Origin of the sequence: Synechococcus sp. UW179B (assembly GCF_900474245.1) — a bacterium.
In the GTDB taxonomy this organism is placed as follows: domain Bacteria; phylum Cyanobacteriota; class Cyanobacteriia; order PCC-6307; family Cyanobiaceae; genus Synechococcus_C.
On record NZ_UCNZ01000002.1, the window covers coordinates 104186 to 160014 of the forward strand.

Consider the following 55829-nt stretch of genomic DNA (forward strand, 5'->3'; position numbering starts at 1 on the left):
AGTCAAGTTGTATATAAATTTCTTTGAATATCTGTTAGCGATTGAAGTCGTACTAGGGTCTGATGGCTCTGAGGATTCGTTCGTTTTAGGGGAATGCTTAAGAGCTTTTGCCAGAACTTATTGACTCGCCTGAAGCAGGAGAGTTGTGAGTTTTTCAGAGGCCTTTGGATCAAATCCGATCACAACCAGATCCACGCCAGATTGATTTTGGGGAGTCCAGGCTTGATCCGGAGCGGCTTCAAACCAAGTTTCTAAGCGGGGACCAACCATTTGGACTTGCAAAGGAAGGGATTTGTCAGGCAACCAGACCCGTCCCTTCAGGCGCACGACCTGATGCTCAGTCACAAAGGGAGGAAGGATGCGTTCAAAGTCCGCACGTTGAATGACGCCCTCGAAACGAACATTTCCGCCCACCACGTCCAAGTGCGTGTGATCGTGATGATCGTGATCGTGGTGATCATGTTCATGTTCATGTTCGGCAGACGTCTCACGCTCGACTCCCAGAAGCAAACTCGGCTCCACTTGCCCGCGAGTCATCGGGATCACCGATGTACCGGATCGGAGCTTGGGGGCAAGTGATTGTTGAATCTGGTCCAGTTCGTTGGGCTCTAAGCAATCAGAACGACTGACCAACACCAGGTCAGCGGATTGAAGTTGATCAGCGAACAACTCATCAATGGCTGTGAGGTGGTCCAGGCTTGGGTCTTCCTGTCGTTGCCGCTCCAAGGCCTCAGGATCTCCCACGGGGCTTCCGTTGTTCAGGGCTTCCCCATCCACAACAGTCACCACGCCATTCACGTGAACACGAGCCCGGATCGCGGGCCATTCGAGGGCCTGCAACAAGGGCCTGGGAAGCGCCAGACCACTGGTTTCAACAACGATGCCATCGAGCTGATCAGCGCGAGCGAGCAGCGTTTCCATCGTCGGTAGAAAATCGTCCTGCACTGTGCAGCACAGACAGCCGTTGTTCAGCTCAACAAGACGCCCATCGATTTCATCTTCTGGGCAGAAGCCGCAACTTCGGATGAGATCGCCATCCAGGCCCACGGTTCCAAATTCGTTGACCATCACCGCAAGGCGTTGGCCGCTGTTGATCAATAAATGGCGCAACAACGTTGTTTTCCCGGCTCCGAGAAAGCCGGTAATCACGGTGACTGGAAGGCGTTCAGACATCAGCGGCACCCCAGGCTTTCGCGGGTGCTCACGCCGCTGACACTATTCACGCCACTGGCACGACCACAGAGGGCTTTCATTTGCGTGAGGTCGATGACGGCGTTGGTGAAATCCGTTCCCTCAATGCGCGCATCCACAAACCGGCTTTGCATCAGCATCGCGTTCGTGAAGTTGGCGTCGCTGAGGTCGGTTTCATCAAATCGACTGGAGAACGCCACCACATCCTCAAGGTTCGCTCCATGGAGATCAGCGCCCTGCAATTGAGAGGTGTTGATCACAGCTCCTCGTAGGTCGGTGTCACTGAGGTCCACACCACGGAGGTCAGCTTTCAAAAATTCTTTTTCTTTTAAATCTCGGCCATGCATGTCGTTGCTGATGTCTTGCACCGCAAATTGACCACGCAATTCAGGCGCCGTGATGGCTTGAGCAGCGAAGGGAAAAGAGATCAAGCTCGACGTAAGAAGCAACCCGAACAGAACGGATAACAGTTGCTTGCGGAATAAATTGGGAAGGGGCATCAGATATGGATGCAGCCGGCTTCAGGTTGCAGCTGCCGTAACTTGTACGGTCACGTTATGGCAGACAGCTGCCCCTCCACGTGCCATGGCCAAAACCTTGAGGGTGGTTGTTCCCCCCCATCCACTCATTGCTCATTGGCTCACGATGTTGCGCCACGCCGGCACACCACCGTCGCTGTATCGAACAGCGCTCGAGGAGTTGGGACGTTGGCTCACCTATGAAGCGCTGAGGGATTGGCTTCCCCATCGTCGCGAACAGGTGCAAACCGCCCTTGAGCTCACGGAAGGCACCGTGATCGAAACGGGTGTTCCCTTGCTTGCCGTGCCTCTCCTCCCTGGTGGGCTGATGCTTTGGGAAGGGGCTAGGCAAGTGCTGCCTCACGCAGAGCTCTGTCTGGGTGGCCTACCTGAAACCATTGAGGCCAACGCCGGTCTCGTGCTGCTGCTGGATCAAATCAGCGATGCAGAGGATCTTCTCGGCTTGATGGAAGAGCTTGTGGCAAAGGGTGTTGAGAGCCGAAGGCTTCGTGTGATTTCAGCCTTAACAGCCAGCCCGGGGCTCAAACGACTGGGGGAAACGTTTCCCGAACTCACAATTCATACCGCCTGCATTGATGAAGAACTCAATGCAAATGGTCAAATTTCTCCTGGGATTGGCAACACATCTCAACGGCTGCAAATCAGAACAGCTCCCTCGACCTAGGCTTAAAAAAATCCATCGGCGGCGATGAGCAGGCAGCAGGAATCCACCTCAGGAACACTTTTCACACTCCTGAGCGGAGCCCTCATCGGGGCAGCAGGTGTGGGGTGGTGGCTGCTTACCGAAGCAGAACGTCGTCAGCGGCTCAAGCGTCAGCGTTCCATGCTCTACGCGCCAAGGATGCAAGACGGCAGTGAGGCGTTTGAGGCCAATCAATACGCCAATCGGGATGATCAGCTGGAGCATCGTGTTGAGCAGCTCAATTCAGCCATCTCTGATGTCCGGCGTCAGCTTGAAGACCTCGGTTCAAAGTCGTAATCCCCACGGTCGGTAAGTTGGGACGTCTCCCAATCTGCGATCCAGTCGTTGCCATGCTTCGCTCAGACGCCGTTACTCAAGGCATTCAGCGCTCACCAAATCGAGCCATGCTGAGAGCGGTGGGCTTTGGTGACGACGATTTCGGCAAGCCAATCATCGGAATCGCCAACGGCTACAGCACCATCACACCGTGCAACGTGGGATTGGATGGGCTATCCCGTCGTGCTGAAGACGCTGCTCGAAAGGCTGGGGGCATGCCTCAGATGTTCGGCACGATCACTGTGAGTGATGGCATTTCTATGGGCACCGAAGGAATGAAATATTCCTTGGTGAGTCGTGAGGTCATCGCCGATGCGATCGAAACGGCCTGCAATGGCCAGAGCATGGATGGGGTTCTTGCCGTTGGTGGCTGCGATAAAAATATGCCTGGCGCCATGTTGGCGATGGCACGCATGAATATTCCCTCGATCTTTGTGTACGGGGGAACGATTAAGCCTGGGAAACTTGGTGGCTGTGACCTCACTGTTGTGAGTGCTTTTGAGGCTGTCGGTCAGATTACAAGCGGGAAAATTGATGAAGAGCAGCTGACAGCGATTGAAAAAAATGCTTGCCCTGGTGCTGGCAGTTGTGGAGGCATGTTCACCGCCAATACGATGAGTGCTGCGATTGAAACGATGGGGCTGAGTCTTCCCCATAGTTCAACAATGGCGGCAGAAGATGAGGAAAAGGCGGAGAGTGCGGCCCGGTCTGGAGAGGTTCTGGTTGAAGCGATCAAAGCCAATATTCGCCCCCTTGACCTACTCACGCGTGAAGCCTTTGAGAATGCGATCAGTGTGATCATGGCGGTAGGCGGCTCCACAAATTCTGTGTTGCATTTGCTCGCCATCGCACGCACCGCTGGAGTGAATCTCAGCATTGATGATTTTGAAATGATCAGAGAGCGTGTGCCTGTGATTTGCGACCTCAAACCGAGCGGTCGTTTCGTCACCGTGGATCTTCATCAGGCTGGAGGTATTCCACAGGTGATGAAATTGCTCTTGGATGCGGGACTTCTCCATGGGAAATGCCGCACGATTGAAGGCAAAACATTGGAGGAATTGTTAGCAGATATCCCCTCAACACCTCCTGAAGGGCAAGAAGTGATTAGGCCCTTGAGCAATCCGCTTTATGCAAAAGGTCACCTGGCGATCCTGAAGGGAAATTTGGCAAGTGAAGGAGCAGTCGCCAAAATTAGCGGGATTAAAACACCCGTCTTAACGGGTCCTGCACGCGTTTTCGAAAGCGAAGAGGATTGTTTGGCCTCGATTATTGGGAAACAAATTCACCCAGGTGATGTGATTGTGATTCGCCAGGAAGGTCCAGTGGGAGGACCTGGAATGCGTGAAATGTTGGCACCAACAGCTGCCATCGTTGGGCAGGGATTAGGGGACAAAGTGGCCTTGATCACCGATGGCCGATTCAGCGGTGGAACCTATGGCTTGGTTGTTGGCCACGTGGCACCAGAAGCGGCCGTTGGCGGAGCCATCGGTCTTGTGATGGAGGGGGACAGCATCACCGTGGATGCCAATCAGAATCTTCTTCAACTCAATGTGGATGACGCTGAACTCGACAAACGCCGTCGCATGTGGTCTGGTCACACGCCTAAATACAAGACCGGAATTCTTGGCAAATATGCTCGACTTGTTTCAAGTTCGAGCCTAGGTGCGGTAACCGATCAGCCTGATTAAGGCACGTTCAGAGCGGGGGATTCATCATCAATCCCCATGGGATTGATTGACAAGTTGTGCTCTCAGCCTGCGTGCCATCGCTTCCAATGGTTGGCCATCGGCTGGGGCCGTGCAGCGCATGCCGTTGTCTCCATGCATCCAAACGGGATGTTGTCCCTGCCAAAGCATGGGGCGCTCAGCTTGATCACACCAACTGAGCATGAGATTCACATCATTGCCGCTCCGATAGATCTCGAGTTCTAGATCCATGGCCTCCATGCGAGAGCCGGATGCATCACGGGTTTCGATGCGAACGAAGAGATCGTCAATGCTGGACGTTGACGCATCTTCGTCCGCGTGAATCGGAACAACAGCATGTTGATAAGGCTTGCGGCAGAGATCAGCCGTGTGGGCAATCACAACAGCTAAATCAATCATTTGTAGGCTTCGATGGAATGAATCAGAATCCGGATTGCACCCGCACGGAAGCCTGGATTGGCCGATCCCGCTTCATCAAACCGGGAATGGAGCACTTGTAAGCGAGTGATCGCAGAAGAATCAAAGCGCAAAGGCAGCCCAACCGGTTTGGCACGGACCACGGGCTGAAGATCTTTGAATGCAATCTCGGCAACAGTGGTTCCTTCCGCTTCCGTTGGCACGGGCATCACCCAGCGCAGTCCCCCTGGAATCATCTCTGTGAGTCCCATCAATCCATCAGCGCAGGCCACTGCAAATTTCAGGGTTCGCCCCTCCCCAGCAATCGTTAAGCGCAACCCACTGAATGCCGAAAGATCGAGTGGTGGTCGCAACAGCGGGGAGCGGCAACTCACAAACCCCCCTCCATCAGCGATCACCTCACCTTCGAGCAATAGGCCTTCAGGCGTGAGGCGGCAGCCTGCTTGGCTTCTCCCCCCCATGATCGTGTCGTTGAGCGTGGCCCACGAATCGAATGAGACACGGGGGATGGTCATCTCAACCCTGCACAAGGAATGCTTATTTAAAGACCTTCGCTGGCAGCTTCGTCGGTAAGAACAATGATTTCTGCCTCGGGTTGGACCAACTTCGCAGGCGTTCGTTGTGCGGACTCAGCTGGATCGAGCAAGCGACGCAGGGCTTCCTGTTTATTGACACCACTCACGAGGAACATCACTGTTCGAGAAGCGCTGAGCACCGGAGCGGTCAGGGTGATGCGCTCCAATCCCTTGCCCCGCCCGATCGTGGTCCAACGATCACGGACGTCAGGAGCCTCAGTGCCCGGGAAGAGTGAGGCGGTATGACCGTCATCCCCAAGACCCAACACCATCATGTCGAAGATCGGTGGTTCGCCACTGCAATGCTTGGCAATCAGCTCTGCGAAAGCCTCGGCGCTGGCTTCTGCTGAGGGAAGCTCCACCGTTGGAACAGGGTGAAAGCAGGCCGCTGCACCGGGCTCACCGGGTTGGAGCAAGGTGGAGCGGAGCATGCGGGCGTTGCTGGACGCATCATCAGCAGATACCCAGCGCTCGTCCCCTAAAAACACATCCACACGATTCCAGGGCAGGTGTTGCTGGCCCAACAGCTGATATGCCGGGGAGGGAGTGGTCCCTCCAGATAGAGCAATCTGAGCACGATCCCGTTGATCGAGCGCTAGCTGGATGGCTGTGGCGATGTATTCAGAGGCCCGCAGGGCTAGATCCTGGGGATCTCGGGCCCGTTCAATGCGATAGGAAGCCATCGGTTCGTTCAATCCAACCACTCGGTATGGAAACTACCCTCCTTATCCACCCGTTCATAGGTGTGGGACCCAAAGCAGTCACGCATGGCTTGAACCGCATTTTGAGGCAGACGAGCGGTGCGGTAGCTGTTGATGTAGTCGAGGGTGTTGCTGAGGCAGGGCACAGGAATTCCTGCTTCAGCTGCACCTGCAACAACTTTGGCTAAACCAGGAAGTCGGGTGTTGACCTGATTGGCAAACCAAGGATCAATAAGCAGATTGTTCAGCTGCGGATCGGTTGTGAAGGCATCCTGAATTCGCTTCAGAAGTCGGGCGCGAATGATGCAGCCACCCTTCCAGATCTGAGCGATCGCAGGCATGTTTAAGTTGTAATCATGCTCTGCGGAAGCGATCCGTAGAAGCTCCATGCCTTGGGCGTAGCTGGCCATGCAAGCGAGCACCATCGCATCCATCAGGGGTGCCATTCCATTGGCAGGGGTGCCGAGATCAAAGGGTTTGACCGCGGGACCTTTGAGGATGGTTTCCGCTTTGACGCGCTGATCTTTCATCGAACTCATCACGCGGCCATTGAGGGCTGCATAGATGGTTGGTACGGAGGCACCCATCTGCAAGGCACTCACCACAGTCCATAAACCCGTGCCTTTTTGCCCAGCTTTGTCCTGAATCTTTTCGATCAGATCGCTCCCATCATCGGGATCCTTGGTGCGCAAGCAGACCTCTGTGATCTCAACGAGGTAAGAGGCGAGTTCCTCCGTGCTGTTCCAATGGGCAAAGACGTCGGCCATCTGGGTGCCATTCATGCCCCCAACTCTCTTCATGAGGTCATAGCCCTCGGCAAGGATTTGCTCGATGCCGTACTCGATGCCGTTGTGGACTGTTTTGACGAAGTGTCCTGATCCGCCTGGGCCGATGTAGGTCACACAAGGACCGTCTTCGACTTGGGCCGCCATTTTGGTGACCAGGCTTTCGATCGCGTCGTAAGAGGCCTTGGTGCCGCCGGGCATCATGCTCGGACCTTCTAGAGCGCCTTTGGCACCGCCAGACACGCCCATGCCGATGAAGCCGAAGCTTTTGCTTTCCAACTCGGCCACACGACGCTCTGTGTCGCGATATTCCGAGTTGCCCCCATCAATCAAGAGATCTCCTTCATCTAAAAAGGGAGAAATCTGTTCGATGACGGCATCAACAGGACCCCCTGCTTTCACCATCATCAAGATGCGGCGAGGTCTTTCTAATTTGTTGACAAAATCTTGAAGGTCGGTGGCACCTTGAATGTTTTTACCGGCGCCACGACCTTTCAGAAAGTCTTCCGTCTTTGAATAAGTGCGGTTGTAAACAACACTCGAAAAACCGTTGCTCTCAGCGTTGAGAACAAGGTTTTCGCCCATCACGCCTAGACCGATAAGACCAAAGTGAGACTTGGACATCCAAAACTGCGTTCACTGAAGTCAGTGTGACCACAGGATCAAAAATCGGCTGCGAATTGGCCCATCTCTGTCAGGAATAAGAGATGGAAGCGCCAATCCTTCGTTCACTTTGTCCTCAAATCACTGTGTCGTCGGCAATCGATGCATTTTTAACGACAACAACGATGCCATTACGTATGTAGAAGCCGTGTTCAGGACGATCAGCTTCTTCCACGTGATCCTTATTCACGATGGTGACGTTTTTACCAATACGGGCATTCTTATCAAGAATGGCGCGTTTCACAGTGGTGCCCTCGCCAACGCCGACAGGAATACCGCCTCGCGCTCTCAGGGTTTCGCGTTCGCTTTGCGATTCAAAGAAGTCAGCTCCCATCAACAACGAATCCTGGAGGACCACATTGTTTTCCACGCGACTACGCACACCAAGGACGGAATGGTGAATGCTGCAGGCCTTGATAATCGATCCTTCACTAATGATCGAATCTGTGATCTGGCTGTCGACAAACTTGCTTGGGGGCAAATACCGCGGGCGGGTGTAGATCGGGAATGCTTCGTCGTAGAAGCTGAATGGAGGGGTTGGCTGCTGCGTTAGGGCCAGATTGGCTTCATAGAAGGCACCGATGGTACCGATGTCTTCCCAGTAATCATCAAAGACATAGCTCTTGAGGACGTCACCCCGTGATAGCGCTTCTGGGATCACCTCTTTGCCGAAGTCCTTATGGCCGGGATTGGCGTCGAGCAGATCGAAAAGCGTTTTACGACTGAAGACGTAGATGCCCATGGAGGCGAGGTAGGGGCGCTCCTTAGAGGACTCAGCGCTGAGGCCAAAGCGGGACGTGTCTACGGCCATTTCCTTTAAGGAATCGCCTTTGGGCTTCTCGCGGAATTCCTTGATATTTCCATCGTTATCGGTTCGCATCAAACCGAACGCTTCGGCCTGGGCAGCGTCTACGGGCAGTGCTGCAACGGTGAGGTCGGCGCCGGTACTGCGGTGATGCTCCACAAAACGGCTGTAGTCCATGCGGTAGAGCTGATCACCGGAGAGGATCAGATATTCATCCACATCCCATTCGCTAAACAGGGTTTGGTACTGCCGCACCGCATCAGCCGTTCCTTCAAACCATGAGGGGCTATCGAGGGTCTGTTGGGCCGCTAAGACTTCTACAAAACCTTGCCCAAATCCGGCATTGAGGTTGTATGTCTGGCTGAGATGGCGATTGAGTGAAGCGCTATTGAATTGCGTCAACACATACATCTTGTTGATGCTGGAGTTGATGCAATTACTGATTGGAATATCAATAAGGCGATACTTGCCCGCCAAGGGCACAGCTGGCTTGGCTCTCATCTTTGTGAGTGGTTGGAGGCGGGTTCCAGCCCCTCCCCCGAGAATGATTGCCAGTACTCGCTTCATGCCGCTCCCGCCTTTCGGCTATGCGTTGCAAACTTACTGGACTTTTCGCTCTCAAAACCAACTCTTGGGCCAGATCGTGGAGATTGAAAGGGAATCAATCTTGACCGGCTGCTCCAGAGTCCAAATCAAAGATTTTTTCCACCACCTGAAGAGCCTGTTGACGTTCGCTGCGTTGCTGGGGACCGCGGAGCTGGGTCACAGGGGTGTGGAGGATCTTGTTGATCATTCCCTTGGTTAACGCTTCCACCACCTTGCGTTCTCGCGCTGAGAAATCAGGCCCCATCCGGCTCAGCGCTTTGGTGAGTTCCTCGACCCGAATCTCCTCGAGCGAGGCTCTTAACCGGTTGATGGTGGGCACGGCCTCCAGGCTGTCCCACCACTCGAGGAAGAGGCGTCCCTCCTCTAAGAGCAATCCTTCAGCTTCCCGTGCAACCTGCTGCCGAGCCTCTTGGTTGCGCTCTACCACCTCTTGAAGATCGTCAACATCGTGGGATTCCACCCCAGACACATCGCGCACATCGGAGGCGATGTTGCGGGGCACACCAATATCAATCAGTCGCAATGAACTGCGGCGATTGAGACCGTTCAATCGGCTGGCATCAATGATCGGGTCATCGGCTGCCGTGCTCGTAAACACCAACGAACAGGTGCTCAAGCACTGATCAAGGGCGTCGAGTCCCCGGCACTGAATGGGCAGGTTTGGAAAATCAGTTGCGAGGGCTGAGGCCCGCTCGATGGTGCGATTCAGCAACACCACTCCAGAGGCTCCCTTCGCTTGGAGGTGTTGGAGCAACAAACGGCTCATCCGTCCAGCACCAACAACGGCGATTTGCTCGGTTTCAAGCGTGACCAGGGCATCCTGGCCGCGCGATTGCCCAAGCTTGAGTTGAGCTAATTCCACGGCTGCGGAGCTCACGGACACAGCTCCGGTGCTGAGGTTGGTTTCCGAGCGGACACGCTTTCCTGTGCTGACAGCTTGTGTTAGCAAACGGTTCAGGATGGGTCCGATCGATTTGTGCTCTTGGCCCAGGCGCATCATTTTCTTGACCTGGGACAAAATTTGCCCTTCACCAAGAACGAGGCTGTCGAGCCCTGCCGTCACGCGCATCAGATGCGCAATGGCTTCGTCGTGGTGATAAGTGAAAAGGTGCGGAGAAAGATCACGGCTTTCCAAACCGGAGTGGCCACTCAAAAAATCGCGAACGGCAGCAATCCCTAAATCCGGGTTGCGCACCAGGGTGTAAATCTCAAGTCGGTTGCAGGTGCTGAGGATGGAAGCCTCGAGCACCTGCTCATGATTTCGCAGGTTTCCTAGGGATTCCTCCATGGTTTGCTCAGGAATACTGAGCTTTTCGCGCACTTCGACCGGAGCCGTTCGATGACTGAGGCCGACGACGGCGATATGCATGGAGAAATCCCTCTGTTGCTGCGAGTCGTGAATCAGTTCAAAGCGATGCTTTGAGCTCCATCCTTCATGTGGATGGTGTTCGTGAAACTGCAGGTGTTGTTCAGGTTGCTGATGATCAAGCTGCTCGTGCGGGTGCAATCAGCTTCGAACTTCACTCCGTTGAAAAGAAGACCATCTGTGATGCCGCTACCGGCGAACACAACGTGCTCTCCGCAGGCGAGCTCACTGGCCTCATACACCTTATCGGGGTCGGTAATGCCCATTTCTGCGAGACGGGCGAGATTGCCTTCCTTCGTCATGTCTGCCCACTCAGATGTCTGAGCAATGGCAGGGTCATACACCAGTTGTCCTTGGAAGTGGCCGCCAAGTGCGCGCATGGCGGCAGCGGAGATCACACCCTCAGGAGCGGCACCAATGCCCATCAAACAATGGGTTCCGGTTCCAGCAAAACCACAGGCAATCGCAGCTTGCACGTCACCATCGGAGATGGGTTGAATGCGAGCACCCGTGGCGCGAATTTCAGTGATCAGATCTTTGTGACGCGCACGATCCATCACAACAATGGTGAGCTCATCAGGAGCAAGACCCAAGCACTCACTGAGGATTTTGATGTTTTCAGTCGCAGATTTGCGAATGTCAACCTTGCCCTTTGCTGCTGGTGGCGCAGCCAATTTCTTCATGTAGAAGTCGGGAGCGTTGAACAAGCCACCACGGTCGGAGGCTGCGAGAACGGCCATGGAGCCGCGCTGGCTGTAGGCACAAAGGTTGGTGCCTTCGCAAGGGTCAACAGCGAAATCCACGCCAGGACCAGTGCCGGTTCCGACTTCTTCACCGATGTAAAGCATGGGGGCTTCGTCGCGTTCGCCCTCCCCGATCACAATGCGGCCCTGCATTTGGATTTGATTCATGCGCTTGCGCATGGCATCAACAGCCAAAGCGTCCGCTTCATCCTTCAGACCTTTGCCGGAGAGCGTGGCGGAAGCGATGGCGGCCTGCTCGACGATCTCGAGAATTTCCTGGATGAGAGTGCGATCCACGTAAGTGCTGCGGGGGTTAAAGAGAGGCTTTGAGGAGAAAGCCTGCAACAGCAGGGATTTCTGTCTCATATGCGCGGCTCACTGTATCAGTGGTATCAGCGCTCTTTACAATCGACCGATCCCATAGCCGACTCCGCCATGAGCACCAAACCCCTGGTGATCTCTCCATCGATCCTGTCTGCTGACTTTTCTCGCCTAGGTGAGGACGTCAAAGCTGTTGATGAGGCAGGTGCTGATTGGATTCATGTCGACGTCATGGATGGTCGATTTGTTCCCAACATCACGATTGGCCCTCTGATTGTTGAGGCCTTGCGTCCGGTGACGAAAAAACCCTTGGACGTGCATCTGATGATTGTGCAGCCTGAGAATTACGTCGAAGATTTTGCGAAAGCTGGGGCAGATATTATTTCTGTACAAGTTGAGGCTTGTCCTCATTTACATCGCAACTTGGCTCAAATTAAAGACCTTGGCAAAATGGCTGGGGCTGTCCTCAATCCCAGCACCCCACTCGATACGCTCGAGTACTGCTTAGAGCTGTGTGATCTTGTTTTGATCATGAGTGTGAACCCAGGTTTTGGCGGACAAAGTTTTATCGATAATCAAGTCAAGAAAATCAGTGATTTACGTCGTATGTGTGATGAAAAAGGCCTAGACCCCTGGATTGAGGTTGATGGTGGCGTGAAGGGTGGCAATGCATGGAAAGTGATTGAAGCTGGTGCTAATGCAATTGTGAGTGGTTCTGGGGTGTTCAATCAGCCTGACTATGCTGCGGCTATTCAGGGAATTCGCAATAGCAAGCGCCCATAGTTTCCTGGTTAGCAGCAAACGAGCACATTGTTGATGCTATAGATTTTTTCTTGTGTTTTCTTCTCAACCTCTGCCTAAGGGCAGGGGTTTTCTTTTGGGAAAAAATGAAGGGGAGCCTTGCGCAGGATGATCTGATAAGAATGCAAAGATCGACGTTGGTTTCAGTTGATTTGGTGGCTAGTGATGCAAGGTGATCTTTTGTTTACGAGACGATTGCCGATGACTCCTTGTTGATTAAATCGTTATTTATGTGGCGATTGCTTGAATTTTTTGATGCATACATGCCCGTATGATTGTCCGGTTATCTCGTTCAATGATTAGATTTTTTCTTTGATGGTTTTTCTGTATTCCCTGCACTGGTAAGACGAGTGAATGCTTTCAGTGGCTGCATCGATGGCACAGCTAAAGCCTTCGCGGAAAGCGGCGCGCTTCATGGCCTCGATTTGAGAGACGGCGTAAATGCCGAGAGCAATCAAGATGAACAGTGAAATGCCAGCTCCCGTGCCTTTTGGATACAGCCTCATCGCTTTTCGTTGATGTCTTGAATGAGTTTAGGGTGCTAAAAATAAGATGTAAATCATTAGGGGCCAAAGCTTTTGAATTGATGCTGTCCAGCGATGGATTTTGATTCTATGGGTTGTGTTATGGGGTTTATACTTCCTTGTGATTTTTGCCAACAAGCAAGGCGCTAAATGCAAGCATTAGGACACAGCCGCAGAATTGAAGTAATTCTGAAATTGATTGCACTTGAAAGCTAATCATGAGCTTAAATGCTGTTACGATTAGGGCAACAATGATGACGTTGGTTAGTTTTTGTTTGAGGCCTTCTAGTGATGTAATGCTAAGGATATTTCGTCTTTCTTGGGATAGGTCTTGAAGCCTTGGGTCGATATCAGAAATAATCAGCTCATACACGCCATAGCCGAAGATAAGAAGGGCAATACCAATCACATAGTAATCAATGCCGCCTACAACTTTGCCGAGTAATAAAATGCTGTTTTCTGAATTCAGGTGACCGTTGATTAGTTTGTTGAGAGCGTGGATTTCCTCCTGGGTGCCAAGGATGAAACAGCTAACACTGCCCAGCAGGCTCATGACAACAGGCAGGATGGTTACTAATCGGAATCTCCAAAGCAACTGTTCAAAACGCGATTCGAATCTTGCCCTGCGAGTTTTTTTGATCTCAAGTTCCATCATGTACTTATGCGTGGTGCAATTAAACAGTTGTGGCTGGAGGATTGGTTTGAGGCGGTAAGGGGCGCGGCGTAAAAAGTGCCGGTATGGACAACGTGATTAACGCGCTACCCACGGCCAGCAACACGAGGAGCGGCAAGGGTTTGACCAGGGGCTGCTTCTCTAAAAGCGTTCCGCAGCGAATACAGATTGGGGTTGCTCCAGGGGGTGGGTGTAGAACAACAGCTGGTCCACAACAGCACTCGGGGCAGCGAAAACGGGGCATGGCTGTGTTTTAAAGATGATTCCGTATTGCAGAAAATTTAATCGTGACGATCAACGTTGGCTGCAACATTGGGTGGTCAAAGTCTTTTGCATCCAAGCGTTTGTTGATGGCTGTTGGTCGTTTACATCCTGATTTTACGCTCTGGATCGCTTGATTGCATCTTGTTCGGGCCTCGAGTTGATTCTAATGGATAGCCAAGGCATTTTTTTATGATTGATGGCATGAATGCACGCAAAATAGCTGCGAGCCCTGGAGCAACGTTACGGAAATGATTTGTGAACGGAGTCTGACCAGATCCCGATAGATTGCCAATGGTTGATTGATGACATCGTCCTTGAATGGTGCTGGCTTTTCCGTTTTCTTGGCTCTTGTTTTTGCTGAAAGACCAGGCAAAAATTCATAGAGTTTAAGCCTTGATTCTGCTGTTGCCTATCATCTTGTTTCAGCGTCTTGGTGTTCTTTTCTGTCACGCTCTTTAAGGGCTCTGCCTGCAAGTCGTGCCAGGTCTTCGAGTTGATGCAGGTGCTTTATTTGGTTGATGTCGAATAGAGAGTTAAGTTGATGTTGGAACTTTTCTTTGTTTGTAAAAACCACTAAATACTCTTTTGTATTAATGCAGCGATTCATTTAGGAGGCAAAGGCAAAGGTAAAGGGAGGAAATCCTGCATCTGGGGCCTCGTTCTTGACAGAATCATGCGTTGCCGAAAGTTGTTCTGCCATGCCCCTCAGCTCTTTGGTGCGTCTGCTGCAGACCTCAGCGCTGAGCGGTGAGTTGTGCGAACGAGCCCAACGGGACCAGCGATTGTTGATGCGCGGAGCTGGCAGAGCTGCTCGGGCCTTGGTGGCTAGTGCGCTGGCTCGTCGCATGGACCAGCCCCTGTTGGTGGTAGTTCCCACCCTGGAAGAGGCCGGACGTTGGGCAGCTTTGTTGGAGCTGATGGGCTGGTCTAGCGCCCAGCTTTATCCCACCAGTGAAGGGTCCCCTTACGAACCCTTCGATGCCACCACCGAAATCACTTGGGGCCAGCTCCAAGTTTTAAGCGAACTTCAAACAGACAGCCGCAAAAGCGACGTCGCGATCGTGGCCACAGAGCGTTGTTTGCAGCCCCACTTGCCGCCTCCGCAGGCCTTGGCAGAGCATTGCAGGGCTTTGAAGAAAGGCGATGTTGTGGATCTCGAAGAGCTATCGACCTACCTAAGCCAGCTTGGCTACGAGCGCGTTTCGACCATTGATCAGGAAGGCACATGGAGCCGTCGTGGCGACATCGTTGACGTCTATCCCGTGAGTAGTGAGCTCCCCGTGCGCTTGGAGTTCTTCGGCAATGAACTCGACAAGCTTCGTGAATTTGACCCGGCCAGCCAGCGCTCCCTCGACAGCGTCGACACGCTCAAGCTCACCCCCACCGGCTTCAGTCCCCTCATCGCTGAACGTCTGCGCGAGCAGGTTCCTGACGATCTTGACCGGTTGCTGAGTGAGGCGCAGATCACGGAGTTGTTGGAGGGTGGAACCCCTGAGGGGATGCGTCGATTGATGGGGTTGGCTTGGCAGACCCCTGCTTCCCTCCTCGATTATTTGCCTGCCAAGTGCTGCATCGCCATCGATGAGCGTCGGCATGGCAGCGCCCATGGTCAGCAGTGGCTTGATCACGCTGAAGAGCAGCACGCTGAGCTTCCCGTGCCCATTCCTGTTTTGCATCGCCCGATCAAGGAGGCGATGGAGCTTGCAGAGGCGTTTGCTGGCTTCGACCTGGCAGAACTTCAGGAACAGGACAGCCACCCCAATGCGTTTGATCTCGCCAGTCGACCGGTTCCGTCTTACCCCAATCAATTTGGCAAACTCGGCCAAATGATCAAACAGCACCAACGGGAGCGTCAGGCTGTTTGGTTGTTGTCAGCGCAGCCCAGCCGTGCTGTGGCTTTGCTGGAGGAACACGACTGCATCACCCGCTTCGTACCCAATGCAGCGGACACACAAGCGATCGATCGCTTGATGGAGCAGGGCACACCTGTGGCTTTGAAAACGCGAGGAACCGCCGAGCTCGAAGGGCTGCAGCTTCCCGCCTGGAGGGTTGTTCTGCTGACCGATCGCGAATTTTTCGGACAGCAGTCGCTCACTAGCAGCGGTTATGTGCGTCGGCGCCGCAAAGCCGCGAGCCGCACCGTTGACCCCAACAAGATGCAGCAAGGGGATTTCGTGGTGCATCGCAACCATGGAATTGGTCGATTTAAAAAGCTCGAAAAATTAGCGATTAGTGGCGAGGTTCGCGATTACCTCGTTGTTCAGTATTCCGATGGCATCTTGCGAGTGGCTGCCGATCAGCTCGGAAGCCTGGGACGGTTTCGCGCCAATAGCGATACACCGCCGCAGCTCAGCAAGATGGGTGGCTCCGCCTGGGTGAAGGCGAAGGAGAGGGCCTCCAAGGCGGTTCGCAAAGTTGCGCTTGATTTGGTGAAGCTGTACGCCGAACGCCACCAAGCGGCAGGATTTGCCTTCCCGATCGACGGGCCTTGGCAGGTTGAACTTGAGGATTCCTTCCCCTACGAGCCAACCTCTGATCAGCTAAAGGCCACGGTGGATGTCAAGCGCGACATGGAGAAACCAGAGCCGATGGATCGGTTGGTCTGTGGTGATGTGGGCTTCGGGAAAACGGAGGTGGCCATCCGAGCGATTTTTAAAGCGATCACCGCTGGCAAACAAGTAGCGATGTTGGCTCCCACAACGGTGTTAGCGCAACAACATTGGCGCACGCTTTCGGAACGCTTTGCTCCCTATCCAATCAAGGTGGCCCTTCTCAATCGTTTCCGTACGGCAGGTGAGCGCAAGACGATTCTTGAGGAGTTGAAAACGGGCACCATCGATGCCGTGGTGGGCACGCACCAGCTGCTCAGCAAGAACACCGCCTTCGACAAGCTTGGTTTGTTGGTGGTGGATGAGGAACAACGGTTTGGGGTGAATCAAAAGGAAAAAATCAAGGCCTTGCGCAAGGACGTGGATGTTTTGACGCTCTCGGCGACACCCATCCCGCGAACCCTCTACATGAGCTTGTCTGGCGTGCGTGAGATGAGTTTGATCACCACTCCACCACCCTTGCGCCGTCCGATCAAAACCCACCTAGCGGCTCTGGACGATGAGGCCGTGCGAAGCGCCATTCGCCAAGAACTGGATCGTGGTGGTCAAGTGTTTTATGTGGTGCCCCGTGTGGAAGGGATCGAGGACGTCGCAGGCAAGCTTCGTGAGATGCTTCCCGGCCTCAAGCTCCTCGTCGCCCATGGACAAATGGCTGAAGGCGAGCTCGAGAGCGCCATGGTGGCGTTCAACGGTGGGGAAGCCGACGTCATGCTCTGCACCACGATCGTGGAGAGCGGTCTCGACATTCCGCGTGTCAACACGATCCTGATTGAGGATGCCCACCGGTTTGGACTTGCTCAGCTGTATCAGCTCAGGGGCCGCGTCGGCCGCAGCGGCGTCCAAGCCCATGCCTGGTTGTTTTACCCCGGAGATGCCTCGCTCAGTGAAGCGGCGCGTCAGCGCTTACGCGCCATCCAGGAATTCGCTCAGCTCGGTAGTGGGTACCAATTGGCGATGCGCGATATGGAGATCCGCGGAGTGGGCAACTTGCTCGGTGTGGAGCAAAGCGGACAAATGGAGGCGATTGGCTTCGATCTCTACATGGAGATGTTGCAAGAGTCGTTGGCAGAAATACAGGGACAAGACATTCCAGCTGTGGACGACACGCAGGTGGATCTACAGGTCACTGCCTTTATTCCAGCGGACTGGATCGTCGATGCCGACGAGAAAATGTCTGCGTATCGAGCTGCATCCGAGTGCCTTAGTTCAGAAGCCCTGGTGGAACTGGCTGCAGGTTGGGCCGATCGCTATGGGGCCCTGCCTGGACCGGTTCAATCCCTGCTGCAGTTGATGGAACTCAAGCTGCTGGCAAAACGCTGCGGATTTGCGCGGATTCGCCCTGAAAAACCAAATATTGCCCTCGAAACACCGATGGAGGAACCTGCTTTTCGTCTGCTTCGTCAGGGTTTGCCCCAACATCTCCATGGACGACTTGTTTACCAGGCAGGAAGTGGAAGCGTTGCCAAGGTCCTGGCACGAGGCCTCGGCGTCCTGCCCATGGATCGGCAATTGGATGAGCTCAAAGGTTGGCTAGAGCAGATGGCATCACAGATTCCGGATACGGATGGATTGACGCCTGAGCAGCGCGACCAACAGCAAAAAGAACGGAACGAGGCTGTTTTGAGGGTTTGAGCTCGCGCTTGCGCTGGAAAAATGAGAAAGCCCAACACATTTCGCAATTCTTCGTTACCATGTGGTCATACGACGTGATACCCCGTGGCCGAATTCATCGATCCGATTGCAACGGGAAGTTCCCTCGGTCTTCTGGGCAGTTTGGTTGGTGCAGCCGCCCTCGGAATCTTTGCTCTGTGGCAGAACGATACGGAAAACGATGACGACGACTCGTCTCCAGGCGGTGGCTTGATGCAGCCTGTTGCCTGAGCGACCCCTCGCTCACATCTAGTCACAGGAATCACCCATTTGGGTGATTTTTTTTATGCGTTGATGCCTGACTCTGGTGAGGTGCCCCGAGAGCGGACCATGCCAAAGCCGCTGAACCAGTTTCAACGCCAGGTTCGACGCCAGGTTCAACGATGGACCTTGATTGCTTGCTTCACACCTGCGCTGCTGGGAACAGCACCTGTGCGCGCTCAATCGTGGGAAGCGGTTGATGCCTTGCGCAGCAAGCTCACCTCTCATGGCGTCAGGGTGCTTCAACGCGATTGCTCGACCCGGGGGTTGCAGGGGGCTTACCACCCCAAAAATGACATCTTGATTGTGTGTCGCACCCACCGAAATGCAGCACAAGTTTGGAACACCCTGGCTCACGAAGCGACTCACAGAATGCAGAGCTGCGCCGGTGGATCGATCACCCTTCCCAGCCAACATCGGATGATGTCTCGCGTTTTAAGACGAGAAACACCGCAGGAATGGAAATCGATTAGGGCGTATCCCCGTAGTCAGCATCTGGCAGAACTTGAAGCTCGTTATACGGCCAAGCTTCCCGCGAATGATGTCCTGAAGCTCTTCGATCGCTACTGCGGCTCAACCGTTCGCGTTTAAGACCATCTCCCTCACTTACCAAGACCAACCGACTGATGAATAATCTTCTTCTCCAATTAGCGATGGCAGCCCTCGGGCAAATGTCTGGAGGCGGCGGACTCGCGCAAAGGCCGCTCAACATTCCCTCGATGCCCTTTCCCGTGGGTCGCCAGAGCCGCCCTGTGTATCCCACGCGTTCGTCTCAAGCGCCCAACCTTCAGGTTGCCACCTTGGCAACGACCACCTGTTTGATGCGATCAGGTTCGATCGGACGTGGAGAGGCGGTCGCGCTGTTGGAACGTCAAGGCCAAACCTGGGGATGGCCTCGCACTTGGGGCCAACGCATTCCGGTGAGCAGCGTGGATGAGGCGATTGAATCGGCGGGGGGTTGCAATGCGCTTGTGCAGAGGGCGCGCCAGGCGGCCCCAGGCCGGACAGCCACGATTCCAGCAACCCACCGAGGTACTCGCTATGGAGGCAATCGCTATGGAGACTCGCGTTATGGAGGCAACCAATCGCAAGGCAATCGAAGTGAACGCGAAGGGTTTGGATTAGCCCCTTATCGCTGAAGTGCCGACTGAAGGTTGGCCGCTCCTGGTTGATAGGTTTTTCCTGTTTTCGGAGCTTGCAAGGATTTGAGCAGGGTGGTTTCCGCGACGCGGTACTGCCCATCTTTGTTGGTCCCTAACTGTTCAACAGTGAGGGTTTTAATTTCTTTCTCACTCATCTCCACCGCAACATCCGGGCGAATGCCGTTTTTGTGGATGTCGGTGCCCTTGGGTGTGAGGTATTTGGCAATCGTGACGGTCATTCCAGATCCGTCAGAGAGCCCGCGCACGGATTGCACGAGTCCTTTCCCAAACGTTTTCTGGCCCACCAGAAGCCCGCGCTCGTTGTCTTGGAGAGCGCCTGAAAGAATTTCACTGGCACTCGCTGAGCCTTCGTTCACCAACACCACGACGGGACGGTCGGTTAAGGCATTCCCTGTGGCGCGGCGCACGTCCTGAATGCCCTCACGGGTTTTAGTGCTGACAATCGTGCCTTCATCTAGCCACTGACGCGCAATGTCAACGCTGGCTTCAAGCAACCCTCCGGGATTGCTGCGCAAATCAAGGACGTAACCCTGTGATCCTTGCTTCTCAAGCTCGCGAATCGCGGCACGCATCTCTTTCGATGCATTGGCATTGAACTGCTTCAGGCGGATGTAACCCACCTTGGTGCCATTGGCACTGGTGTTGAGCTGACTGTCAACGGCCTGAATTTCGATCCGCGCCCGCACGAGGGGCACGTCGATGATGGAGCCATTCCTGCGCAAGCCCAAGACGACGTTGCTTCCTTCCGTTCCACGAATGAGCTTCACCGCATCTTCCGTGGTCATCCCCTTGGTGAGTTGACCATCAATCGAAACGATCACGTCTTTGGGTTGGACCCCGGCTTTTGAGGCCGGTGTGCCTTCGATAGGCGACACCACCACGATCTCTTTGGTGTCTTTGTCCAGTGAAATTTGAATGCCGACACCGGTTAATTCACCTGACGTGTCGATTTGCATTTCCTTGAACTCTTTCGGGTCTAGGAATCGGGTGTAGGGGTCATCAAGACTCGCCAACATGCCGCGAATCGCTTCATAGGATTCCGCGGTTCCGGCATAAGACTTGGAGAGCAAATCCTTTCGAAGAATGGACCACTGATCCAGGTCATAACTTCCCGATGAATCCAGGAAATCTCGATAGACGATCTGCCATACCTGATCAATCACCTCTTTCGGGCTGTTGGTGATGGACGACGAAGTCGTGCTTGGCAAACCCAACCCAGGATTGGCCACAACCACGGCAGCTGTGACAGCCCCTGCGCCCAGAGCCACAAACCAGCCGCGACGTTGCGTGACGTTGATGCCGAATTTTTTAGCGCGCATGCCGTCCACTAGGACCTTTTCAGCACCTTAACGACATCAGTCGGGTTCAACCCAGCGACCGTCGTCTTTGATCAACTGAACCAAGGCTGCTACACCCTCCGACTCGGGGACTTTTCGGATCTCATCGCGGTTGCGATAGAGAGCGATCACCCCAGGCCCTTTGCCCACATAACCGTAGTCAGCATCGGCCATCTCGCCAGGACCATTCACAATGCAACCCATCACAGCAATGTCTAGACCGGTGAGATGAGAGGTGGCGTTTCGGACCTGATGAAGGACCTCCTCAAGATTAAACAAAGTGCGACCGCAGCTCGGACAGGCCACGTACTCGACCATCGTCTTTCGGATTCCAAGAGCCTGCAGGATCGAAAAGCACACAGGGATTTCCTTCTCTGGCGCTTCTGTTAGGGAGACGCGGATGGTGTCTCCGAGTCCTTCCGCCAGCAGTGTTGCGATTCCGGCCGTGCTCTTGATTCGTCCGTAGTCACCATCACCTGCTTCGGTGACGCCCAAGTGCAGGGGGTAGTTGAACCCCTCCCGATCCATGGTGTCGGCCATGAGTCGGTAGGCCGCCAGCATCACGGGCGCACGCGATGCCTTCATCGAAATCACGATGTTGTGAAAATCGAGTGAATCGCAGATCCGCACGAATTCCATGGCCGATTCGACCATGCCTTGGGGGGTATCTCCATAGGTGAACAGCATGCGTTCAGCCAAGGAGCCGTGATTCACTCCAATCCGCAAGGCCTTGTTCTGCTCTTTCAGCACCCGCACGAGAGGAGCAAACGTTTCCTTGATCCGATCTCCAATCGCATCAAATTCTTCTTGGCTGAACTCCTGGCGTTCGGGATCCGGTTTGTCGAAAACAAACAACCCAGGGTTGATGCGCACTTTGTCGACGTGCTTGGCAACTTCTAAGGCGATGCGCGTGCCGTTGTGATGGACATCAGCCACGAGTGGGATGTTGCATCCCTGAGCACGCAAGGCTGCACGAATTTTCCCCATCGCGATGGCATGGCCAATCGAAGGAGTCGTGACCCGCACGATTTCGCATCCGGCATCGGCCAAGCGACGGATTCCTGCGACCGACCCGTCGATATCCAGCGTGTCCTCATTGATCATCGATTGCACCGCAATCGGATGCTCACTTCCAATCGGCACATCACCAACCATCACCGTGCGGGTGACCCGGCGATGAATCTTTGTGTCGTAGCGCTGCGAGGCGGTCATCAAGGATCGCTCGAATCTGGAGCTAACCCTGACACAACCCCGTTCAAAGCGTGCTTGACACTGGTCAGATCGGCCATGAACAACGCGCGTGGCTTCCCTGGCTCCCGCGATGGATTGCGCAACAGGTAGGAGGGATGAAAACTCGGCATCACATAACGCCCGTTCCATTCGGTCCAAGCACCTCTTAAGCGACTAATCGGTGTGCGGCATTCGAGAAGGGTTGCGGTGGCAGTGGCTCCAAGAATGAACAGGATCTCCGGATTGACCTCACGAATTTGACGATCAAGCCAGGGTCTGCAGGCTTTGAGCTCAGCTGGGGATGGGCGTCGATTGCCAGGCGGCCGACATTTGATCAAGTTGCAGATATACGCGTCCTCTTCTTGATCCAGGCCGACGTCCGCCAGGCATTCGTCCAGGAGCCTGCCGGAACGCCCCACAAAAGGACGCCCCTGAGCATCCTCATCAGCCCCTGGCGCTTCGCCAATCACCATCAGCCTCGCTGAAGGATGCCCGCGACTGACCACCACATGCTGGCGTTCCTTTGCTAGGTCGCAGCGCTGGCATTGGAGACAGGATGCCTCGAAGTCTTCTAAGGACACGCGCATGGGTAGCTCAGCTCAAAACCCTATGAGCCAAGCGACCTTTGCGGCAGCACCAAGGTGAGAAAAGGCTGCTCCTCTGGATCCTCCATCCAGCATTCCGCTCCAAACGATTCGAGACGCGCTGCTTCGCGCCTCTTCGCCCCCAACGCTTCCAGTTGCTCGATCCAATGGCCGAGCTCAGTCTCTGGATGGTCGGATCCGACCCGTTGAAAACAAGGGGCGAGGGCCGCACCGCGAATGGGCCAAGGCCGTAGACGCGAAGGGCGATAAATCTGAAGCGTTCCTCCCGTTGGTAGAGACACCATCCAGTGCTGGTCAGACAGTCCTGATCGGCAGGTACATCCAAGAGCTTGCGCATAAAACTCGGCGAGCGCTTGGGGATTCTTGGCTGCCAACACCCAACTCAACGAGGTCGTTCCAGCTGACATGTTCGGCATGGTCAACATTTCGATCCAGGCTGTCATCAGCACATCGGTGTTGTCACTGACGCCACATCAGGCAGGATGTTGTTTCACATATCCGAGCATCCATCGAGGGGGTGCCGTGCTGATGCCAGGCCCCCCATCTCTCTCGCACCGAGCTTTGGCATTGCAGCCATCGCTCACACTTGCCATCAGCGCCCGAGCAAAAGCCCTGCAGCAACAGGGTGTTGATGTTTGTAGCCTCAGTGCAGGGGAGCCGGATTTCGGCACGCCAGAGTTCATTGTTGAGGCAACGATCCAGGCCCTCAGGGATGGCATCACCCGGTATGGCCCTGCTGCTGGCGATCCAGAGCTGCGCGCGGCCATTGCTCAGAAATTGAGTCTTGAAAACAACATCCCCACCCAAACCGATCAGGTCTTGGTGACCAATGGCGGCAAACAGGCGATTTACAACCTGTTCCAAGTTCTGTTGAACCCAGGCGATGAAGTCCTCATCCCTGCCCCGTATTGGTTGAGTTATCCAGAAATTGTTCGCTTGGCCGGGGGGAAGCCGGTCACGGTGGCGTCGTCAGCAAGCGATGGGTTTGGACTCGATCTGAATTTGATCGAGCAATCCATCACACCGGCCACCAAGCTTTTGGTGCTCAATTCACCGGGGAATCCCACCGGTCGGGTGTTGGATCTCCGTGAACTCGAGGCCTTGGCAGAGCTGGTGCGAAGGCATCCAAACCTGATGGTGATGAGCGACGAGATCTATGAATATCTGTTGGAAGACGGGGAATCTCACCACAGTTTTGCTGCCGTAGCTCCAGATCTCAGACAGCGTTGTTTTGTGGTGAACGGATTTGCCAAGGGCTGGGCCATGACCGGCTGGCGACTTGGGTATCTCAGTGGTGACAGCACGGTGATTAAGGCCGCGGCCGCCCTACAAAGCCAAAGCACCAGCAATGTGTGCAGCTTCGCTCAACGTGGAGCGTTGGCGGCGCTTCAGGGATCACGGGACTGCGTCCGTGAGATGGCCGCTAGCTACAACACGCGGCGTGCTGAGCTCTGTCGTGGGCTTCAACAGATGGAAGGCATCACGCTTGTGCCCCCAAGGGGCGCCTTTTATGCGTTTCCTCGCCTGCCCGATGCGATTACCGATTCGTTGGCCTTTTGCGAACGTGCCCTCGAAGAGGAAGGATTGGCGATTGTTCCGGGTGGTGCCTTTGGCGATGATCGTTGCGTCAGGCTGTCTTGTGCCGTCTCGCGTGAGACGATTTCAGAGGGGCTGAGTCGGTTTCAGAGATTGCTGACTAGTCCCTAAATCCATTCTTCTTAAACATGACCAATCCTTTGACACGGGTCCGAAAAAAAGGGGCCGTTGTTCTTTTGGCTCTTCTTTGCAGTCAGGGCGCAACGGTCCTTCCTTCTAACGCGCAAGCAGTACTCCGGATCGGAGCCATCCCCGATCAAAACCCAGAACGTTTAAATCGTCGTTACGGCCAACTTGCCGCGGAATTAAGCGACACACTCAAGGTTCCAGTGCGGTACGTGCCAGTTAGCAATTACCCAGCAGCCGTGAGTGCTTTTAGGACCGGAAGTTTGGACCTTGTTTGGTTCGGTGGACTCACAGGTATTCAAGCTCGACTTCAAACGCCAGGCGCCCAGGTTTTGGCACAACGGGCCATCGATGCACAGTTCAATAGTGTTTTTATTGCCAATACTTCAGCGGGTTTAAAACCCATTAGCAGCCTTGATGGTCTGAACGCTCTGAAGGGCAAGCGCTTCACGTTTGGATCAGAAAGTTCCACGTCGGGACGTTTGATGCCGCAGCATTTTTTGGCTAAAGCAGGGGTGACCCCGAAGCAATTCGCTGGTGGACAAGCCGGTTTCAGTGGAAGCCACGATGCCACCATCGCATTAGTGCAGAGCGGCTCCTACCAGGCCGGTGCGCTTAGTCAGCCCGTCTGGGATGTGGCTGTTAGGAACGGGAAAGTGAGCCCTAACAAGGTGAAGGTGATCTGGACAACCCCTGCGTTTGGGAATTACCACTGGGTGGCGCGACCCAATCTCGATCAACGTTTCGGCAAGGGATTCACCAGCAAACTCCAGCAGTCCATTTTGGGTTTGACTCCCACCAGCAAGCGGCAGAAAAATATCTTGGAATTGTTTGCTGCCAAGCGTTTTATTCCAGCGCAGGAATCGCAATATCAACCCATTGAGCAGGTGGGTCGTCAGCTCGGCAAGATCCGTTGACCTCTCTCCTTGAGTTGGTCAATGTCAGCCTGAGCGGTCCGAGGGGCGATCGACTGCGCTCGATTTCCCTCTCGGTTTTCGAGGGAGAGCGGATCGCCTTGTTGGGCCGGAGTGGGGCTGGCAAGAGCAGCTTGTTGGCCATCGCCAATGGCAGTCTTCGTGTGGAACAAGGAGAGGTGCGTTGGTGTGGTGCGTCGATTCGCACCCTGCCTCGCCGCAAAAAAAGGGAGATCGGAATGCTCTGGCAAGACTTGCTGCTTGTCGAGGAGCTCAGCGTTGGACAAAACGTCAACAGCGGTGCTTTGGGCCGTCACACCCTGATCTGGGGATTGGCCAATCTGTTGTTCAACGTGGATCAATCCGCCTGCAAGCATTGCCTTCAGCAAGCTGGGCTGGATGCTGATCTGATCGAGCGTGGATTAATCGATGCTCCGATTCGCCAGTTGTCAGGGGGGCAGAGACAACGCGTGGCGCTCGCTCGTTTGCTGCGTCAGCAACCGCAACTGATCCTGGCGGATGAACCGATTGCGAACTTGGATCCCGCCATCGCCTCTGACCTATTGGATCATTTGTTGAATCGTTCGCCAGAGGGGCAGCTGAATTGTGGCGCCAAGGCGATTGTGATCAGCTTGCATCAACCCGAACTGGTGCATCGCTTTGATCGTGTGATCGGTTTGCAGGATGGGGAACTTGTGATGGATCAACCTTCAGACCAACTCACTGCTGCTGATCTTTCGCGGTTGTACGAGGCCGGATGAACCGCCTGAAACCAGCGGCACCGCTTCTCACCCTGTTGCCTTCCATGGCGCTGGTGCCCGTTTTGATCGTCACTTGGACAGGGCTGCATGGCGGTGGTCTGTCGATTTGGCAGCAATGCCTTTCGGGCGCCCTGCATCCATCCATGGATCCCGATGTTTTGCATGCGGTTTGGCATGGTCTTGGCGTCACCATGGCCACAGCTCTATTGAGCTGGAGTCTCAGCTTGCTGTTTGGCGTGTTGCTAGGCAGCGCTTGCGCGGATGTGGTGTGGAGAAGCTGGACGCTTCCCTCCTGGCCAGCCAAAGCACTTCGAAGCGCCCTCGCCATCCCGAGAGCGGTGCATGAGTTGGTTTGGGGCCTGTTGCTGCTGCAAGTGTTTGGGCTCCATCCCTACGTTGCTGTCGCTGCTATCGCGATTCCTTACAGCGCTCTCGTCGCCAGGATTTGGCGCGATCATCTTGATAGCGCTGACCACCGTCCCCTCGATGCCTTGATCAGCGCTGGGGTGCATCCGCTGTCCGCCTTGATGACGGCTCTCAACCCAGGGATGGGCCCTGTTTTGCTGAGCTACGGGGGGTACCGACTCGAATGTGCCTTGCGAAGTGCCACCTTGCTCGGGGTTTTTGGTTTGGGGGGGCTTGGCACCGAACTGCAGCTCACCTTGCAGTCGTTGCAGTTCCGCGAGCTCTGGACAGGTTTGTGGGTGTTAGCGGCCGTGATGCTGATGCTTGAGCAGCTGTTGAGGGTTTGGCGAGAACGTTCCGATGTCGGCGTTCATGGTCAGCGTCGAATGCTGTTGTTCGTCAGCTTGGCGATCATTTTGGGAGTGATCGGCACGGTTTGGCTCAGACACCTCGTGCCTGATTTGTTTTTTGGCCTCAGTTGGCTCGGGTTGGAGGTTCCTTCTTGGACCCAGCTGAATGCCGCCGCCAAGGAATTGCCCTGGTTGCGCATGATCTTGGAAACGCTGGGTCTCACCGGGTTGGCTGCGGGGATTGCCATCGGACTGCCCCCCCTCGCCTTGCTCCTATGGCCGTCGCCAAGGTGGCATCAGTGTTGCTCGATCTTCTGGGCTTGCATGCGTTGGATCCCACCGCCGTTGATGGTGCTCCTTCTGCTGCTCAGCAATCGGCCGAGCCTGGCGATTGGAGCCTTGGCGATCGGTCTGCACAACAGTGGAGTGATGGGGCGTTTGCTGCTTGAAGGACTGCAGCAACAAAGCGGTCAGCGTCAAGAAGCGCTCAGGGCGATGGGGAGTTCAGAGCGGATGAGTTGGTTGTATGGCCTGCTCAGTCCTCAAAGTCCCAGTTATTTGGCTTATGGGGCCTATCGCAGCGATGTGATTCTCCGAGAAACCGTGGTGGTGGGGGTGATTGGTGGAAGTGGTTTGGGTTGGCAGCTGCTGGAATCACTCAGCTCTTTTCATTGGGCTGCTGTGGTCTTGGTGCTTTGTTGTTACTGCGTCCTCACGATCAGTGGGGAATCACTCAGTGACCGCTGCCGCGCGCTCTGGCTGCAAAGCTGACATCTGGATTGCGTGACCGCCAGTGATAACAACAGCGCCCCGCAAGCTTGTCGTCATCGGTGATAGCGGTGTGTACGGATGGGGGGATCCAGAGGGGGGGGGATGGTGTGAACGCTTGAGGCGTCAATGGATGACGATGCCCTCTGCCCCCGTGGTGTACGGGCTTGGTGTTCGTGGAGATGGACTGGAGCGCATCGCTCAGCGTTGGCAACAAGAGTGGAGTTGCCGCGGCGAGCTCCGTCGTCAGCAGCCCGATGGCTTGCTCCTCTCTGTGGGCCTCAATGACAGCGCTCGTGTTGGCAGGTGCGATGGACGGCAGCAACTAGCGGCTGAAGCGTTTCGCTTCGGGCTGGAGCAATTGCTATCGGTGATGACCCCTGCCACCAACGTCATGGTGATGGGGCTCAGCGTGGTGGATGAAGCGGTCATGCCGTTCGCTGACTGCCTTTGGTACAGCAACGAGGCCGTGGCCATCCATGAAGCGCAATTGGAGGAAACCTGCCTGGAAGCTGATGTTCCGTTTTTAAGCCTGCATCGAGCGATGGCAGCAGAACCTGATTGGCTCACCTGGTTGGAGCCCGACGGGATTCATCTCAACAGCACAGGCCATCACTGGATCCATCAGCGTCTTCAGCACTGGAAGCCCCTTCTCAATTGGGCTGGTCTGGAGCCCCACGCTCAATGCACACCTTTGCTGATGTCTTGATGCCTCCACTCGAAAAGATGAACCGGCTTTCATCCTTTCGAGTGGAGCATTTCATCGCAAAGAAGGAGGGGAGAATGCGCGATGAAAGCGACGTTGAAAGGGTCGTACATACCCACGCTTCATGCTTTCCTCTCAAAGTCTTCGACGCCGCGAGCAGCGCAGGTCGTTGCCAAAGCCAATTCTTGAGCGCAACGATGCCGTGCTCGAACACCTTGGCCTGGCGCACCATGCCGCCATTCGTCAGGCGGCCCGCTATCCAGGGGAGCAGGACGAGTTAGTGCAAGAGGGTCGCTTGGGGTTGATCCATGGCTTGGCCAATTTCGACCCTCAACGTGGATGTCGCATCAGCACCTACGTGCTGGCAAGGGTTCACGGTCAAATCCTGCATTTCCGTCGCGATCGCCAACACATGCTCAGGATTCCTTGGCGCTTGAAGGACTTGCACAGCCTGGGGATGCGTCTTCAGGCTCAACGGTTGCAAGAGAGGCTGGAACCGCTGGATGAGACAGGCCTTGCTGCATCACTCGACGTGACTGTTGAGCGCTGGCGGGAGGCCTTGATGGCTCACGCCTTGGGCCATGTGGATTCGCTTGATGTTGCCCCTGCCATTCAGGCGGTGGACGGAGAATTGAGAAGCTCCCTGCTCGATCAGATCGAGGCTCCCCCAGTCATGTCTGCATCGACCTTTGCATCGACCTTTGAAGCGGATGAGGAGGAACCCAGGCTTCGCTGGTTGCAGGGGGCACTGAAGGCTCTCGAGCCACGCCAGCGCTGCTGGCTTCTGGCTCGCTACGTCGACAACATTCCCATTAGAGATCTTGCTCTGAAAGAGAAGGTGGCACCAGGGTTGCTACGCAAAGCCATTCGAGAGGCGCTGAGCCTGCTGCGACAGGCAGCACGGACTCCGATCAGCCAGCAAGACCCAGAGGAATCGCGACCAGCATGGCTAAAACCGCAGCCCAGGCCGTCTGCAATCCGTTGACGATTTCATTGGTTAACCAGTGCACCCGCTCCTGAGCCAGAGCTCCCAGCAGGCTTTCCAGCAGGGTTGCGATGAGACCCACAATCGCCACCACGGCCATCGCCGTGGGCGTGGTCACGAACGACAGTCCCGCCATCACCAACATCATCACAAGGCTGCCGGCGGCACTGGCCAGGGTGCCTTCCAAGCTCACGGCCCCTTCCGTGCCAGCTGGCACTCTGCGCAGGGTGGTGATCAAAACGGTGGTTCGTCCCCAACGTTTGCCGATTTCACTGCCAAAGGTGTCGGCAAGTTTGGCAGCGAAGCTGGCGGCGAATCCGATCAGCAAGAGCGTTGCCGAGCCAATGCCTGCGCCAATCAAGAGAGCGATCACGGTGCCAGTGAAGGCAGACCCCCAAACGTTGGCGGGTCCTCGCCTTCCTCCACGCGCCTCTGCAAGCCCCTGCTTTTGTTTTTGCGCAAAGCCGAGGCGCGTGACCAGTGATCCCAACACGAGGTAGATCACAACGGCGACCCAGCCTCTCCAGCCAAGGCAGCCCCAGAGGATCGTTCCCAGAATTCCGGCATGCACCCAACCCATGCGCGTGAGTAGGGGGAGGCGCTGCGCAAGGGCAATCAGCACGCCATTGAGAAGCAGGGCTATCCCCCACATCGTGATGTTTTGGTCTGGCAAAACCATCGAGCTGTGTTGCACTGCCCTAAGCATCAGCCCATTCAGACAGTTTGGGTTGGATAATCAGCCCACGTTGTCCACCGGAACCTGGCATGGCGCTGAAGAGCAAAGGCTTTTTCCTCAACCTCGAGGAAGGCGCTTCGAGCGACCAGGCGATTCAGATCGCGCCTGTTCGAGACCTTCCTGAGGAGGACGGTCAAGAGGAGGCTCTTGCCCCCATTCCCGCCATCTCCAAAACAACGGATGGCAGTGTTACCACTGAGATCGCCAAACCTGCTCCAGCGGTTACCACCCCAGCCACGGCTTCGGCTCCTGCAGCTTCTGCCCCTGTCGCTTCCGCACCGGCAGCTTCAGTGCCAGCTCCATCGGCACCAGCGCCATCAACACCAGCGGCCGCAGCAGGTTCTCTCACCACGGCTGAAGCGATTGCAGCGGAACTGGCAAAGGCGGAAGCCGAGCGTCCTGTCGTCACGCTCAGCACGTTCGCTCCGGAGATGGTCCAGCCCGGTCGTGCACTGCGTCCTGAGCGTCGCCGTCCGGGAAGAAATTTGAAGGGGTTCAAGGACATGGCATCAGAGCTATTCAGTAGCTGACGCCGCTTCAGGTCTGTTCTCCAATTGGCGTCGTACGCCGCCAACTGCTCAGCGTTGCCACCCCGGCAATCGCTGCAGTAGAAGAGCGCAAAATGTCCTCGCTAAGACTGACCGCGGACCATCCTTCCCTCAGCGCTTGCGCTTGCTCCTGAGGGTCCCAGCCTCCCTCCGGGCCAATCGAAAGCCAGATGCAGTTGTCCCCAGGGGTCTGGCGCTGCAACCAAGGCCCTAAAGCAGGAAGCCCTTCTAAGCGTGTGGTGGCAATGGCCAGCGTGTCGCTGTTGTCCGGCCGCGTCCACCAACTACCCGTGGATGTCAGCGGGAGGAGCTGGGGCATCCAGAGCCGCTCGCATTGCTCGACCGCTTCTTTGAGGATCAGCTGCCAGCGCTCTGGTTTGTAGTCCGCTTGGGGTGTGGATCGCGTTGCTTTTAAGGGTTGGATGCAATCCACGCCCAATTCACAGGCCATGCGCATGACCTCATCCATGCCCCGTCGAACCAGAGCAATTGCGAGGCCTAACCGAGGGGTGCTGGCAGGGGTTGTGGTGTGACAACTGCCGGGAAGCATGAGTTGCCCCTTCTCCTGAAGCAATCCCTCCCAAAGGTGGCCGCGGCCATCGACAACCTCCACAGGTGCTCCAGGACGCAGCCGTAACACCCGGCGAAGGTAATGAGATTCGTCATCGCGAAGCACAAGGTATCCATCGCCATCACGGTCGGCCATGCGGGAGGGTTCGATCAGTAGCCGACGCAGCTCCGCCACCATTCGATTCAGTGCAGTCCTGCTTGCCGGGCTTCGCGATACAGCGCTTCCACCCCAATCCTGTTGAGGGGTAGGCGCAACAACTCCAGAGCCAGGGAGGGTTGGCCCCGTTGAATCAGCCAGGCCATCAGCGGGCGAAGGCTGCGTTCATTGAGGAGACCTCCGAGGGTGAGCAAGGACCAAAGCAGGCGATGCAACCAGGTGAATTGAATGATGAACCGGACGCGACGACTGGGATGCTTGCGATAGAACACCAAGCCCATGCGTGCCCGTTCCCGTTCGACGCGAATCAGGTCTGGGATTTGGTCCAGGCGAAATGCTGGATGCCAGTGATATCCAACCGCTTCTGGACATTTCACTAGCTCAACGCCCATTTGCCTCAGCCGTTCTCCAAGCTCCAGGTCTTCCCATCCATAGAGGCGAAAGCCCACATCAAATAATCCGGAACGCTCTAAAACATCCCGATCGATCGCGACGTTCCCCGTTGCGAAATAGGCCCAGGAGAGATCCCGCAGTTTGTGTCGTTCCGCTGTTGGTTGATCAAAATTGGCTGTATTGATCACAGCGCCATAGGTGAAGCAGAGACGATTTCCCTGCTGATTCCAACGACGACTTAAGGCGCGTGCATGGGATGCGAGAAAGCTTGATGTGACCACTAAATCACTATCGATAAAGACGATCACATCTCCTTTGGCATGATCAACGCCGCGATTACGACCTTCTGCAGGTCCGCCATGCTGTTGTTCCACAAGGCGAACATGGGGGAAGCGAGCGGCGTCCTGTCGCAACCAGTCGGGAGTGCCGTCGCTGGAACCGTCATCGACGACAACCACTTCGTAGTTTTCGATTTCCCCGCTGGGATCTTGATGTTCCAGTGCCAGCAGGCACTTCTCAAGAATCGAGCGCCGGTTATAGGTGGGGATGACGACGCTGATGAACATCCGCGCGAAATAGGGGCAAGAGGGGTTCAGCCTAAAGCCATCAAAAAAGAGGGGTCTCCCCCTCTTTCTGGATGCAAATGGTTTTGATGCAAACGGTGCAGGGTCACGCCAAAGCGATCAATCCGCAGCACCACCGTTGTTTGCTGTTCCGGTTACGCCGTTGCCAGCACCTTCACCACGGCCGTCATTGCGGAGCTTGCGCTTCTTGAATTTGCGGGCGTAAGCGCGATTGCGCTCCTGCTTTTCCTTCTTGAGGTTTCTGCGCTTAGCCATGCGTTTTGGAAGATTCCAACTCTTTTACTCACACCAACTTAACGAATCGTCTGGTAGAGACGCCCATCTTCCATTCGAACAAGACGATCTGCCACATCAAGAATGCGCGGATCATGCGTCACCATCAGCACAGAACAAGACTGTTCGCGCGCCAAGCGCTTCAGTAGCTCCACCACTTCGCGGCCAGTGCCGCTATCGAGGGCCGCTGTTGGTTCATCGGCAAGGAGAAGCTGGGGTTTGGCTGCCAGGGCTCTGGCGATCGCTACGCGTTGCTTTTGGCCCCCGGAAAGGTCATGGGGGAGCTTCCCTAACTCGTCTTCAAGTCCCACAGAGCGCAACCATTCCCGTGCCTGATCGCGGCGTGCCCTGTATCCAAGATTGGGCAACAGATCAGCGCCCATCTGCACATTTTGTTCAGCGGTGAGGCAGCGCAAGAGATTGTGGCCCTGGAAAATCATGCCAATGCGACGGCGCAACCGCTGACGCTGGCCGCGAGCTGCTCCGCGTAACTGCTGTCCAAACACCTCAACGTCCCCCTCCTGCACCTTTCGCAAGGCTCCGATCAAGGTGAGCAAGGTTGTTTTGCCGCAGCCGGAAGGACCGGTGAGCAGCACCACTTCACCAGCCGCAATTTGTAAGTCCACGCCTTGCAGCACCTGCCTGCGGGTGGAGCCTTTGCCGTACCAATGGCTTAGCTCATGAATATCAACGGTGAGTGAGCTCGTTGCCATCGCCTTAAAAAATCTCCGCCGGATCGGCATCCACGAGTCGACGCATGGCAAGACCAGCGGAGAGCATGCACATGATCAAAATCATGCTGAACACACTCACGGCCCGCACCGTGTTCATCGCCACGGGCAACTGGGTGGCATTGCGCACCAGCCAGTACAAGCCCTGACCAGCGGCATAAGCGGGTAGATAACCAAACAGAGCAAGCAACAGGCCTTCTCTGACCACCACTCCGAGCAAGCTGTTGAGCTTGTAACCCATGGCCATCAAGGTGGCGTATTCGGGCAGATGATCGCTGACATCTGAATAAAGAACCTGATACACAATCACGCAGCCCACCACAAAGCCCATTGCGGCACCGAGGGTGAAAATGAAGCCGATTGATGTACTTGTACGCCAATAATTTTGCTCGAAATCGATGAATCCTTGCTTGGTCAGCACTGTGACATCGGCGGGAAGTTGGGATTGGAGGCGTTGCGCTACCTGCTCCGCATCACTCCCATCTTTTAAGCGAACTAATCCCACTTCGATGCTTCCCGAAGGGGTATTTGGAATTAAATCCAAAAATGTTTCGCTGCTCGTTAATAAGTTCCCATCAGCACCAAAGGACGCTCCAAGGCCAATCAAACCGGCTACGCGAACTCTTTTGCCAGCAATTTCGCTTTCAACGGTGCGTCCCTCCCGAAACCATTGAGCAACAGGACCAAATTCTGCTCGCGATTTTTCGTCAAATAAGACGCGGCCTTTCTGGGTGAGCAGCTTGGCTTTTGCTGCCAATGTTGGGTCGGTAAAGAGGGGATGGTTGGGTTCAAACCCCAGCGCAAGAATGGATCGTGTCCCCAGGGTTTCGGGATTTCTCCAAAGCAGCAGATTCCAGTGGACGGGCGTAATTCCCTCCACTTCAGGAGCGGCCATGGCCTGAATCAGTCGCCTGCGGGGGAAGCCGGCCATGCTCACGGAACTGGTGGAGCGCGGGCTGATCAACACAATGTCTGCATCGAACAGACGATGCACGGTGACGCTGGCGTCAAACAAACCGTCGCGAAAGCCCAGCTGCATGAACATCAGAATTCCGGCGAAGCTGATGCCTGCCAGAGCAACCGCTAAACGCACGGGTTGGCGGATCAGCATCAAGGATGCCAATGGAATCCTGCGCCGCTGCCAGAAGGCTCGGATCATGGGGTCTTGAAGCGGGCTATCACTTTCAAACCAGAGAGTTGCGTCACTCTTTTTTCCGACTCTGGAGAAAGAACCACATCCACTTCAATCACCCTGGCATCGGCATCTCCGGTGGGATCGGTGGAAAGAACTTTTCGCTGTCGCACCTGCGGAGTGATGCGCTCGACACGCCCCTCGAGTGTTCCTTTAAATCCGCCGTTTTCGCTGGTCAGGGTGACGGATTGGCCGATTGAAATTCGATTGATATCCGACTCGTACACCTCCACCAGGGCCTCCATGGTTTGGCTGGCTCCCACCTCCATCACACCGTCGCTGCCCGGACGCTCGCCGACGCGGCTATGAATTTTGAGCACGACGCCATCAATGGGAGAGAGCAGTTCGCTTTCAGCAAGGTCGGCCTCGAGGCTTCGTCGCTTTGCGCTCAGCTCGACGCCTTCCCGTTGAAAGCGTTTGAGCTCATCTTGTTTTTCCTCATAGAGCACCATGGCAGCTGCTCCCACCTTGGCCGCGGCTGCATAGCGGGAAACCTCTCGCTGTTGCAGTTTCACTTCGAGCGCAGCCGATTGGATTTGGGCGTCCACCTCAGCCATTTCGGCTTCGATTTGGGGTCGGTTATCAAAGATTGCCAAGGGTTGTCCCTTGCGAATCGGGTCCCCTCCCTTCACCAGTAAGGCGGCAATGCGCGGAGTACCACCAAAGCCACTCACCGGAGCCGCCAAGCGACGGACTTCTCCTGCTGGCTTGAGTTGGCCGAGGGCAGCAACCGCTTCCGGTGCACGTACTTTTTGAACCGCGGCAGCGGGTTGGACTTTCGTTGCCGGCCGGCGCGTGATCCAGACACCGGCTCCGACAACGGCAGCTCCGAGCACCCCAACCATCACCCATAGAGGTAATTGCTTCATGGAAGAGGTGGAGGATCGTCGAAGAGCATTTCCTCGATGTAGCGATCGGCCCAAGCGCTTCCGAAAGCTTTCTCTAAGACGCGTCGGGTCTTGTCGTTGCGTTTCTGTTGCCGGCAATAGGAGAGTTGGCCTTGATGACGATCGATCGTAGGGAGTGAATCAAGAGCATCGGGAGCGGTTGCCAGAATCGCTTGGCGCAGGATGTTGAGATAGTCAGCTACAAGGTCAACGAACCAGGTCTCTTCTTGCTGATCAACGGGTCGAATGAATTTCACATAGGGGGAAAAAATGGTTCCCCACGCGGGCAGGTCTCTTACCTGCTGAAACGGCGGTAATTGAAGAGCACTGAGCGGTTGACTCACCGCCTCTGGTAAGGCTTCGCAGACAGGGGAGAGATCAACGATCGCCGCTGAAATTCCCGCTTTGCTGGCAACAATATCGGCACCAAATACGGGTAGGTCGAACCTCGGATCTGGAAAAAAGACGCAGTGGAGGATCTGCAATCCCATGCCTAGGCGAGCAATCTCAAGGTGGAGTTTGCGGAGACCAAGGCATTGATGCAGCTCGTTGCGAATGAAGAGCGTTTCACCATCCAGCATGCCGCTGATCGCCTCCAATGCTGGGTCTACAGCGAGAGGAGAGAGGTCGGGGAGAGCTGTCCGGCACGTGCGAATTTGCTCCGCTAGGGAGGTCACCAGCGGATGCAATTCAAGACCGTTGGTGGATTCGGACATCAGTCCAGCGAGGGACAGAACAGAATGGGACTTTGACACGGGACCCTGAACGAGATCGCCTCCGGCCCTGGGCTGCAGCATCAGCTCTTGAAAAACGGTTGTCGAACCGTGAGTGCCCTGATGCCAGACGCAGACCTCACCTGTCTCGACTTTTGGTGTCGAGCTGGAAGTACCTGGGAAGACCAAGGGGAAGAGGGCCTTGCCCACTTTTTAGAACACATGGTGTTTAAGGGCAGTGCAACGTTGCAGGCCGGTGAATTTGATCGTCGGATTGAGGCCCTTGGTGGCAGCAGCAATGCGGCTACGGGTTTTGATGATGTGCACTTCCACGTTTTGGTGCCTTCCAGCTGCGCTCAAAACGCCCTCGACCTGTTGCTTGACCTTGTGCTGAATCCGGCGCTGAGGGAGGACGCCTACGGCATGGAGAGGGATGTGGTGCTTGAAGAGATTGCTCAGTACCGAGATCAACCCGACGAGCAGGTGTTCCAAACCTTGTTGTCTCAAGGCTTTGGACAGCATCCCTACGGCCGTCCCATTCTTGGTTGGGAGAAGAGCTTGATCGATAGCACTCCAGAGGGAATGCGCCAATTTCACAGCAGGAGGTATCGCGGCCCCAACTGTTGTTTGGCCATCAGTGGCGCTGTGACAGCGAGTTTGTTGGAGCAGATCCACTCGAGCCGCCTCTCCGAGCTTCAAGGCGATCTTGACCAGGGGGACAAACGTGCATCCGCCTCTCGTTCGCTTGCGTTTCAAAGCGGACGACAAAGCACCCGATTCCCTCGCCTGGAAGCAGCACGGTTGCTGATGGCATGGCCGATGGCGACAGCCAACGATCAAGACAGCGTGATGGGCGCAGACCTTGCAACGACTCTTTTGGCCGAGGGAAGGCGGAGTCGATTGGTGCAACGGTTAAGGGAAGATCTACAAATCGTGGAATCCATTGATATGGACGTCACGGTGATGGAACAGGGAAGTGTGGTGATGTTGGAAGCCTGCTGCCCAGAGGACCAGATCGATCAGGTTGAAGCCGTGATCGAGGAGGAATTGAGACGGGCTTCGCTGGAAGCCATCGCTAGTGAGGAGCTGCATCGGGCACAGCAATTGGTGGGAAATGGCCTGCGCTTCAGCTTGGAAGCGCCTGGATCCGTGGCTGCCATTGCTGGATCCCAATCCCTATGGGGGCGAACCCAAACGTTGTTGTCTCCGCTCAGCCATATGCAGACCTGGACGGTTGAACGCTTGCAACACTCCTTGCTACCGCTTTTGCAACCTGATCAAGCCTTCACTCTGTTGGCCTTACCGGAGGACTCGGAGTGAGCACAACCGATTTGGTTTTGGATCCGGTTCAGACACCAGGTGTGTTGGCTGCCAAATTGTGGATCGGACGTGGAAGCGCTGCTGATCCAATCGGCCAGAGGGGAGCGCATCAGCTGTTGGCATCCGTCTTGACTCGCGGCTGTGGCTCCCTTGATGCCATGCAAATAGCCGATCTCGTGGAGGGTTGTGGCGCAGGTCTGCGCTGCGACACCAACGAAGATGGCTTGCTGATCAGCATGAAATGCCGGGATCTCGATAGCTCCCAATTGCTTCCCCTCTTGGGCTCGATGGTTCATGAACCCCATCTGCAAGCCGATCAGGTGAATCTGGAGCGGGAGTTGAGCCTTCAGGCGTTGCAGCGTCAGCGAGAAGACCCTTTCCATGTGGCCTTTGATGGCTGGCGGCATTTGGCCTATGGCGAGGGCCCCTATGGACATGACCCCCTGGGTGTTGCGGAGGAGTTGGAGCAACTGAATGCTGAGTCTCTAAGGCCGATTGCTACATCGCTCAGCGCCGAGGGAGCGATTTTGGCGTTGTCGGGTTCGATTCCAGCTGGATTGTTGGATCAACTTCAAGCGGATGGAATTTGCCCTCAATCCAAATCAATGGAATCGGATCTGGCCGCTCAGGATTCTCTTGATCAAGCACCCCTTCGTGCGAAACAAACCGTTCACCTCCACCCTCAGGCCACCGAACAGGTTGTGCTGATGCTGGGTCAGCCAACGCTTCCTCACGGACATCCAGATGACCTTGCCCTGCGCTTGTTGCAAACCCATCTGGGTACTGGCATGTCGAGTCTGTTGTTTCGCCGGCTTCGCGAAGACCATGGCGTGGCCTACGACGTAGGCGTTCACCATCCAGCAAGGGCCAAGGCCTCACCATTTGTTCTGCATGCATCCACCGCTGTTGATAAGGCCTTAACCAGCTTGGATTTGCTGATGATGAGTTGGAAGGAACTGATGGAACACACGCTTGTCAGCGCGGACCTCAATCTGGCGCGTGCCAAATTTCGTGGTCAGTTGGCCCATGCCTCGCAAACAACAGGTCAGAGAGCCGAACGGCGAGCCCAGCTCAGAGGCCTTGGCTTGCCCGATAACCATGACCATCGCTGTATGGAGGCTATGGAGACTCTCGATGGCACTGCACTGCGCTTGGCGGCTTCTCGTCACCTGGCTGATCCGCTTCTCAGCCTCTGTGGACCACAAGCGGCTATCGAATCACTGGCTGATCGATGGCAACAAGGGCTTGGCAAGCGCTGAGCGTCCAAAATCTTCCACCTGCCTTAAAACAAGCGCCTAACTCCTTCGGCCAAAGATCTTTCGCAAGCGACTTGATGGATTGATTTTTGATGGAGTTTTTTGTGAATGAGAAAAATAGATTCACGATGGCTGCATCTTGTTTTGCTGTTTGCAAATATTTTTAGATGTCTGTGCGGATTGTTTCTTTTGTTGAAAATAGTTGCAACTTTAATATGGATGTTGTCACTGTCTAGATCTATTGATTCTGGAGCATAAAAACTGTTTTGAAGGTTTAAGTTATTATGGTATTGCTGATATTATTATTTCTAGTTGTCGTAATGGCAGCCAATTCTTTTGTGGGTATTGAAGGCCTCTTTGGAACTCTTTGTTGGTGTCTGTGGGTTGCTGTATAGATCGATAGCTTTCAGGTACTGATCCTTGGTGATGATGCCTTGCATATAGATTTGACAAATCCCTGAAAGGGTTGAGGTCAAAGCGAAGAATTCACAGAACTCTGTATCTTCACGGCAAAGCTTCTCCCCCCGCCTTTCCCACTCACTGGTCTCAGCCGCTATCAATGGTGAAGTTGTTGCGAGAAGAAGCATCAGTCCAATTTTTGGAAGGCGCATCATCTTTAAATTCATTTTTCTAACTATACCCTATCTTCGTCCCACATATTAATTTAGCTGAGAAGTTGGGTGGGTTCGAGAATAAAGAAAGGAGTTTGTGGCAAAGGTTTTGAAATGGCTCGTGTTGTGAGGCGAATTTGCCATGCATGATGGTTAGGAGAGTTGATAGCTTCTGCATTTTTTCGAGAGCTCTGAATGTTTTGTTGTTCCTTTGTTCTGTGGTCGTCACGGCTATATGATTAACCATGCCTCAAAACTGTAAGTTGCCTTCTGCTCAGTGAATGCGGTGAAAGATTCTTTTTGAGGTGGTCGTGTTGATCGATAAGTCCCCAGGATTTTTTAGACCTGTCATCACTCTCGTTCATGCATGGTGATTGCGACGTGCTCTCGCTTTTCCTGCGCTCCTGAGTGAAATGACTCACGGCATGGGTCGTAACACGTCAAAATGTCTACATGAAAAATTTACTCTTCAAGCTCATTGGCCCGCTCTTTGCGGCAATTGGCGTTTTTGGTCTCGCGGGGTCAGGAATTATTTGGAATTTCTTGGGGCGTTCACTTGGTCTTCCCAGCACGATGGCCTCTCTTCTGTCATTGATGCTGGGGTTTGTGCTTCTCCGTCCGCTCGCTCGTACGCCGGCATCTCCTTCCACCTCAACCACGTCAACGTCTTCTCAGACGGAAACTCTTGTCGGGGACGTTGATGTCGACTCGACTGAGGCTGTTCCCGCCCCAGCACTGACAACAGCAGAATCAATTGCTCAAGAGCTAGCGGAATCGCAAAAATTGCTTGATGTAGCTCCTCAGGTTAATTTTGCACCAAAAATGTTGTTGCCCGGCCAAGGTTTGCCTAATCGGAGGCGTCGTCCAGGTGCATCGCTCAAGCGCTACAAAACCATGGCAGGTGAGTTGTTTGTAACTAAATAACTCATCAAAATCTCACTTTTTGCTGGGCATGGATGATATCTGTCTTGTGTGATTAAATTTTTTTGATGATTGATCGGTGTTTTTGATTAACGTTGCGGTTTTATCTTTTGGTTAGGGATAATCGGCCTGTTTGCGATAGACCCATCCTTTAGTTCGAGGGCATGAGTTCAGAGCGGAGAGATGAGTTGGCTTTCAGGCGTTTTTTGAATATGTTGCTAAAGAGTGTTTATGGTTATCGGCTCTTCGTTATGAAAGAGATTCTTCTATTTGCAGTTGCCACCATAGTGATCGGTCCCTGCGGTGTGCCTGGGCCGGATCAGCGACTCAAGAGGCGATGGATGAAGAGGTTGCAACCAGTAGGGCCTTGTCCAAAGTGCCAGAGGGGAAAAAAGTAACCGGTACCTCATGCACATCCATTGAGATCGGCATGGGAGGCGAAACCTCTTATCGCTGCACAGCGACCTGGGAGTGAGCCCAGAGCAAGGCATGCCGCAAAAGTCTTTTTTGCCAGCTCGCTTTAGGGAGACACCACAGGTTTCAGGGCGATTCGCTCAGCTTTCTCATGGGGTTTTGCTGTGATCGCATTGCCGTCCTGCCGATTCTGCTAGAGCGGGGTTCCAAGGGATGGGATCGATCACACCGAAATTCTTTTGCACGATGAAGCGTCCGCTTGGATCTGCTCGACCCAGTAGGGAGAGTTTGCGCAGATGCTGCGAGGGCATGATGGAAAGCAATCCTTGAGGGGCTTCAAAACGTGTGCCGATCAGTGCTTTGCGTACCTTGGTTGGATCGGTGCTGTTAGCGGTTTCAGCGGCTTTGGCCCAGAGATGCACAAGGCTGTAGCCCGCTTCTGCTGGATCATTGATCACACGGTGAAAGCCATAGCGTTGTCGAAACCGTGCAGCAAACTCTTTGGATGCCTCTCTGTTCAAGCTTTGGAAATAACTCCAGCTGGCGTAACTTCCGCTCATGTTGTTAGAGCCGATCGCGATCGCCTCTTCCTCTGATACCGACAGGCTGAGCACGCTCAGGTTTGGATCGCCGATGAGCCCAGCCTTGTTGAGAGCCTGGAAGAAAGCGATATTGCTGTCGCCATTGAGTGTGTTGATGACGACCACTGGCTTCGTCGCACGAGCCTTAGCAATCGCTTGAATGAGTGGTTCCACGGCTTGGCTCCCTAGGGGTAGGTAGAGCTCATCAATCACCGTGCCCCCTGCCTGAGTGACCTGGACGCGGATGATCTGATTAGCGGTTTTTGGGTAGACATAGTCCGAGCCAATCAAGACCAATTGCTTGCTTTTGTTGGCGAGCATCCATGCCACGGCCGGTGTGGATTGCTGATTGGGAACGGAGCCGCCGTAGACCACAAATGCTGAACATTCCTGCCCCTCGTATTGAACCGGGTAGAACAGCAGCCCACCTCTCGCTTCGAAGACAGGGATCATCGCCTTACGACTAGAGGAGGTCCATCCACCGAAAACAGCGACAACGTTTTGCGTATCGAGCAACTTGGCGGCTTGCCGAGCAAACGTTGCTGGATCCGACCTTCCATCTTCTTCAATCGCTTTCAGGAGGACACGTCGCCCATTGAGGTTGAGGCCGCCGTCAGCGTTGATTTCCTCGATCGCCAGTCGTTCCGCCTCAGCGACCGTGTTTTCTGAAAGCGCCATGGTGCCGCTGCGTGAATGCAGAATCCCAACATTCACACTGCTGACAGGTTGGCTCGACGGGGAGTTGTTGCAAGAACTCAGCAGCGAGGCCCCGACTAGTCCGGTGAGCCAGAGCAGGCGTCTCATCGCACCCCCCAACTAATGAATCCGGTTAAACCCAGAAGAGAGAGCGAGATGATTTGGAAGGTTAAATCGGCTCGATTGATCATCTTGATCGCCTTGGGTTTGTCGGCCTCAGATGCTGCTGCAAAGCTGTTGTATCCCCACGTGAATAAGGCGAAGAGCGCCATGGAGATCAGATAGCTCGTTGTGAAGAGGTCGTCGAGAAAGGTGGTGTAGGGGATCTTGGGAAGGGATGCGTGATACGACTGCTGCAAGAAAATCAGGGTGAGCAGAGCTGTGGAGGGGATGGCTAGGCGAACGTCGGAGAGCGTTCCTTCCACCGATGGTGCCATCAGCACGATTGAGTTGATGATCATCAATGGGATGATCCAATTCACAATGCCGGGCCAAAGATTGCTCTGGTAGTTCAGCTCTAATCGAACTTGCGCGAGCGTTGGTCTGTACCAGGTACCGAGTTGGTTCGTCGCCTGACGGAGGTACGGCGTGAATGAAACGCTTTTGAGTTCGTAACCACTGAGGGATCCCAGAGCACCTACTAATCCGTAGGGGGTTGGTTCCGGTAAAAGGCGAATGTCCGCGTATTTCTGTGATGTCCAGCGAGGTTTGAGCTCAACGATGATTGGGAGTCGAAGTACATCGAATGGATCACGACGGAAATCAACCGCATCGTCATAGAAACGGCTGGAAAAGTGATAAGACTGTTGATGGCGCCCCCCAGACAGTTCCGTTGGGGTTTTGGTTGTTGGCTCAAATGTGGAGTCCCAGGTTTCGATTCTGTTTGTTAGATGGATTAGTTCTGCTGGATCTGTGTTGTTGGCTTTGAGCAACTTATCGACATTCGGAAGCCACTCCAGCCAAATTTCCCCATCTGCGGTGAAGGTGCGTGAGTGCAGATTGAGCTCGTATATCTTCTCGAGATTGATTCCTGCGTAGATAAAGGGGTGCTGCTCCAGCAGCTCCGCCGACATCGTGACCTCCTCTAGCCCCGCCGGGGTCTCGATGGGGGGTTTGGTGGCGGTTTCGGTGGTTTGGTGTTGCCTTGCGCTCTGGTTCGGGGGGATGAGAGGCCCTCGGTTCGTGAGCACGAAGCCCATGGCCAGTGCCGCAAGCACAATCAAAATGATGAACTTACGGCGATGACGCCATCCTTGGCGTGACCAATCCGGGGAATGTCGTGAGAACCGGCCCATAAGCTGTCACTCTTTGTTCAGCATGACGCCTTCTGGCGATGGCGGCGTCTTTGGCTTGCTAATAGAGACCAACGGCAACGTAGGGCTGTTGCTCCAAGCTTGTGGAGTGATTCTGCAGGGAGGGATCATGATTTTCGAGGTTGATCAGTAATGGAATTGTTTTGCTTTTTGCATCTTGCCTCTCATGCCCTCTTCATCCTTCCAGGATCCATCCTGTATGAGTTTGTTTTCATAGCCTTCAAATAATCTTTGCTTTGGTACGTATTTGCAAAGGCGTGAATGGACTTTTATTTTTTTGCTTGGATTTCTGGCTGCAAAATCCATCCTGGCTTTGTTTCAGTCATATCTGTCTTTAGCCGCTTTCAGTTTTTCTTTCTCGGTTCCGTGAAATTGAGAATGAGGTTCGGGGTGTTCAATCCCAAACCTTGAGGCCTCTTCGGCGATGTTTGTCTTTGTTTCGTAAATCAGGACTCTGCCTTCATCTTTCCAGTCTTCGCATTTTCCAAATGCGCGTGCTTTTGATGAAAAAAAGTCTTTCTCTTGTTCTAGTTCAAATCCGGACACGCCCATGATTGCGAGGATGAATAAGAGTATTTTTACCGATTTCATGACATCCCTTGCTTGATTTCATACTATACTCAAAGATGTGATTGTTGACTATCAACTATTTTATTGCCGTGAAGCTTTATGACCTGGTTGAAGTCATATCATCATGGGGGATACTTTCTTTTGGGTGTTGTTATAGAAAGAGTGCTTCATTTCTTAGGATTTTCTCATTATGGCTTGATGAGGGTCACTCTTGTGGCCGCTCTCGTTCTGTGCGTTTTGCTTTCTTGGTGGATTCATCGGCTTGAGAATAAGTAGGTGGGGTATGGAGTCGATCGGTTCTGTCGCAATGAATTTGTTTGGTTATTATGTTTTCAGGAAGTGTGATTGTTGTCTATTGAGCTTTAGAAAACTGCTGTTGGCGGGACAGATCGGTTGTCTTTGCGGCCTTCTCGGTTTTCATTGCTTTTCAAAAAGGACCATTTGCTTCCGGATCAAGCGGATGTGTATGGGATAAACCTGCTTGGCGAATCGATGCTGCTGATGCAACGTCAATCCAGATCACAAAAAAGCCGGCCTTAGAGGACCGGCTTGATGAATGGGATTTGAGTTTTTGTTTGAAATCGGAGCGGCGGGATTTGAACCCACGACCCCCACTACCCCAAAGTGGTGCGCTACCAAGCTGCGCTACGCCCCGTCAGGAGGAAGCTATCACAGCGCATTCCCCCCTTTGTTGAAGCGTGCAGACCGTCTCAGCAGGCGGTCTGTCAATTCGCTTCGGCTGTCGCTGCTGTATCCCCAAAGGCGCAAATTCTTGGCAAGGAGGCGCAACTCACAGAGCGTCATCGAAGCCAACTGGAGCTCCGGCAGTGTGCGCCAGGCTCTGCTGGTCATCGGCATTGCTGAGCGGCTCGGGCGCTCATTCAAGGCAAGCGTTCCATCGGCCAGCCATTCAGGAATGAGCACAATTAAAACGGCAATCAAGCCATAAAGCTCTACCAATCCCTTAGGCAATGGGTGTAGCCGACGGCGCTGGCGTGGGTCAGGTGAAGGCTTCACAAACCTCTTCTAGGTGCCTTGGTGGATCTCAATAATCTAAGTTTCACATTCAAAACTCTGTTTGTGATCAAATCGCTAAGGAGCTTTCGCTGGGCGAGGATTGCTCCTTCCACAGCAACGGCTCCGCGTTGTTGTTATTCGGTCTCAGACTGAAGATCAAAGCGAACACCACAACGAGGGTGAGAGCAATGGCTGCCATGACGACCCTGTCTGGCAAGGCGTTATTCATGGGTTTAGGCCCTCAGAGAAATGGGGCTGTTGTCACCGCGCAAAACACAGTGACTGATGGACCAGTCGTAGTGGCTCCAAACAGTGCTTGGGAGTTTGTAATTGGCACCAGGGAAGTCACCAAGCAAGACACCGCTTGGCATGGCTGAGCAATACGGCCTGCTGCCCGGCCTGGCCAAGTATTGCTGGTGGTACTCCTCGGCTCTAAAAAACACTTGATCGGAAGCGATTTCCGTTGTGATGGCAGCATCACCTTGATTGTTTAAGGCTGCCTGATACCAATCACGGCTTGCGATTGCTAGCTCTGCTTGCTGTTCCGTGCTGGTGTAGATCGCTGATCGATACTGGCTGCCTCGGTCGTTCCCCTGTTGATCGCCTTGGGTTGGGTTGTGGCATTCCCAAAACAGCTTGAGGAGATCACTGAAATCAATCGCCGTCGTGCTCCAGACCACTCGCACCACTTCCGAATGGCCTGTGCGTCCACTGCAAACCTGTTCGTAGCTTGGATTCTCGACTTTTCCGCCTGCGTAACCAACTGCTGTTGACACCACACCAGGCAGTCTCCAAAAGCCTTTCTCAGCTCCCCAGAAGCAGCCGCAACCAAACAGGGCTTCCTCCTGATCGTCCATCAAAGGCGCATTCAGGGCAGTGCCAAGCACGACATGCCGCCCTTGATCGCTGGACGGCTGTGACGGTGTTGTCTGTCCGGTAAGCCAGGAGGGCAGCATCGCGATGAAGTCAGTGCCGAAACCCTAGGCAACTGATTTGGGTTCCAGTTGAATGTGGTTCAGCAAGGTCGTGACAAAGGCGAATAGAAGAAAGGGCAAGCTCAACACAAGAATCAGCCCTACACCCACAAGCGCGAACAACGGCTTGGATGACCCCATCAGAGCCAGGCCAGAGGCCAAACTCACAAAAATCACTGCCATCCAGGCCAAAATCTGGCCGTAGATGTCGCCGAAGGTGAGGGTGCAGCGCACCGCGAAGGGAGAGCTGGAAGACATCGCTAAAACCTTTTGAACTAGCTAAGCCCCGAACGCCACATTTGTCGTGGCTTTATGGATAAGCGTTTCATGTTTCAAGCCACAGCATCCAAGCGTTCGGCAGCCTGCTCCCGCTCCCAAAGGCTGCGGTAGGGGCCCTTCACCGTGATGAGTTCGTTGTGATGACCTTGCTGGACGAGGCGTCCCTGCTCCAGAACAAGAATCCGATCGCAAGCCGCAGCTGCCGACAGCTGGTGGCTGATCATCACAATGGTGCGTTGCGTTTGCCGACGGACGGACGCGAGAATTTCAGCGGCGGTGTTGTTGTCAACGCTGGCTAAAGCGTCATCCAGCACGAGCAACGGTGAGGTCATTAACAACGCTCTACCAAGGGCCGTCCGTTGCCGTTGGCCTCCACTGAGCGTGATACCTCTTTCCCCCACCAAGGTGTCAAAACCATCGGGGAAACCCTTCACATCATCCAGAAGTCGGGCTTGATCAGCTGCTGCTTCCACCCGATCCATGCCTGCTTCTGGATCTCCATAGCGGAGGTTGTCGGCAAGGCTGCTTGTAAACAGATAGCCCTCCTGGGGCACGAGCGCAATTTGCTCTCTGAGGTCTTGAAGCCGGAATTGGGTGAGATCGCAGCCATCTAAAAACAGCTGTCCCTCCGGGACTTCCACCATGCGACCCAGGGCTCGGGCAAGAGTGGTTTTTCCGCAACCAACAGGACCCACAACCGCCACCAATTCGCCTGGGGCAATCCGGAATGAGAGCCCCCTCAAGGTGTCTTGATCACTTCCGTCGTAACGAATATGCAAATTCCTTGCTTCTAGTTCGCCCAGCATCTTTTCTTTAACATCGACAGGCTCCAATGGATCTGCAACACGGGGACGGCGCGAAAGGAGCTCTTCGACTCGCTCCAGGCTGACCTGACCCGTCTGAAAGGTGTTGAGCGTGAAGCCCAATAAGGCCGTTGGAAAGACCAGTCGCTCCACATAAAGGATGAGAGCAACCAAGCTGCCAATGGTGAGTGCTCCTCGCTCCAACTGCCCACTGCCAAGGGCAATCAAGAGCAGCAAGGAGATGGAAGAAATCCCCTCTAAAAGTGGAAAAAGTGTGCTGCGGGTTCGAGCCAATCGAATGGCCGAATCCCGGTAATTTTGATTTCGTGTGCCAAAGGCATCCAGTTCCTGAGCCTCTTGTCCGTAAATCTTGATCGCTGCAATGCCGGAAAGATCTTCTTGAATGAGTTCACTGAGACCCGCCAAATCTTCCTGTTGGCGTCGCTGTTGGCGCATCATCCGGCCGCCAAACAAACGCACAGATCCGAGCATGACCGGATACAAGGCGATCGCTGCCACGGTTAGTCCTGGATCAATGGCCAACATCGCTGGGAGCGTGAAGGCGTAAGCCAAGACGGTGTTGGTCAGGCTGAGGACGGCAAAGCCAAGAAGCCTTCTTACGTTTTCAACATCGCTTGTGGCACGGCTAATAATTTCGCCGCTGCCGGTTTGCTGCACCCAGCCGGGTTCCTGCAGCAACATTTGATCGAATAACTTTTGGCGCAATTCCACTTCAACTTGCCGCCCAACCCCAAACACCAGCTGACGCGAAATCAGCCGCGCAATCCCCATGCTTGTGGCCAGCAACACGATGAAGCCGGCTTGACGGAGCACGTCGGAGATTGCGAACCCGTCTTGTAGGTCATCAATGACCCTTCTCACCTCAAGCGGGATGGTGACGCTGAGAATATTCACCACCACCAGCGTTAGGGCTCCCACCACAACCGTGCGACGGTGCGGACGCAGATAGCGACCGATCAAATCGAGACGGAAGGCGGCCATGCCTGGTGCAGAACAGCTATCAACCTAGGCATTCGTCTTGGTTAGAAGTTGGTCTGCAACCGCTGACTTCGAGAGTCATAGCTAGTTACTTCTCTATCTGGTCATTGCCTGGTTTGTGGGTGATAGTGGAGATGTCCCCATCATCCGGCCCGGCGTGCATCTGCACACCGGGCTTTTTTCTGAGCAGACACTTCAATCGCGTTTCTCTCATGGTCACTGCATCAGCGTCCTGGCCCCAACTTCTTGAGCAGTTGTTGGGAGGGAACGTCCTGTCCAAGGAGGATGCTTCTGCACTGATGGAGGCTTGGCTGGCGGAAGAGCTCACGCCCGTTCAGACCGGTGCATTTCTTGCGGCTTTGCGCGCACGCGACGTTCAAGGCACGGAACTCGCCGCGATGGCCCAGGTTTTGCGCAAGGCGTGTGCGCTTCCAAACGCGAAACCAAACCTTGCTCTTGTCGACACCTGTGGCACAGGTGGAGATGGAGCTAATACCTTCAATATTTCAACGGCTGTTGCCTTCACAGCGGCGGCCTGTGGGGCCAATGTCGCCAAACATGGCAACCGCAGCGCCAGTGGAAAGGTCGGCTCCGCCGATGTTCTTGAGGGATTGGGATTGCAACTCAAGGCTCCATTGGAAACAGTGGTTGGAGCCTTATCTGCTTCGGGAGTGACGTTCCTCTTTGCTCCTGCATGGCATCCAGCACTCGTAAACCTTGCTCCGCTTCGCCGCAGTTTGGGGGTGCGAACGGTTTTCAATCTGCTCGGCCCTCTGGTGAACCCACTCACCCCAGAGGCGCAAGTTCTCGGTGTTGCCAAAATGGACCTGTTGGATCCGATGGCGGAGGCCTTGCAACAACTGGGGCTCAAGCGTGCCGTGGTGGTGCATGGCGCGGGAGGGCTGGATGAAGCCTCGCTGGAGGGAGCGAATCAAATACGCATTCTTGAGAACGGAACGATTCGTTCCGATCAACTCAGCGCCTCTGATGTTGGCTTGACCTCTGCTCCCCTGGAGGCCTTAAAGGGTGGGGATTTGGTGACCAATCAGCAGATTCTTGAGGCGGTCTTGAAGGGTGAAGCTCCTGCTGCGCACCGGGATGCCGTCGCCTTGAACACGGCGCTGGTCCTTTGGGCTGCAGGCCTTCAGTCTGATCTGTCCAAGGGTGTTCAACAGGCTTTGACAAGCTTGGGGGAAGCGCAGCCGTGGCATCGACTTGTGTCTCTCCGCGATGCCTTGGAAGGTCGCAAGGAAGAATGAAGAGGCCATGGCTGACACTCGCTTCTGCTAATGACCGCTCTTAACCCATTCACAGCGCGTCTGGTCCTGCAGGACGGCACGGTTCTCGAGGGCTTTGCCTGTGGTCAGCGCGGCAGCGTGATCGGCGAGGTGGTGTTCAACACCGGAATGACGGGATACCAAGAGGTCCTGACCGATCCCAGTTACTCAGGTCAGCTGATCACCTTTACCTATCCGGAGATCGGCAATACGGGTGTCAATTCAGATGATCAAGAGGCGGATCAACCTCACGCCCGGGGCTTGATCGTGAGGCAGCTGGCCCCTCAAGCGAGCAACTGGCGCAGTCAACAATCTCTTCCTGAATGGATGGAGCAAAACGGTGTGATCGGAATTCACGGCGTGGATACCCGAGCTCTGGTGAGGCACCTACGCGAATTGGGCCCCATGAACGGAGTGATCAGCAGCGATGGTCGCCCAGCTCTTGAGCTTTTAGAGGAACTCAAGCAAGCCCCTTCGATGGAGGGGCTCAACTTGGCTGACCAGGTGTCGACCCCAACCGCCTACCAGTGGACGAAGCCCTGCGGCGTCCCGTTTGATCAACGGTTCCAAACGCGTCCTGAGCGCCCTTATCGGGTTGTAGCCATTGATTTCGGGATCAAGCGGGCGATTCTTGAACGACTGGTTAGCCACGGCTGTGACCTAACCGTTTTGCCCGCTAACACCGATATCAAGACCGTGCTCTCCTACGAGCCTGAAGGTGTTTTTCTGTCCAACGGACCTGGTGATCCAGCGGCTGTGCAATCGGGCATCACCCTGGCCCGCAATCTTCTGGAGCACAGGCAGCTGCCGATGTTTGGGATCTGCCTGGGGCATCAAATTTTGGGATTGGCCCTCGGGGGCACAACCTTCAAGTTGGCCTACGGCCATCGTGGCCTCAACCACCCTTGTGGCAGCACTGGTCAGGTGGAAATCACGAGCCAAAACCACGGTTTTGCTCTTGATGCAGCGTCCCTGCCTGCGGACCAAGTAGAGGTGACGCATTTCAACTTGAACGACCGCACCGTGGCGGCCTTGGCCCATCGGAATCAACCGGTGTTTGGCGTTCAATATCACCCTGAAGCCAGCCCAGGCCCCCACGATGCAGATCATCATTTCGCCCGATTTGCAGGCCTGATGGCTGATCGCCGTTGATTCGAGATCAGATCGTGGTGAGAAGGAGCCAATCTCCCTAGTATTTATCGCAACAGAATTCCGGGGGATTAGTCCCATTACTGAACTGCAGCGATTAACCGTTTCGCTTCGGGGTGGCTTCGAGCAAAAGGGTGGCTGTGTGGTGTTTCATTTCACCGGTCAGCTTGATGCCTATTCCGAGAGTCAGTTCATGACCTACGTGACTGATGTGCTGAAAACGAATAAGTCCCCGGCCGTGATCGACCTCGTCAAGGTTGATTTTCTCGACTCTTCTGGCTTGGGCGTTCTTGTTCAATTTGCCAAGCAATGCAAAGACTCCAAACGACGTTTTGCAGTTGTTGGCAATGCCCGCGTTGTTCAAACCGTCAAGTTGGTGCGACTTGAGGAATTTCTCCACCTCGTGGAAGATCTGGATAAGGCTGTTAGCCAATTTGCAACTTGAGTGACTGGATTCGTTCTCAGTTGCCCCAAGAGCCTGAGCGTGATCTTGGATCGTTACAGCTCGCTTGGCTGGGGGATGCTGTTTGGGAACTGCATCATCGACTGAGATTTTGCAAAACTCCAGGACGATCTCAGGATTTACACCAAGCCGTTGTGTCTCTCGTTCGGGCTGATGCACAAGCCGCTGCGTTAGAGAAACTTGAGCCATTTTTGACCGACCAAGAACGCGATTACGTAAGGCGTGGACGCAATCGGGCTGGCCGGGGACCCAAGCGGGCTGATGCTGGCGTCTATGGAAGAGCAACGGGATTTGAGACAATGATTGGCTGGCTCTTTTTGCAGAATCCGGCGCGGCTTGCGCAGCTCTTGGATCGACTCGAGGAGACCGACACCGTCCTGTAATAACCACCCCTGCTATGAGCTCACGATTCGATCGCCGCCCCCCCTCTGGCTCTGGCAGCGGCTCAGGTTCACGCGGGCGGCGTCCGTTTCGTGATGGATCACCACCCATCCGTCGCGATCGTGATGACAGCTGGGGAGGACGTCCTGAAAACGGAAGCAGCGACCGACGTTCCAGTGACCGTCGCCCGTCGGATCGGCGCTTCTCAGAACGTCGTTCTGGCGAAGCCTATGGAACGGATCGTCGACCGGCTTTTGATCGCCGCTCCTCCGATCGAAGACCCTCGGACCGACAGTTTTCCGACCGAAAGCCTTCCGACCGACAGTCTTCCGATCGACAGTCTTCCGATCGCCGTTTTTCAGAGCGTCGGTTTGGGGATTCGGGATCCCATGATCGCCGGCCTTCCTTCGATCGTCGCTCGTCTGAGGGTCGCTCGTCTGAAGGGCGCTCTTCAGGAAATCGTTTTTCAGAGCGTCGCTTTAAAGATTCAAGCGCCAGTGACCGCCGCCCTTCCTTCGACCGCTCCTCTGATCGCTCCTTTGATAGTTCCTCCGATCGTCCCAGCGGGGATCGGTCGTTGACGGATCGCTCCTCCTCAGACCGGTTTTCTGACAGTCGTCCGCCTGAAGGCTCTTTCAGCGATCAGCGTTTTTCCGATCGTCGCTTCAAGGATTCGGGCTCAACGGATCGCCGTCCGTCTTTTGATCGTCGCTCCTCTGACCGTTCTTACGGAGAGCGTCGAGCACGTTTTGCTGAGCGTCGTGGCCAGGCTGGGAGTGGTCAGGGTGGGAGTGGCGGTAAAAGATTTTCCCCACGTTTGGATGACAAGCCCCGGGGGGAGTCGAGTCCTCATGCCCCAGAGGCCGTGGCCGATGATTTGCTCTGGGGGCGTCATGCCACTCAGGCGGCGCTAGAGGCAGGCAGGCCCATTCATCGCATTTGGTGCACCTCTGAGCTGCGCAGTGCTTCGAAATTCCTTCAGCTGCTCAGAGATGCCAAATCGTCTGGAGTGTTGGTGGAGGAGGTCACCTGGGCCAGGCTTGGCCAGCTCACCGGTGGCGCTGTGCATCAGGGCATTGTTTTGCAAACGGCAGCAGCTGAAACCTTCGACCTCGGGGATTTGGTGAAGGGATGCAGTGCCTTGGACGAGGCCCCGTTGTTGTTAGCCCTCGATGGTCTGACCGATCCCCATAATTTGGGCGCCATTGTGCGTTCAGCTGAAGCGCTCGGAGCGCATGGCGTGGTCCTCCCTCAGCGAAGAAGTGCTGGCTTGACAGGGTCTGTCGCCAAGGTTGCTGCCGGTGCCCTTGAGCACTTACCCGTTGCTCGGGTCGTCAATCTCAATCGATCCCTTGAAACCTTGAAATCGTCTGGGTATCGGGTGATCGGCTTGGCTGAGGAAGGTGACCTCACTCTTGAGGAGGTGGATCTGGATGGCCCGCTGGTGATTGTGACCGGCTCTGAAGGACAAGGGCTGTCGATGTTGACGCGTCGTCATTGCGATCAGTTGATCCGCATTCCCCTGCGAGGCGTCACCCCCAGCCTGAATGCATCTGTTGCCACAGCCCTTTGTGTGTATGAGGTGGCTCGGCGCGGCTGGATGAAAGGTCTCAAGGGACAGAACCCATCTCCACGAATCACCCGCCCCCAATTGGCTGGATCCGCTCTTGCAACGGCCCCTGCCAGCGCAGAGCCCGGCGACGCCCCCATCTCGGATCCGTCCCCAGAACAACCGGTTTCTCAACAACCTGCATCTCAACAACCTGTTTCTCAACAACCGGCATCTCCACAAACCTCTGTCCAGCCCTCAGATCAGCTGTCTGAGCAGGCTTTAGAGCAGCCTTCTGATGAGGGTACGGAGGGTTCAGTGGTCAATCTTGATTTAGGGCGTGAGTCCGAAATGTCAGGACCTGATGCTTTTGCAGTGAGTATTGATCTCTAATTTCGAGCAAATGTCTTGAACCGGGGCAAAATACGTTTACCTCGACAGCTCTTCCATGAGCCCCTTGATCAGGCCCCTGCGCAGTCTCGCCAATGGCCTCGGCTTTGCATGGTGGGCTCGTGTCCAGACCCATGGGCCTGATGTCACCTATTGGTTCGGTCCCTTTGTCACCAAGAATGGACTCGAGCAAGTGCTCCCAGCCTTTCTCGATGACCTTTCTTCAGAAGCACCTTCGTCAATCGATCATTCGGTTCTGCGTTGCCGTAGATCGGAACCGCTAACAATCAACGGTCAAGGCTGATCCTGCGGCTGATAGCGTCGCTGTTGGAACCCAAATCCTGTCGATGGCGATTGCCGAGTGGCGTCAGCAACTTGAACGCGGTGAAGTCTCCGCCAGGGAGCTAACTGATCATCATCTGGCCCGAATCGAGGCAGTTGATCCAAGTGTCCATGCCTTTTTGGAGGTCACAGCCGATCGAGCTCGCGCGGATGCGGATCGCTTGGATGAAGCGCGAGCGGCAGGAGAGGACCTGCCTCCCTTAGCGGGTGTGCCAATCGCCATCAAGGACAACCTTTGTACAAAAGGAATTCGCACAACCTGCTCCAGCCGGATGCTGGAGTCTTTTGTCCCGCCCTATGAATCCACCGTGACTGATCGCCTCTGGCGTGCAGGAGCGGTTCTGATCGGAAAGACCAATTTGGATGAGTTCGCCATGGGCGGCTCAACCGAAACATCAGCTTTTGGACCAACCGCCAATCCTTGGAATACGGGCCACGTGCCTGGAGGGAGTTCTGGGGGAAGTGCAGCAGCCGTTGCCGCAGGCGAATGCATGGCCTCCCTGGGGTCCGATACAGGTGGATCCATCCGACAGCCAGCATCCTTCTGTGGCGTGGTGGGTTTAAAGCCCACCTATGGCCGTGTGAGTCGTTATGGGTTGGTGGCCTTTGCCAGCTCGCTGGACCAAGTGGGTCCCTTTGCGACATCCGTCTCGGATGCAGCTGAACTGCTGCAAGCGATCGCTGGGGAAGATCCTCGAGATTCCACCTGCCTCAAGGCTCCTGTGCCCAATTACCGCGATCGTCTCGGACGCTCCGTGAGTGGGCTTCGTATCGGAGTGGTGCGCGAGTGCTTTGACCAGGAAGGACTCGATCCGCAGGTCAAAGCGTCGGTGCTTGCCGCCGCCGATCTTTTGCAGTCTCTAGGGGCCGAGCTCGTGGATGTGAGCTGCCCTCGCTTTAACGACGGCATCGCCACGTATTACGTCATCGCCCCATCCGAAGCCTCAGCCAATTTGGCTCGCTACGACGGTGTGAAATACGGCTTCCGAGCTGAGGATGCCTCCAGCCTTGCTGCGATGACGGCGCAAAGCCGAGCCGAAGGCTTTGGTAGTGAAGTGCAACGGCGCATCTTGATTGGCACCTATGCCCTTTCCGCTGGGTACGTGGACGCTTACTACCGCAAGGCCCAGCAGGTTCGTACCTTGATCCGTCGGGACTTCGAGACGGCCTTTGCCTCCGTGGATGTGTTGTTAACCCCCACGGCTCCGTCCACAGCCTTTGCCGCTGGTGCCCATGCAGACGATCCCTTGGCGATGTACCTGGCGGATCTACTGACGATTCCTGCCAATTTGGCGGGTCTACCGGCCATCAACGTGCCTTGTGGATTCGACAGCGAGGGGCTGCCGATCGGGGTTCAACTGATTGGCAATGTGCTCGAGGAACCTTTGCTTCTCCAAGTGGCCCACCAGTACGAGCAGAGTGCGGATGTGATGGCCCGACGCCCCGAGGGCAGCTTTATCCCTGCTTGATCCTTAGCAAAGGGTCTTAACCCCCTGCATGTGGTGCGTGCAGGGGTTGATACCCCCATATCTTGCGCATGCGTTTACGCTAAGGGTATGGCATTTGTTCCCCTTCACAACCACAGCGATTACAGCCTTTTGGACGGCGCCTCGCAGCTTCCTCAGATGGTTGAACGTGCCAAAGAGTTAGGGATGCCGGCACTGGCACTCACGGATCACGGAGTGATGTACGGAGCCGTAGAGCTTCTCAAGTTGTGCAAAGGAGCAGGCATCAAGCCGATCATCGGCAATGAGATGTATGTCATCAACGGTTCCATTGATGACCCTCAACCTAAGAAGGAGCGCCGATATCACCTCGTGGTGCTGGCGAAGAATGCCACTGGTTACCGCAACTTGGTGAAGCTCACCAGCATCAGCCACCTGCGTGGAATGCGAGGGCGAGGAATTTTTTCCCGTGCCTGTGTTGATAAACAATTGCTGAAGCAATATGGCGAAGGTTTAATCGTTGCCACCGCTTGCCTTGGTGGTGAAATTCCTCAGGCGATTATGCGTGATCGTCTGGATGTAGCCCGTGATGTGGCCCGTTGGTATCAGGACGTCTTTGGCGATGATTTTTACCTGGAAATTCAGGACCATGGCTCACCTGAAGATCGCATTGTCAATGTAGGAATTGTTCAGATTGCCAAGGAACTTGGAATTCGCTTGATCGCTACCAATGATGCTCATTACCTCACGCGTAACGATGTAGAAGCGCATGACGCTTTGCTGTGTGTTCTCACCGGCAAGCTGATTAGCGATGTTAAAAGGTTGCGTTACACCGGCACAGAATATCTTAAAAGTGAAGAGGAGATGTCACGGCTCTTTGCTGACCATCTTGAGCCAGATGTGGTGTTGGAAGCAATTAGCAACACTGTACAAGTTGCAGAAAAAGTTGAGGATTACGACATTCTTGGCCGGTATCAGATGCCGCGTTTCCCAATCCCAGAGCCACACACTCCTGTGAGTTATCTCCAGGAAGTGACGGAGCAGGGTTTACGCAACCGATTGGAGATTGATTCCGAAACAGCCATTGATCCGATCTATGGAGATCGTCTGTCCCATGAATTAAAGATCATG

At 54.8% G+C, this 55829-nt stretch carries 60 protein-coding genes and 1 tRNA gene (1 of these 61 cut by a window edge); 26 read left to right on the forward strand and 35 right to left on the reverse strand.

The window, feature by feature from the left end:
- Positions 1-117: 117 nt before the first annotated feature.
- Positions 118-1173, reverse strand: a complete 1056-nt coding sequence (gene cobW / locus DXY38_RS01565; RefSeq protein ID WP_115070175.1) for a cobalamin biosynthesis protein CobW — start codon at positions 1171-1173, stop codon at positions 118-120.
- On the reverse strand, positions 1173-1691 hold the full coding sequence (locus DXY38_RS01570; RefSeq protein WP_115070176.1) for a pentapeptide repeat-containing protein: 519 nt from the start codon (positions 1689-1691) through the stop codon (positions 1173-1175). Before DXY38_RS01570 ends, cobW begins: the two co-directional genes overlap by 1 nt.
- An 85-nt stretch (positions 1692-1776) precedes the next feature.
- On the opposite strand from DXY38_RS01570, the gene DXY38_RS01575 reads away from it, so the two are divergent.
- From DXY38_RS01575 to ilvD, 3 genes are read left to right on the forward strand one after another with little or no spacing between them, the layout of a single operon-like run.
- On the forward strand, positions 1777-2394 hold the full coding sequence (locus DXY38_RS01575) for a uracil phosphoribosyltransferase (protein ID WP_006853046.1): 618 nt from the start codon (positions 1777-1779) through the stop codon (positions 2392-2394).
- A 24-nt stretch (positions 2395-2418) separates the two neighbouring features.
- On the forward strand, positions 2419-2709 hold the full coding sequence (locus DXY38_RS01580; protein WP_006853045.1) for a hypothetical protein: 291 nt from the start codon (positions 2419-2421) through the stop codon (positions 2707-2709).
- A 53-nt stretch (positions 2710-2762) separates the two neighbouring features.
- Positions 2763-4436 (forward strand): dihydroxy-acid dehydratase, encoded by a 1674-nt coding sequence (ilvD, locus tag DXY38_RS01585; RefSeq protein ID WP_115070246.1) that lies wholly within the window; start codon positions 2763-2765, stop codon positions 4434-4436.
- Positions 4437-4463: 27 nt separating this feature from the next.
- On the opposite strand, the gene DXY38_RS01590 is transcribed toward ilvD, so the two are convergent.
- The 7 genes from DXY38_RS01590 to glpX all read right to left on the reverse strand — a co-directional run bounded on the left by DXY38_RS01590 (position 4464) and on the right by glpX (position 11412).
- Positions 4464-4853 carry a hypothetical protein gene (locus DXY38_RS01590; RefSeq protein WP_006853043.1) on the reverse strand — a complete coding sequence of 130 codons (390 nt, stop codon included), beginning with the start codon at positions 4851-4853 and terminating at the stop codon, positions 4464-4466.
- Positions 4850-5386, reverse strand: a complete 537-nt coding sequence (locus DXY38_RS01595; RefSeq protein ID WP_006853042.1) for a CIA30 family protein — start codon at positions 5384-5386, stop codon at positions 4850-4852. The genes DXY38_RS01590 and DXY38_RS01595 overlap by 4 nt, the downstream gene beginning before the upstream one ends.
- 26 nt (positions 5387-5412) lie before the next feature.
- Positions 5413-6129 carry a 6-phosphogluconolactonase gene (pgl, locus tag DXY38_RS01600; RefSeq protein ID WP_115070247.1) on the reverse strand — a complete coding sequence of 239 codons (717 nt, stop codon included), beginning with the start codon at positions 6127-6129 and terminating at the stop codon, positions 5413-5415.
- A gap of 8 nt (positions 6130-6137) precedes the next feature.
- Positions 6138-7556, reverse strand: a complete 1419-nt coding sequence (gene gndA / locus DXY38_RS01605) for an NADP-dependent phosphogluconate dehydrogenase (protein ID WP_115070177.1) — start codon at positions 7554-7556, stop codon at positions 6138-6140.
- A gap of 115 nt (positions 7557-7671) precedes the next feature.
- Positions 7672-8967, reverse strand: coding sequence for a glucose-1-phosphate adenylyltransferase (locus DXY38_RS01610; protein ID WP_006853039.1), 1296 nt, complete (start codon positions 8965-8967; stop codon positions 7672-7674).
- Positions 8968-9061: 94 nt separating this feature from the next.
- Positions 9062-10375, reverse strand: a complete 1314-nt coding sequence (locus DXY38_RS01615; protein ID WP_115070178.1) for a glutamyl-tRNA reductase — start codon at positions 10373-10375, stop codon at positions 9062-9064.
- 32 nt (positions 10376-10407) lie between these two features.
- A complete protein-coding gene (gene glpX / locus DXY38_RS01620; protein WP_038013776.1) occupies positions 10408-11412 on the reverse strand; it encodes a class II fructose-bisphosphatase in 1005 nt (334 codons plus the stop codon).
- Positions 11413-11550: 138 nt separating this feature from the next.
- Between glpX and rpe the strand changes: the two genes are divergently transcribed.
- Positions 11551-12219 (forward strand): ribulose-phosphate 3-epimerase, encoded by a 669-nt coding sequence (rpe, locus tag DXY38_RS01625; protein WP_038013773.1) that lies wholly within the window; start codon positions 11551-11553, stop codon positions 12217-12219.
- Between the two features lie 317 nt (positions 12220-12536).
- On the opposite strand, the gene DXY38_RS01630 is transcribed toward rpe, so the two are convergent.
- From DXY38_RS01630 to DXY38_RS01640, 3 genes are all read right to left on the reverse strand, one after another.
- Positions 12537-12743 (reverse strand): hypothetical protein, encoded by a 207-nt coding sequence (locus DXY38_RS01630; protein ID WP_115070179.1) that lies wholly within the window; start codon positions 12741-12743, stop codon positions 12537-12539.
- A gap of 127 nt (positions 12744-12870) precedes the next feature.
- Complete coding sequence (locus DXY38_RS01635) at positions 12871-13413, reverse strand: YqhA family protein (protein WP_115070248.1); 543 nt, start codon at positions 13411-13413, stop codon at positions 12871-12873.
- Between the two features lie 22 nt (positions 13414-13435).
- Positions 13436-13678 carry a hypothetical protein gene (locus DXY38_RS01640; protein ID WP_115070180.1) on the reverse strand — a complete coding sequence of 81 codons (243 nt, stop codon included), beginning with the start codon at positions 13676-13678 and terminating at the stop codon, positions 13436-13438.
- A gap of 718 nt (positions 13679-14396) precedes the next feature.
- Between DXY38_RS01640 and mfd the strand changes: the two genes are divergently transcribed.
- From mfd to DXY38_RS01660, 4 genes are all read left to right on the forward strand, one after another.
- Positions 14397-17939 (forward strand): transcription-repair coupling factor, encoded by a 3543-nt coding sequence (mfd, locus tag DXY38_RS01650; RefSeq protein ID WP_115070182.1) that lies wholly within the window; start codon positions 14397-14399, stop codon positions 17937-17939.
- 84 nt (positions 17940-18023) lie between these two features.
- Positions 18024-18188, forward strand: a complete 165-nt coding sequence (locus DXY38_RS13610; RefSeq protein WP_006853031.1) for a hypothetical protein — start codon at positions 18024-18026, stop codon at positions 18186-18188.
- A 63-nt stretch (positions 18189-18251) separates the two neighbouring features.
- Positions 18252-18809 (forward strand): hypothetical protein, encoded by a 558-nt coding sequence (locus tag DXY38_RS01655; protein WP_006853030.1) that lies wholly within the window; start codon positions 18252-18254, stop codon positions 18807-18809.
- 35 nt (positions 18810-18844) lie between these two features.
- Positions 18845-19357 (forward strand): hypothetical protein, encoded by a 513-nt coding sequence (locus tag DXY38_RS01660; protein WP_115070183.1) that lies wholly within the window; start codon positions 18845-18847, stop codon positions 19355-19357.
- Here DXY38_RS01660 and DXY38_RS01665 read toward each other — a convergent pair.
- From DXY38_RS01665 to DXY38_RS01680, 4 genes are read right to left on the reverse strand one after another with little or no spacing between them, the layout of a single operon-like run.
- Complete coding sequence (locus DXY38_RS01665; RefSeq protein ID WP_115070184.1) at positions 19348-20700, reverse strand: S41 family peptidase; 1353 nt, start codon at positions 20698-20700, stop codon at positions 19348-19350. The two genes, DXY38_RS01660 and DXY38_RS01665, sit on opposite strands and share 10 nt — an antisense overlap.
- Before the next feature lie 36 nt (positions 20701-20736).
- Positions 20737-21930 (reverse strand): (E)-4-hydroxy-3-methylbut-2-enyl-diphosphate synthase, encoded by a 1194-nt coding sequence (ispG, locus tag DXY38_RS01670; protein WP_006853027.1) that lies wholly within the window; start codon positions 21928-21930, stop codon positions 20737-20739.
- Positions 21930-22535, reverse strand: a complete 606-nt coding sequence (locus tag DXY38_RS01675; protein ID WP_006853026.1) for a uracil-DNA glycosylase — start codon at positions 22533-22535, stop codon at positions 21930-21932. Before DXY38_RS01675 ends, ispG begins: the two co-directional genes overlap by 1 nt.
- A 20-nt stretch (positions 22536-22555) precedes the next feature.
- Entirely contained in the window at positions 22556-22969 is a 414-nt protein-coding gene (locus DXY38_RS01680; RefSeq protein ID WP_244278969.1) for a VOC family protein, read from the reverse strand.
- A 112-nt stretch (positions 22970-23081) separates the two neighbouring features.
- Here DXY38_RS01680 and DXY38_RS01685 point away from each other — a divergent pair, with 112 nt between their 5' ends.
- The 6 genes from DXY38_RS01685 (at position 23082) to DXY38_RS01710 (ending at position 29164) form a co-directional block, all read left to right on the forward strand.
- Positions 23082-24260 (forward strand): pyridoxal phosphate-dependent aminotransferase, encoded by a 1179-nt coding sequence (locus DXY38_RS01685; protein ID WP_115070249.1) that lies wholly within the window; start codon positions 23082-23084, stop codon positions 24258-24260.
- Between the two features lie 17 nt (positions 24261-24277).
- Entirely contained in the window at positions 24278-25192 is a 915-nt protein-coding gene (locus tag DXY38_RS01690) for a putative selenate ABC transporter substrate-binding protein (protein WP_115070187.1), read from the forward strand.
- Entirely contained in the window at positions 25189-25950 is a 762-nt protein-coding gene (locus DXY38_RS01695; protein WP_115070188.1) for a phosphonate ABC transporter ATP-binding protein, read from the forward strand. The genes DXY38_RS01690 and DXY38_RS01695 overlap by 4 nt, the downstream gene beginning before the upstream one ends.
- The gene (locus tag DXY38_RS01700) at positions 25947-27476 is read left to right on the forward strand and encodes a phosphonate ABC transporter (protein WP_115070189.1); all 1530 of its coding nucleotides are present in this window, start codon (positions 25947-25949) and stop codon (positions 27474-27476) included. The genes DXY38_RS01695 and DXY38_RS01700 overlap by 4 nt, the downstream gene beginning before the upstream one ends.
- A 22-nt stretch (positions 27477-27498) precedes the next feature.
- The gene (locus tag DXY38_RS01705; protein ID WP_115070190.1) at positions 27499-28182 is read left to right on the forward strand and encodes a GDSL-type esterase/lipase family protein; all 684 of its coding nucleotides are present in this window, start codon (positions 27499-27501) and stop codon (positions 28180-28182) included.
- A 121-nt stretch (positions 28183-28303) separates the two neighbouring features.
- Positions 28304-29164 (forward strand): sigma-70 family RNA polymerase sigma factor, encoded by an 861-nt coding sequence (locus DXY38_RS01710; RefSeq protein WP_115070191.1) that lies wholly within the window; start codon positions 28304-28306, stop codon positions 29162-29164.
- Here the strand turns inward: DXY38_RS01710 and DXY38_RS01715 are convergent.
- Positions 29091-29843 (reverse strand): DUF92 domain-containing protein, encoded by a 753-nt coding sequence (locus DXY38_RS01715; protein ID WP_244278970.1) that lies wholly within the window; start codon positions 29841-29843, stop codon positions 29091-29093. The two genes, DXY38_RS01710 and DXY38_RS01715, sit on opposite strands and share 74 nt — an antisense overlap.
- Positions 29844-29929: 86 nt before the next feature.
- Here DXY38_RS01715 and DXY38_RS01720 point away from each other — a divergent pair, with 86 nt between their 5' ends.
- Positions 29930-30430: a translation initiation factor 2 gene (locus tag DXY38_RS01720; RefSeq protein ID WP_115070193.1), complete on the forward strand. Its 501-nt coding sequence runs from the start codon at positions 29930-29932 to the stop codon at positions 30428-30430.
- A gap of 7 nt (positions 30431-30437) precedes the next feature.
- Here DXY38_RS01720 and DXY38_RS01725 read toward each other — a convergent pair whose 3' ends face one another.
- From DXY38_RS01725 to DXY38_RS01755, 7 genes are all read right to left on the reverse strand, one after another.
- Complete coding sequence (locus DXY38_RS01725) at positions 30438-31196, reverse strand: 16S rRNA (uracil(1498)-N(3))-methyltransferase (protein ID WP_115070194.1); 759 nt, start codon at positions 31194-31196, stop codon at positions 30438-30440.
- A gap of 5 nt (positions 31197-31201) precedes the next feature.
- Entirely contained in the window at positions 31202-32134 is a 933-nt protein-coding gene (locus DXY38_RS01730; protein WP_115070196.1) for a glycosyltransferase family 2 protein, read from the reverse strand.
- 117 nt (positions 32135-32251) lie between these two features.
- Entirely contained in the window at positions 32252-32407 is a 156-nt protein-coding gene (locus DXY38_RS01735; RefSeq protein WP_006171625.1) for a hypothetical protein, read from the reverse strand.
- 38 nt (positions 32408-32445) lie between these two features.
- Complete coding sequence (locus DXY38_RS01740; RefSeq protein ID WP_115070197.1) at positions 32446-33138, reverse strand: DevA family ABC transporter ATP-binding protein; 693 nt, start codon at positions 33136-33138, stop codon at positions 32446-32448.
- Positions 33139-33142: 4 nt separating this feature from the next.
- Complete coding sequence (devC, locus tag DXY38_RS01745; RefSeq protein WP_115070198.1) at positions 33143-34315, reverse strand: ABC transporter permease DevC; 1173 nt, start codon at positions 34313-34315, stop codon at positions 33143-33145.
- Positions 34312-35217 (reverse strand): HlyD family efflux transporter periplasmic adaptor subunit, encoded by a 906-nt coding sequence (locus DXY38_RS01750; RefSeq protein WP_115070199.1) that lies wholly within the window; start codon positions 35215-35217, stop codon positions 34312-34314. The genes devC and DXY38_RS01750 overlap by 4 nt, the downstream gene beginning before the upstream one ends.
- Entirely contained in the window at positions 35214-35951 is a 738-nt protein-coding gene (locus DXY38_RS01755; RefSeq protein ID WP_038013755.1) for a phycocyanobilin:ferredoxin oxidoreductase, read from the reverse strand. The genes DXY38_RS01750 and DXY38_RS01755 overlap by 4 nt, the downstream gene beginning before the upstream one ends.
- A gap of 120 nt (positions 35952-36071) precedes the next feature.
- Between DXY38_RS01755 and DXY38_RS01760 the strand changes: the two genes are divergently transcribed.
- Both DXY38_RS01760 and DXY38_RS01765 read left to right on the forward strand, forming a co-directional pair.
- A complete protein-coding gene (locus DXY38_RS01760) occupies positions 36072-37268 on the forward strand; it encodes a pitrilysin family protein (RefSeq protein ID WP_115070200.1) in 1197 nt (398 codons plus the stop codon).
- Positions 37265-38527: a pitrilysin family protein gene (locus tag DXY38_RS01765; RefSeq protein WP_115070202.1), complete on the forward strand. Its 1263-nt coding sequence runs from the start codon at positions 37265-37267 to the stop codon at positions 38525-38527. Before DXY38_RS01760 ends, DXY38_RS01765 begins: the two co-directional genes overlap by 4 nt.
- A gap of 305 nt (positions 38528-38832) precedes the next feature.
- Here the strand turns inward: DXY38_RS01765 and DXY38_RS01770 are convergent, their stop codons facing one another.
- On the reverse strand, positions 38833-39135 hold the full coding sequence (locus DXY38_RS01770; protein WP_206749670.1) for a hypothetical protein: 303 nt from the start codon (positions 39133-39135) through the stop codon (positions 38833-38835).
- A 453-nt stretch (positions 39136-39588) separates the two neighbouring features.
- On the opposite strand from DXY38_RS01770, the gene DXY38_RS01775 reads away from it, so the two are divergent.
- Positions 39589-40059 carry a hypothetical protein gene (locus tag DXY38_RS01775; RefSeq protein ID WP_115070204.1) on the forward strand — a complete coding sequence of 157 codons (471 nt, stop codon included), beginning with the start codon at positions 39589-39591 and terminating at the stop codon, positions 40057-40059.
- 560 nt (positions 40060-40619) lie between these two features.
- Here DXY38_RS01775 and DXY38_RS01785 read toward each other — a convergent pair.
- From DXY38_RS01785 to DXY38_RS01820, 10 genes are all read right to left on the reverse strand, one after another.
- The gene (locus tag DXY38_RS01785) at positions 40620-41855 is read right to left on the reverse strand and encodes an urea ABC transporter substrate-binding protein (RefSeq protein ID WP_115070206.1); all 1236 of its coding nucleotides are present in this window, start codon (positions 41853-41855) and stop codon (positions 40620-40622) included.
- Positions 41852-42964 carry a hypothetical protein gene (locus DXY38_RS01790; RefSeq protein ID WP_244278975.1) on the reverse strand — a complete coding sequence of 371 codons (1113 nt, stop codon included), beginning with the start codon at positions 42962-42964 and terminating at the stop codon, positions 41852-41854. Before DXY38_RS01790 ends, DXY38_RS01785 begins: the two co-directional genes overlap by 4 nt.
- Before the next feature lie 222 nt (positions 42965-43186).
- Positions 43187-43366 carry a hypothetical protein gene (locus DXY38_RS13445; RefSeq protein WP_136988000.1) on the reverse strand — a complete coding sequence of 60 codons (180 nt, stop codon included), beginning with the start codon at positions 43364-43366 and terminating at the stop codon, positions 43187-43189.
- 12 nt (positions 43367-43378) lie between these two features.
- Positions 43379-43612 carry a hypothetical protein gene (locus DXY38_RS01795; RefSeq protein WP_136988002.1) on the reverse strand — a complete coding sequence of 78 codons (234 nt, stop codon included), beginning with the start codon at positions 43610-43612 and terminating at the stop codon, positions 43379-43381.
- Positions 43613-44211: 599 nt separating this feature from the next.
- A tRNA-Pro gene (locus DXY38_RS01800) sits at positions 44212-44285 on the reverse strand.
- A 14-nt stretch (positions 44286-44299) separates the two neighbouring features.
- The gene (locus DXY38_RS01805) at positions 44300-44647 is read right to left on the reverse strand and encodes a hypothetical protein (RefSeq protein ID WP_006852898.1); all 348 of its coding nucleotides are present in this window, start codon (positions 44645-44647) and stop codon (positions 44300-44302) included.
- Between the two features lie 67 nt (positions 44648-44714).
- The gene (locus DXY38_RS13615; RefSeq protein WP_006852897.1) at positions 44715-44876 is read right to left on the reverse strand and encodes a hypothetical protein; all 162 of its coding nucleotides are present in this window, start codon (positions 44874-44876) and stop codon (positions 44715-44717) included.
- A gap of 4 nt (positions 44877-44880) precedes the next feature.
- Complete coding sequence (gene msrA, locus DXY38_RS01810) at positions 44881-45603, reverse strand: peptide-methionine (S)-S-oxide reductase MsrA (protein WP_115070211.1); 723 nt, start codon at positions 45601-45603, stop codon at positions 44881-44883.
- Positions 45604-45627: 24 nt separating this feature from the next.
- The gene (locus tag DXY38_RS01815; protein ID WP_006852895.1) at positions 45628-45879 is read right to left on the reverse strand and encodes a hypothetical protein; all 252 of its coding nucleotides are present in this window, start codon (positions 45877-45879) and stop codon (positions 45628-45630) included.
- Positions 45880-45953: 74 nt separating this feature from the next.
- Complete coding sequence (locus DXY38_RS01820; RefSeq protein WP_115070213.1) at positions 45954-47705, reverse strand: ABC transporter ATP-binding protein; 1752 nt, start codon at positions 47703-47705, stop codon at positions 45954-45956.
- A gap of 209 nt (positions 47706-47914) precedes the next feature.
- On the opposite strand from DXY38_RS01820, the gene trpD reads away from it, so the two are divergent.
- The 8 genes from trpD to DXY38_RS01860 form a co-directional block, all read left to right on the forward strand.
- Complete coding sequence (gene trpD, locus DXY38_RS01825) at positions 47915-48961, forward strand: anthranilate phosphoribosyltransferase (RefSeq protein WP_115070214.1); 1047 nt, start codon at positions 47915-47917, stop codon at positions 48959-48961.
- 30 nt (positions 48962-48991) lie between these two features.
- Positions 48992-50131, forward strand: a complete 1140-nt coding sequence (carA, locus tag DXY38_RS01830; protein ID WP_115070215.1) for a glutamine-hydrolyzing carbamoyl-phosphate synthase small subunit — start codon at positions 48992-48994, stop codon at positions 50129-50131.
- Between the two features lie 85 nt (positions 50132-50216).
- Positions 50217-50573 (forward strand): STAS domain-containing protein, encoded by a 357-nt coding sequence (locus tag DXY38_RS01835; RefSeq protein ID WP_071778017.1) that lies wholly within the window; start codon positions 50217-50219, stop codon positions 50571-50573.
- Positions 50570-50974 (forward strand): ribonuclease III domain-containing protein, encoded by a 405-nt coding sequence (locus DXY38_RS01840; RefSeq protein ID WP_006852890.1) that lies wholly within the window; start codon positions 50570-50572, stop codon positions 50972-50974. The genes DXY38_RS01835 and DXY38_RS01840 overlap by 4 nt, the downstream gene beginning before the upstream one ends.
- Positions 50975-50988: 14 nt before the next feature.
- Positions 50989-52914 (forward strand): 23S rRNA (guanosine(2251)-2'-O)-methyltransferase RlmB, encoded by a 1926-nt coding sequence (gene rlmB, locus DXY38_RS01845; protein WP_115070216.1) that lies wholly within the window; start codon positions 50989-50991, stop codon positions 52912-52914.
- 55 nt (positions 52915-52969) lie between these two features.
- Positions 52970-53215, forward strand: coding sequence for a DUF1816 domain-containing protein (locus tag DXY38_RS01850; protein WP_006852888.1), 246 nt, complete (start codon positions 52970-52972; stop codon positions 53213-53215).
- A gap of 43 nt (positions 53216-53258) precedes the next feature.
- A complete protein-coding gene (gatA, locus tag DXY38_RS01855) occupies positions 53259-54722 on the forward strand; it encodes an Asp-tRNA(Asn)/Glu-tRNA(Gln) amidotransferase subunit GatA (RefSeq protein WP_115070217.1) in 1464 nt (487 codons plus the stop codon).
- An 87-nt stretch (positions 54723-54809) separates the two neighbouring features.
- Positions 54810-55829, forward strand: the start of a protein-coding gene (locus tag DXY38_RS01860; RefSeq protein WP_115070218.1) for a DNA polymerase III subunit alpha. It continues 2502 nt past the right edge of the window; the window shows 1020 of its 3522 coding nt (coding positions 1-1020); the start codon lies at positions 54810-54812; the stop codon falls past the right edge of the window.

Excerpts from the sequence above, each read along its gene's own strand:
- cobW (WP_115070175.1), bottom strand. The coding sequence starts at position 1,173 with ATGTCTGAACGCCTTCCAGTCACCGTGATTACCGGCTTTCTCGGAGCC.
- DXY38_RS01570 (WP_115070176.1), bottom strand. The coding sequence starts at position 1,691 with ATGCCCCTTCCCAATTTATTCCGCAAGCAACTGTTATCCGTTCTGTTC.
- DXY38_RS01575 (WP_006853046.1), top strand. The coding sequence starts at position 1,777 with ATGGCCAAAACCTTGAGGGTGGTTGTTCCCCCCCATCCACTCATTGCT.
- DXY38_RS01580 (WP_006853045.1), top strand. The coding sequence starts at position 2,419 with ATGAGCAGGCAGCAGGAATCCACCTCAGGAACACTTTTCACACTCCTG.
- ilvD (WP_115070246.1), top strand. The coding sequence starts at position 2,763 with ATGCTTCGCTCAGACGCCGTTACTCAAGGCATTCAGCGCTCACCAAAT.
- DXY38_RS01590 (WP_006853043.1), bottom strand. The coding sequence starts at position 4,853 with ATGATTGATTTAGCTGTTGTGATTGCCCACACGGCTGATCTCTGCCGC.
- DXY38_RS01595 (WP_006853042.1), bottom strand. The coding sequence starts at position 5,386 with ATGACCATCCCCCGTGTCTCATTCGATTCGTGGGCCACGCTCAACGAC.
- pgl (WP_115070247.1), bottom strand. The coding sequence starts at position 6,129 with ATGGCTTCCTATCGCATTGAACGGGCCCGAGATCCCCAGGATCTAGCC.
- gndA (WP_115070177.1), bottom strand. The coding sequence starts at position 7,556 with ATGTCCAAGTCTCACTTTGGTCTTATCGGTCTAGGCGTGATGGGCGAA.
- DXY38_RS01610 (WP_006853039.1), bottom strand. The coding sequence starts at position 8,967 with ATGAAGCGAGTACTGGCAATCATTCTCGGGGGAGGGGCTGGAACCCGC.
- DXY38_RS01615 (WP_115070178.1), bottom strand. The coding sequence starts at position 10,375 with ATGCATATCGCCGTCGTCGGCCTCAGTCATCGAACGGCTCCGGTCGAA.
- rpe (WP_038013773.1), top strand. The coding sequence starts at position 11,551 with ATGAGCACCAAACCCCTGGTGATCTCTCCATCGATCCTGTCTGCTGAC.
- DXY38_RS01630 (WP_115070179.1), bottom strand. The coding sequence starts at position 12,743 with ATGAGGCTGTATCCAAAAGGCACGGGAGCTGGCATTTCACTGTTCATC.
- DXY38_RS01635 (WP_115070248.1), bottom strand. The coding sequence starts at position 13,413 with ATGGAACTTGAGATCAAAAAAACTCGCAGGGCAAGATTCGAATCGCGT.
- DXY38_RS01640 (WP_115070180.1), bottom strand. The coding sequence starts at position 13,678 with ATGCCCCGTTTTCGCTGCCCCGAGTGCTGTTGTGGACCAGCTGTTGTT.
- mfd (WP_115070182.1), top strand. The coding sequence starts at position 14,397 with ATGCCCCTCAGCTCTTTGGTGCGTCTGCTGCAGACCTCAGCGCTGAGC.
- DXY38_RS01655 (WP_006853030.1), top strand. The coding sequence starts at position 18,252 with ATGCCTGACTCTGGTGAGGTGCCCCGAGAGCGGACCATGCCAAAGCCG.
- DXY38_RS01660 (WP_115070183.1), top strand. The coding sequence starts at position 18,845 with ATGAATAATCTTCTTCTCCAATTAGCGATGGCAGCCCTCGGGCAAATG.
- DXY38_RS01665 (WP_115070184.1), bottom strand. The coding sequence starts at position 20,700 with ATGCGCGCTAAAAAATTCGGCATCAACGTCACGCAACGTCGCGGCTGG.
- ispG (WP_006853027.1), bottom strand. The coding sequence starts at position 21,930 with ATGACCGCCTCGCAGCGCTACGACACAAAGATTCATCGCCGGGTCACC.
- DXY38_RS01675 (WP_006853026.1), bottom strand. The coding sequence starts at position 22,535 with ATGCGCGTGTCCTTAGAAGACTTCGAGGCATCCTGTCTCCAATGCCAG.
- DXY38_RS01680 (WP_244278969.1), bottom strand. The coding sequence starts at position 22,969 with ATGCCGAACATGTCAGCTGGAACGACCTCGTTGAGTTGGGTGTTGGCA.
- DXY38_RS01685 (WP_115070249.1), top strand. The coding sequence starts at position 23,082 with ATGCCAGGCCCCCCATCTCTCTCGCACCGAGCTTTGGCATTGCAGCCA.
- DXY38_RS01690 (WP_115070187.1), top strand. The coding sequence starts at position 24,278 with ATGACCAATCCTTTGACACGGGTCCGAAAAAAAGGGGCCGTTGTTCTT.
- DXY38_RS01700 (WP_115070189.1), top strand. The coding sequence starts at position 25,947 with ATGAACCGCCTGAAACCAGCGGCACCGCTTCTCACCCTGTTGCCTTCC.
- DXY38_RS01710 (WP_115070191.1), top strand. The coding sequence starts at position 28,304 with ATGCTTTCCTCTCAAAGTCTTCGACGCCGCGAGCAGCGCAGGTCGTTG.
- DXY38_RS01715 (WP_244278970.1), bottom strand. The coding sequence starts at position 29,843 with ATGGTTTTGCCAGACCAAAACATCACGATGTGGGGGATAGCCCTGCTT.
- DXY38_RS01720 (WP_115070193.1), top strand. The coding sequence starts at position 29,930 with ATGGCGCTGAAGAGCAAAGGCTTTTTCCTCAACCTCGAGGAAGGCGCT.
- DXY38_RS01725 (WP_115070194.1), bottom strand. The coding sequence starts at position 31,196 with ATGGTGGCGGAGCTGCGTCGGCTACTGATCGAACCCTCCCGCATGGCC.
- DXY38_RS01730 (WP_115070196.1), bottom strand. The coding sequence starts at position 32,134 with ATGTTCATCAGCGTCGTCATCCCCACCTATAACCGGCGCTCGATTCTT.
- DXY38_RS01735 (WP_006171625.1), bottom strand. The coding sequence starts at position 32,407 with ATGGCTAAGCGCAGAAACCTCAAGAAGGAAAAGCAGGAGCGCAATCGC.
- DXY38_RS01740 (WP_115070197.1), bottom strand. The coding sequence starts at position 33,138 with ATGGCAACGAGCTCACTCACCGTTGATATTCATGAGCTAAGCCATTGG.
- devC (WP_115070198.1), bottom strand. The coding sequence starts at position 34,315 with ATGATCCGAGCCTTCTGGCAGCGGCGCAGGATTCCATTGGCATCCTTG.
- DXY38_RS01750 (WP_115070199.1), bottom strand. The coding sequence starts at position 35,217 with ATGAAGCAATTACCTCTATGGGTGATGGTTGGGGTGCTCGGAGCTGCC.
- DXY38_RS01755 (WP_038013755.1), bottom strand. The coding sequence starts at position 35,951 with ATGTCCGAATCCACCAACGGTCTTGAATTGCATCCGCTGGTGACCTCC.
- DXY38_RS01760 (WP_115070200.1), top strand. The coding sequence starts at position 36,072 with ATGCCAGACGCAGACCTCACCTGTCTCGACTTTTGGTGTCGAGCTGGA.
- DXY38_RS01770 (WP_206749670.1), bottom strand. The coding sequence starts at position 39,135 with ATGCGCCTTCCAAAAATTGGACTGATGCTTCTTCTCGCAACAACTTCA.
- DXY38_RS01775 (WP_115070204.1), top strand. The coding sequence starts at position 39,589 with ATGAAAAATTTACTCTTCAAGCTCATTGGCCCGCTCTTTGCGGCAATT.
- DXY38_RS01785 (WP_115070206.1), bottom strand. The coding sequence starts at position 41,855 with ATGAGACGCCTGCTCTGGCTCACCGGACTAGTCGGGGCCTCGCTGCTG.
- DXY38_RS13445 (WP_136988000.1), bottom strand. The coding sequence starts at position 43,366 with ATGGATTTTGCAGCCAGAAATCCAAGCAAAAAAATAAAAGTCCATTCA.
- DXY38_RS01795 (WP_136988002.1), bottom strand. The coding sequence starts at position 43,612 with ATGGGCGTGTCCGGATTTGAACTAGAACAAGAGAAAGACTTTTTTTCA.
- DXY38_RS13615 (WP_006852897.1), bottom strand. The coding sequence starts at position 44,876 with ATGAATAACGCCTTGCCAGACAGGGTCGTCATGGCAGCCATTGCTCTC.
- msrA (WP_115070211.1), bottom strand. The coding sequence starts at position 45,603 with ATGCTGCCCTCCTGGCTTACCGGACAGACAACACCGTCACAGCCGTCC.
- DXY38_RS01815 (WP_006852895.1), bottom strand. The coding sequence starts at position 45,879 with ATGTCTTCCAGCTCTCCCTTCGCGGTGCGCTGCACCCTCACCTTCGGC.
- DXY38_RS01820 (WP_115070213.1), bottom strand. The coding sequence starts at position 47,705 with ATGGCCGCCTTCCGTCTCGATTTGATCGGTCGCTATCTGCGTCCGCAC.
- trpD (WP_115070214.1), top strand. The coding sequence starts at position 47,915 with ATGGTCACTGCATCAGCGTCCTGGCCCCAACTTCTTGAGCAGTTGTTG.
- carA (WP_115070215.1), top strand. The coding sequence starts at position 48,992 with ATGACCGCTCTTAACCCATTCACAGCGCGTCTGGTCCTGCAGGACGGC.
- rlmB (WP_115070216.1), top strand. The coding sequence starts at position 50,989 with ATGAGCTCACGATTCGATCGCCGCCCCCCCTCTGGCTCTGGCAGCGGC.
- DXY38_RS01850 (WP_006852888.1), top strand. The coding sequence starts at position 52,970 with ATGAGCCCCTTGATCAGGCCCCTGCGCAGTCTCGCCAATGGCCTCGGC.
- gatA (WP_115070217.1), top strand. The coding sequence starts at position 53,259 with ATGGCGATTGCCGAGTGGCGTCAGCAACTTGAACGCGGTGAAGTCTCC.